Raw genomic sequence first — 55,211 nt, forward strand, 5'->3', positions numbered from 1 at the left:
CGCGTCGCCTGCAGCGGCTCCCGCTCCGCAGACGTTCGAGCAGTGGCTGAAGGCCGCCAGCGACCGCGGGCTCCTCGAGTACGTCACCGCCCAGCTCGGGCCTGGTGACCCGGCCTGGTCGTCGAACGGCTCGACGCTGCGTGACGAGTTGTGGAAGTTGTCCACTTCCGGGGTCCAGAAGGCCGCCAAAGCAGCAACCGCCCAGGGTAACGGAGCAGCAACCGCCCAGGGTAACGGAGCAGCAACCGCCCAGGGTAACGGGGCAGCAACCGCCCAGAAGAAGACTTCCACGGTCCAGAAGGCCGCCAAAGCAGCAACCGCCCAGGAGAAGAAATGACCGCTCCCCACTACGGTCCCAAGAACATCATGGACAGCCTGTGGGGTGTCGGCGGTCATCGTTGCTGTCATCGGTGACGATCGTCATCCTGGCGCGCCTCCTAACGGAGTAGGTCGCTAACGGCTTATAGGTGTGCAGATGAAGCGCATCCCGCAGATCGCGGCTGTGATCTGCGTCATGCTTTAACTGGTGTTACGGGCTAGGGCGTGTCGCATAACCGATTCAGCCAGGGGATTATGGCGTTGAGGACGACCCCGCCGCGGTAGTTGAGGTCTGTAGCGATCTGGATGTCCAACGGCCTGGGTTAGCGGCACAATGTTGGATTGTGACGAAGCGTATGGGCGAAGCGATAATTCGTGCGTTCGTATGTCTGGCCGCGCTCGCCGTAGCCACGAGTGTTTGGTCACCGGCACCGGCCTCCGGCGAACCGCCGCCGGGGACGAGATGCGGGGTGGACTTGAGTGCACCGATGATCACCGAGGCTATTCACCGGCTACGACCTGCATTTCCCGACACGGACGTGGCCTGGAGTCCCGTGCCTTACGGGGGGAACTTCGATCCGTGTGCGACGTTATCGACCGCACTGGTCACTGTCGAGCGCGCGACGGGCAGCTCACCGGATCATGCCTTGTTCTTCCATCACGGCGAGTACCTCGGCACCGCCACGTGGGTGCCGTATCCGTTCACATCGCTGAACGTTCCGTTGACGACTGACGACACCGTCGTCCTGGAATACAAGGACGGCCGATACGGCTGCACCGCCTGTCCGGGCCCCGTGACGATTGTGCGCTACCAATGGCAGCGCGATCGCGTCCAGATGCTCGATCCACCGCCGCCGGGTCCGTAGGAGGCGTGGTACCGCGGGAACTTCTACGCCTTCGGAAAAGCCGCGCGCGTTCCCCCAACTGGCCGCGCCCTCCTCGGTCAGCCAGGATCCGAGGTCTGGCCGGTCCTCCGGTCGCTTCTCAGCGGACACCCCGAGATCCTCGAACTGCCCCACGATCTGGTAGCCCTTCGCCTCGGCCCACTTCGTGGCCGTCTCTATTTGCGCCAGGTGCGAAACCTTCTGCGGCCCTTGGACATTCGCCCAGCTTAACGCCCGAATTTCAGAAGGCGGGCACACCGTCACGATGCGGATGCAACGCCCCTATCGCTGAAGTCAGTGGCAGGTGCAAAGCGTCCACGATGCCCGGCGCGGCTTCACATACCCACGGAATGGCGTTGACAGCCCGCATGCCGGTCGCCAAAAGGCCGTGGTCGTTCGCACTTTCGCCCTGCCGGTAGCCGACCTCGAATTCTCCGTCGAACGACGGCTCACCGTCGATGAGCACCCGCCAGATGCCATCGGTGGCACCGGTTCGTCCGGTCGGCCACTCGGGTGCCAGGTCATCAGCCATCCTGTCGACGTGTTCGAGGCTGACGACCTCTTGGCCGTCGACGACACCGATGCACTTGGCGTACGTGGCGCCGACCGTGCCGGCTGGGATGAGGCCGCAGGCGGTGTGAAGATCACGCGGAGTCGGCAGGAATTCACAGGTCTCGCGAATCTCGTCGAACTCGACGCCGAGCGCATCCGCGACCATGGTGATCGCCGCGCCCCATCCCCACTTCAGCACGCCGGGTTTCTTCAACCCACCCTGATAGTCGAGCGGCTGGCCGAAACCGAACAGTTCACGCACATCCCACTCGACCGGATACTCCGAGTAGTTGGTGATCTCGATGCCGCGCACCGAATACACCTTGTGCGACATCGTCATCAGCGCGATCGGGAAAAGGTCACAACCGAATCCGGGTTCTATGCCTGACGAGAAGATCGAGCTCTGCCCTGCCGCGGACGCCTCCCGGATCGGATCGAGAAACCTCTTTGAGAGCGAACCCTTCTCGTAGACCAAGCCAGGTAGCGACGTGGTGACGACGTTGGTTCCCGAGGCCAGGATGCGGCAGAAGTCGGCGAGCGCCTCGGCGGGCCGCGGACCGGCCGGCGCGGCATACATCACGCAGTCGACGTCCGAGGCCAACAGTGCATCAACGTCGCGTGTGGCCGTGACGCCGACCGGATCAATGCCGGCCAACACTCCGACGTCTTGCCCGTCCTTGGCTTCCGAGTGCACCCACGCACCGACCAGTTCGAGGTTGGGCCGGTCCACGACCGTTCGGATGGCGTAGCGCCCGACACCGCCGGTAGCCCACACGGCAACGCGATAGGTCTTTCCTGCCGACTGAGTCATCGTTTCTCCCTCGTCGTTGGGCTCTTGTGCACAAAAACATAACAACTGTAATCTTCGGGCATGCCCGAATCGCGCGAACAGCCCAATCTGCACCACGCGGTGATTGCCGTTGGCGCACAACGACTGCCCAGAGTTGCGCAGATGTTCACCGAGCTCGGCTTCCAATTCGTCGAGTTCAACGTCGACGACGTCGGCCTGCGCGTGATGCTCGACTGGAACCGTGGCCTGGAGTTGGTCACGCCCATCGAGCCAGGCACCGACAACCCGGTTCAGCACTTCCTCGACAGCCACGGCGACGGCGTATTCACACTCGTGTTGCGGGTCGGGGACGCGCCGCGCGCCGAGGAAATCGCACGCCGATACGACGGGATTACGAGATTCCGTCAGCACAGAGACGGGGACGGATGGCAACTCGACGAGATCGAGATGTCGGTCCTCGGACTGCCGCTGACTTTGTTGTCCACCGACCTCCCGTGACAAAGAAATGGAGAAGAATGTGGGTGAACTCGATGGCAAGATCGCCATTGTCACAGGTACCAGCCGGGGCGTCGGGGTAGGCATCGCGCATGAGTTGCTGCGGGCCGGCGCCACCGTCATCGGTTGCTCACGAGGTTCGCTCGATGCCTTGCCCGGCACGGATGGCAACGCCGACTGGGCGCGCCGGTCGAGCCAATTGGTTTGCGACCAAGGCGATTACACCGCCATCGACGCCCTGGTGCAGCAGGTTGTGGATACCCACGGGCGCCTCGACATCTTGGTCAACAATGCGGGTGGCACGGTACCGTCGCCGTCCGTCGACGCAGTTCCGGCGTTGGTGTCTCGTATCCAAGGCGCGCCGGCCAGCGATGACGACTACGAGCGCAGTGTGCTCTTCCATGCCCACGCTGTGCAGATGAACTTGATCAGCCCACTGTGGTTCGCCATTCGCGCATACCGGCAGATGAAGACTCAGGACGGGGTGGGCTGCATCATCAACGTCTCCAGCGGAGCCGGCCATCCCGCGGGGTCGCCGACACTGGTGTCCTACGGCGCCGCCAAAGCCGGCCTCAATCAGATGACGCGGTCGCTGGCTCAGGAATGGGGTCCGAAGGTACGCGTCAACTGCGTCGCGTTGGGCCCGACCATCACGGAGAACTTCCGGTCGTTCGTGCTGCCGAAAGACGACCCGACCGGCAGCGAATATTTCGTCAACGTGCCGCTGCGCCGCGGGGGTGAGCCCGCGGAAGTCGGCCGCACGATCGTCTTCTTGGCCTCTGGCGCAGCCGATTTCGTCAACGGAACCACGGTCGAGATCGACGGCGGCATGTTGCCCGGGGTGTTGTACGACGCCGGCCTCAAGACCATCACCGATCTGCTCTAAGGGGCGACAATGACACGGCGCATCATCCAGTTCTCCACCGGCAACGTGGGTGTCCACGCCCTGCGGACCATCATCGAGCGTCCCGATCTCGAGTTGGTCGGATTGCACGCAGCCAGCCCCGACAAGATCGGCCGTGACGCGGCCGAGCTGTGCGGGCTCAGCGAGCCGACCGGCGTGATCGCCACCGACGACATTGATGCGTTGGTGGCGCTTCTTGCCGACTGCATGGTCTACACCTCGCAGGCCGAGACCCGCGCCGGCGAGGCAATGGACCAGATCGCCCGCTTCCTGCGTGCCGGAACCAACGTGGTCGGGTCCTCGTTCGTCTGGTTGGTCGCTCCGGAGTTCACTGACGACTGGCTGCGAGTTCCACTCGAAAAAGCCTGTCAGGAAGGCAATTCCACGCTGTACATCAACGGGATCGACCCCGGATTCTCCGGGGACACCCTCGTGTACACGGCGCTGAGCCTGGCCGGGCGCGCCACCGCGGTCACCGTCCAGGAGATCTGCGACTACGGTTCCTACGATGACGCCGAATTCACTGGTGCCAGCTTCGGTTTCGGCACCGACCCGGACCATCAGCCAATCCTCTTCATGCCCGGTGTACTCGCGTCGATGTGGGGCATCCAGGTGCGCAGCCTGGCTGCCGATCTCGGCGTAGAGCTCGACGAGGTGCGTGAGCGACACGAGAAATGGGTTACGCCCAAACCGATTTCGTGCACCATGATGGACGTCGAGGAAGGCAAAGTCGCCGCAGTGCGCTTCGGCGTCGAGGGCATCCGCAATGGCGAGATTGTCATCACGATGGAACACGTGAATCGGCTCACGGACCAAGCGGCGCCAGACTGGGCCTCGCCGCCCGGCGGACGGCCGGGTGTGCACCGGGTCGTCGTCGACGGCGACCCCGGCATCGAGATCAACACTCACGTCGGCGGCGCGGGCACCGACCACAACCAGGGTGGTGTGATCGCCACCGCGGCACGACCGATCAACGCCATCGAAGCGGTCTGCAGGGCGCCCGCCGGAATCTTGGCAGCCCATGACTTGCGACCGCTGGACCACACTCGCGGCGTGATGTGGTGAGGTCTGTGCATGGCAGGTGCAACTCGACCACGACAACCCCGGGGAGGTAACCAGCCGCGCGCCGAGCAGACCCGGCAGATGGTGATCGACGAGACCGTGCGCTACATCCTCGACGAGGGTTTTGCCGCACCGAGTGTCCGTCGCATCACCAAACGGGCCGGCGTCACTTGGGGTGTGGTCCAGTACCACTTCGGCGATTTGGGCGGACTTTTGATCGCCGTCGTCGACGAAGGGTTCCGTCAGCTCACCGAAACCCTGGACGGGCTGCCCGAGTCGATCGGGCACCTGTCGGTCGCTGAGCGCACCCAGATGGTCGTCGACGCAGCGTGGTCAGCGTTCTCCAGCCCGACCTCGATGGCAGCGATCGAGATCCTCATCTCCACTCGCGCCGGACGGGACGATGCCGTCAACAAGCGTCTCGCCCACGCGATGCGTCAGCTCACCGACCTGGGCCGGCACCTCGGTGAAGGCCTGGACCCGCAACACGCCACAGAGATCGGCAACTTGATCTGGGCCTCATTGCGCGGAATCGTCGTCGCACAGCTCATTTCATCGACACCCCTGGACAGCTCCCGGGACCGACGCGCGCTCACCGACGTACTGACCGCCTATGTTCTAGCTCAAGGCGGGCGGTGAGGAATGCCCAGCGCTGGTGTCGGCGTTGCCAAACCCGTGCTTCAAACTCGAACCGTGCGGTCACGCCTCGGCTTCCCAATGCTGGTCTTCGCCTTCGCCGCGATCATGCTGGGCACCACGTTGCCGACCCCGATATACGCCCTGTACGCGCAGAACATGCACTTCGCAGTGCTGACCACCACGGTGATCTTCGCGGCCTATGCCATCGGTGTGCTGGCCGCGCTGCTTTTGTTCGGACGCTGGTCCGACGCCATCGGCCGGCGGCCGGTGCTGATCGCGGGGGCTGTGGCCGCCATCGCCAGCGCCGCCGTATTCCAGCACGCCGACACCGTCGAACTGCTGCTCGTGGCGCGGCTGCTGTCGGGCTTGTCGGCGGGCATTTTTACCGGCACCGCGACGGCGGCCGTGGTCGAGTCGCTGCCACGCGCCCAGCAGGAGAAGGCGGCTGCGGCCGCCACCATCGCCAATGTCGGCGGACTCGGGCTGGGACCCGTCCTTGCGGGCCTGCTGGTGCAATACCTCCCACAACCGCTGCAGCTCCCGTTCACCATGCACATCGTGCTGGCGGCGCTGTCCATCGTGGCCGTGCTGCTGGCCCCGGAAACCTCGGCGCGTGCCGGGCGCATCGGCCAGCAGCGACTGTCGGTGCCCGCAGAAGTGCGGTCCGATTTCGCGATCGCGGCCACCGCAGCGTTCGCCGGGTTCGCCGTCATGGGTCTGTTCTCCGCGGTGGCCCCGTCATTCGTGAGCACGGTCATCGGGATCGACAACCATGCTGTCGCCGGGGCCATGGCGTCATCGATCTTCGTCGCCTCCGCGTTGGCGCAACTTGCCGGACGACGCATCGAACCACGTCGGGCGGTGGCGGCAGGCTGCGCCATCTTGGTCGTCGGCATGGTGATTCTCGCTGTGGCACTTCAATTTTCATCGCTGGCAGGGCTACTGGTCGCCGCCCTGGTGGCCGGTACCGGGCAGGGCATCAGCTTCAGCCGGGGCTTGGCCGCTGTCGCCGAAGGCACCCCCACCGAACGTCGCGCCGAGGTCAGCTCAACGTATTTCGTGGTGGCCTACGTGGCGATCTCACTGCCGGTTGTCAGTCTGGGCTTCGCCGCGCAGACCTGGGGTCTGCAGCCGGCGGGGGTCAGCTTCGCTGCCGTCATCGCAGGTCTGTCGGCGCTGTGCCTAGCCGCCGTACTGTGGCAGGAGCGACGCAGTTCAGCCAAGATTTGAGTAGCTCTACCTACCGGCTCGGACCATAAGTTCATGGGCATGACCACACAGGTTTTCCCGTCGGCTGCCGAGATCGAGCAGCGCACCCCGGCCGACCGTGACCGGGCCATCGACGTCATCCGCATCGTCTCGCTGATCGGCGTCGTGGCGGGGCACACCGTCATGGCCACCAGCATGATCAAAGGCGGCGTGTTCATCTGGGGGAATCTGCTCACGACGTCAGTGGTGTTCCAGGCACTGACCTGGGTCTTCCAGATCATGCCCCTGTTCTTTTTCGCCGGTGTCGCGGCCTCGGCGGCGTCGTACCGAAGCGGGATGAGCTGGGGTGGCTGGCTGCTCAAACGATGCACGCGGCTGTACCGGCCGGTGTTCTACTACCTGGCGTTCTGGGCGGTCGCGCTGGCGGTTCTGAAGCACTTGTTGCCGATCCACGTGTACCAACCGATCGCCGGCGTCAGCATTCAACTGCTGTGGTTCCTGGGCGCCTACGTGATGGTGCTCGCGGCGGTGCCGCTGCTGGTCCGGATCACCTCCACCCGCTATCTGGTCATCGCGGTGGCCGCCACGTACGGGCTGATCGCGCTGGTCGATGCCATCCGGATCACCGACCACGCCTGGTCGGCGCTGGGCTACGTCAATTTCGTGGTGTGGCTGATCCCCGGCATGTTCGGGGTGGCCTACCGGCGTGGGCTGTTGAGCGCGACGACCGCGCTGCGGGTCGGCCTGGGCATGCTGGCGGTCAACGTCGCGATGGTGTGGGTGGGACCGTACGAGCTGAGCCTGGTGGGCATCGAAACCCAGCACATCAAGAACATCACGCCGCCATCGCTGCTGCTGGCCGGCCACGCAATCATGATGTGCGCCTTCGCGATTGCCGCGACCCCGGCCATCAAGCGGTGGGCCGCCAAGCCGCAGGTGTGGCGGCTTGCCGTCATCGGCAACACCGGTTCGATGACGCTGTACTTGTGGCACATGCCCGCTCTGCTGGGCATGCATCTGGCCTTCGACCTACTGGGCCTGCCCCGCTACCCCGGTCAGCCGCATTTCCTGCTGTTGAGCGTCTGCCAGGTGGCGATCATGGCGGTGCTGGTCGCCGGGCTGTTCCTGGCGCTGCGGCCGCTGGAGAACGACCCGCTACCGTTGTGGGACGGCGGTTCGGTCGCTGCTCCCGGGCTGCGGAGCGCGGCAGTCGGCACAGTGTTGCTGATCGCCGGCGCGGCCACCCTGGCCTCGGTCGGATGGGGACTGAAAGACGCTGGCTTGCAATATGTTTCAGTGATGTTGGCGGCCCTGGTCGCAGCGCGCTTGCTGGCCCGGGACACCGACCGGTAATTACCCGCTCTTGCGGCGGAACTCCCGCCGTCCCCCGCCGGCGGCACCGTGCGACTTGGACTGCTTGGACCCACCGTCCTGGTGTGCGGTGCCGCCGGACGAACCGGCCTTCTTGCGTTCAAGCGCCTCGCGGAACTTGCGCTTGGTCTCGTCGGACGATGCTGAATCTTCGGCGGAGTTCTCGGCCATGTACGCAGGGTAACGCCTTCAGCGCACCCCCGGCGGCAGCCCGTAGAGGTGCGTTATCGGCATGGTGAGCAGCACTCGCCGTTCGGCAACCATTGCGCGGCGGTAATCGTCCCAATCTGGATGTTCCCCGGCGATGTTGCGGTACAACGAAATCAGGCCCTCGACCGTCTCGTCGTCGGGTGCCGCAGCGGGCGCGCTCAGCACCGCATCCCCCTCTGCCACCGCATACGCCCAGCCGTCGTCGGAGCGCACGTAGACCGACGCACGCGGGTCGCGCCGCAGGTTGCGGGTCTTGGCCCGGGGTTCGGCCACCGACACCTGGATGGCCACCGCGCGCGGATCGAAGAAGTACGACACATTCGACAGCTGTGGTCGCCCATCGCGCTTGATGGTGGCCAGCACACCTAACGAATTGCCGCTGATCAGCGCCAAGAGCTTGTCATCGAAGACCTGTCGCATGCAGCCAGCCTACGTCCGAATCCCTACCATTGGGGGTCATGACGAGGATCGACGGCAACACTCTGGAAGGCGTATCGGCGACCACGTTGTGGACCCTGCACAATCGCGCGGGTGAAGCCAAGCGGTCCGACGGAGTGATCCGCGACCCGTGGGCGGTGACGCTGTACGACTCGATCTCCTACGACTACGGCAAGTTCGGAAGACCCAACCAATCGCATGCGCTGCGGGCCAACGCGTTTGACGCGGCGGCCGGCGACTACTTGCGGACCCACCCCAAAGCCTCGGTGGTCGCCCTGGCCGAGGGCCTGCAGACCAGCTACTGGCGGTTGTCGCGTACCGGGGTCTCCGACGAATTGACCTGGTACTCCATCGATTTGGAACCCGTGATGGCCCTGCGCCGCGAGTTGCTGCCCGCCGAGGATCGAGTGGTGCCGCTGACCCAGTCAGCACTGGACCGCAGTTGGATGGATCAGGTGAGCAGCGACGACGGAGTCTTCATCACCGCTGAAGGGCTGCTGATGTATCTGCAGCCCGACGAGGCTCGGGGGCTGATCGCCGACTGCGCGTCGCGGTTCCCGGGCGCGCAGCTGATGTTCGATTCGCTCCCGCCGTGGTTCAGTCGCCGGACGCTGCGGGGCTACAACCTCACGGACCGCTACCAGGTTCCGGCCATGCCATTCGGCATCACCGCTGACGACGCACTCGGCCTGGCCGGCACTGTGCCCGGCGTGCGCTACTCCCGAGACATTCCCTGGCCGACGGGCCGCGGCGTCTGGAAGTTCGCCGCCTGGCCGCCGATGGATCTGATCGGCCCGTTGCGTCACGCGCGGCCGAGCATCACCCTGCTGGAGTTCGCATGACGCAGTACGCCGCTTTCCTGCGCGGCGTCAACGTCGGCGGGGTGAACCTGAAGATGGCCGATCTCGCCACCGCGCTCCGACAGGCCGGGTTCACCGGCGTGATGACCCTGCTGGCCAGCGGAAATGTGCTGCTGTCCAGCCCGTCGAATGCTGCTGAGGTACGCACGAAAACCGAAGCAGCACTGCGGGAATCGTTCGGCTACGACGCCTGGGTACTGGTGTACCCGATCGAGGAACTACGTGCCATCTCGGCCGGGTACCCGTTCCAGCGTGAGGTGGACGGCCACCACTCGTATGTGACGTTCGTCAGCGACCCGGACGTGCTCGACGAACTCGCCGCACTGGCACCCGGCGCCGGCGAGCAGAGCCTGCGCGGTGACGGCGTGCTGTATTGGCAGGTGCCCCGCGGCAACACCCTGGACAGCGCGATCAGCAAGACCATGGCCAAGAAGCGCTACAAGTCCTCGACCACCACCCGCAACCTGCGGACGGTGGACAAGGTGCTGGCTTCGGTAGATTCGACGGGGTGACATCCTCCCCGAAGGTGGACGCCGCCGCGCTGACGGGCGTCTCCGAGACAGCACTGATGACGTTGCAGGTCAGAGCCAACGAGGCCCGCCGTCCGGACAGCATCATCGATGACCCCGTGGCCATCGAGGTGGCCGACCGCATCGACTTCGACTTCGCCAAGTTCGGCTACACCCGCCGCCAGGACATGGCGCTGCGCTCACTGGCGTTCGACCGCGCGACCCACGACTACCTGCGTGCCTATCCGAAGGCCACCGTGGTGGCGCTCGCCGAAGGCCTACAGACCAGTTTCTATCGGGTTTCCGCGGCTGAGCCGGATCCGCAATTCCATTGGCTCACTGTCGATTTACCACCGATGGTCGCCGTCCGCGAGCAACTGCTGCCACCGTCCGAGCGGGTCGAGGTCTGCGCCCAGTCAGCTCTGGACTACAGCTGGATGGACCGGGTCGCCACCGCGAACGGAGTGTTCATCACCGCCGAGGGTCTGCTGATGTACCTGCAACCCGAGGAATCCATGCGGTTGATCACCGAGTGCGCCAAGCGCTTTCCGGGCGGGCAGATGATGTTCGACCTGCCGCCTACGTTGTTCGCCGGATGGGTCCGGCGCGGCATGTGGACCTCGCTGCGTTATCGGGTGCCGCCGATGCCGTTCACCCTGTCGGCCAGCGAGGCGGCCCGCCTGGTGAACATCGTGCCCGGAGTACGGATGGTGCAGGACATCGAATATCCCCGAGGCCGCGGCGAGGTGCTCAACACCATGCTGTGGGCAGCACAGCGGTTTCCGCTGCTGGATCCAGTGCGGCCGACCATGACGCTGCTCGAATTCGGCTAGCCCGCCCAGACATCCTCGACGTAGCGATCGGCGGAAACCAGGTCGGCCAGCCAGGCGCGGGCGGCGTCGTCGTCCGCTCCGGTGTTGTCGCAGTAGATCTTCCGGAAGGCCTCGCGCACCGCGGGTGCCATCGCGGCACCGTCGCCGCACACATAGACGTGGGTGTTCTTGTCCGGATCGCCGAGCATGTCCCAGACCTCGTCGGCGTCCGCGGCGATCCGGTCCTGTACATACCGGACCTCATCGCCGTCCAGCCGCGAGAAGGCCGGCCGCATGCGCACTATGCCAAGGCCTTCCGCTTCCTGCGCCTCGTCGCGGAACAGGTAGTCGACGTCGGGGTGACGCACGCCGAAGAAACACAGTGCTGGAGAGAACGGCTCGTCCGCCTCCAGTGCGGCCAGCCGGTCTCCGATGAAGCCGCGGAACGGGGCCACACCTGTTCCGGCGCTGACCAGGATGACGTTCCTGGCCGGGTCGGCGCCCGCCCGGAACGCCTGGCGGGCCGGGTCCACCCGCATCCGGATCTGTTGTCCTGGACCAGAATCGGCAAGGTAACTCGATGACACGCCGCGGAAAACGCCGTCGCCGGAACGGTTCGGGCCTTCCAGGACGCCGACCACGAGTTCTACCTCGCGAGCGCGGCGGCGTGATGACGTGGCGATCGAGTAGTGCCGAGGTGCCATCGGTTCGAACAGTTCCAGTAGTTCGGAGCCACTGAGCTGGGTAGCCGGGAACTCCGCGAAACATGCGATGACGCTCAGTGCGCGGCTCTCGGGATGTTCGGCCAACTCGGTCAGCGCATCGCGTTCCGGCGGACACGGGTTGGCCGCGGCCAGGCGCACCAGTTGGCTGCGACTGGCGGGCTTGCGTAGTTCTAGGAAATGCGTAAGTAGTTGGCGCACAGTGACTTCCCGGTCGATCGGGATGGCCCGCCGGGTGCTGCGGCGTGGGTTGATCGAGATCTGGCGATCGAGCTGCAGGCCCAATATTTCGCCGACCTCCTCCACCAGCTCGGGGCTGTTGTCCGGCAACACGGTGAGGTGGTCGCCGGTCTGGTAGTCGACTCCGTCTGGCAGGGCGATCCTGATCAACCGCTTGTCGGCTCCGATTGGCGAGCCGATGTCGACCAGGGCGGTGTTGTCCAGCACCGTCGCGGGCTGGACCTGATAGCGGGCGTCGATCGCCGCAGTGACCGGTCCGTCGATGGCCCGCAGGTCGTAGAGCGGTTCCTCGGTCACCGCCTCATCGCCGGCGGCCGGCGACTCGACTCCGAACACGCCGGCGAGCGAATTCCACAAAGTCGCCGAGAACTCCTCGACCGCCCCGGCGAAATCACCGGACGTGTCGGCTTCGGTCATCGGAAGAAGTTGTGTCGCACCGAGTTCCGCCAGCCGTGCGTCGATGTGCCGAGGCACAGCCATGAACGTCTCGGCCCAGTTACGGTCGCCGACGCCGAGAACCGCGTACGGCACCGGTGGCGCCTGGGCGGCCGATCCGTCCAACCACTCGACGAAGGCGCGGGCGTCGTCGGTCGGCATCCCGTTGTACGACGCCGCGACCACCACCACCGCCCCCTGCTCCGGTAGTGCGTCGGTCACGGAATCCAGTGCGGCAACGGTGGTCTCGTACCCCAGGTCGACCGCTTCGTCGCCCAGTTGTTCCGCCAGCGACCGACAGTTGCCGAGGTTCGAGCCGTGCAACACAAGCAGTTTCGTGCCGGGCGCCACGGCCGCGCGCGACTGTGGCACCGTCGCCGCCGACGCCGAGACCGCGGCCGGAGCCTGCCTGCGCTCGTCCGAGCGCCGGCGAACCAGTTCGAGGTGGAAGCCCTCCGGCTTGCGGAGCAAGTCGCTGTGGGTGTGCAGCTGGTAGTGCTCGATGTCGAGGAATCGGTAGCGATGCACCAACGTCGCAAGTGCCATGGTCGCTTCATGCAGTGCGAACTGGCGGCCGATGCACGACCGTGCGCCGGTACCAAACGGCTTGAACAGGTTCACCGGCCGCGACCCGCTCAGTTCAGTGTCGAACCGATCCGGGTCGAAGGTCTCGACGTTGTCACCCCACTCGGGCTGCCGGTGCAGGGACGAGGTGAATACCGTCACCGCCTCTCCGCGGTGCACCGGATACTTGCCGCCGATCACTGTGTCCGCCAACGCCATTCGGTCGAATTCCCGCACCGGCGGCGACAGCCGCAGCGTCTCGTCGATGATTTGGCGGATGTAAGTGAGCTTGCCGATCTCGTCGAACGCCGGCACGTGGTCGTCATCGGGGCCGAAGAGCGCGTCGACTTCTGCTTGGGCCCGGTGCAACACCGCGGGATTCTTGACGATGCTGTACAGCGCCGTCGGCATCACCGTCGACGTGGTGTCCTGCCCGGCAACCATGAACGTGGCGATCTGGTTGCGGATGCTGTCGTCATCGAGAAGCGGTACGCCGTCAGGCCCCGGTTTCAGCATCAATGCCAGCAGGTCCTCGATGTCGCCCTCACCCGCGCGGTGCTGCGATATCAGACCCGCGATGAAGGCGAACAAATTGTCGCGCTCAACGTCGAACACTGCCCGGTCACCGGCGGCTCCGGCGAGTATCTGACCCAGCGCGGCCGCGAAACTGGCTGGGATTTCAGCAAGTCCATCGTGTTGGTACGAGTCGAACCGGGCGCCGAACCCGGCCAGGCCGACGGTGTCCATGGCCAACTTGGCCAGGTCTCCGGCGACATCTACCGCACGGGTTCCGACCGCAGCGTCCCACTGCGCAATGAGCTGCCGGTTGATGTCCAGCATCGCCGGGTGATAGCTGCGCAGGCCGCTGAAGCTGAATCCGGAGATCAGAACGTCGTGGGCCTGCTGCCAACCGTCCTCACCGGTGTACGCCGTGAACAACCCGTTGCCGGCCAGCGGTCGGAACCGGGCCAGGCGGTCGGTCAGGCCCTTGACGAACCTGGTCTCGTCGCACAGTTCATCGACCAACGCCAGCGAGCATGCGTACAGCCGTCGGCTGCCGCCGAAGTCCGAATAGAACAGCGGACCGTACTGCTCGGTGAGCAAGTCGGCCGGTAGTGCGTACGGCCGACCCGGTACCGGTCTGGGTGGCAGCTCAACACCGACAGCCGAAGGGACACCTGCGATCTCCGGCGGCACGGCCGGAGACATCCCATATCCCGTCGCTTCGCTCGCCCGGAATACCTCCATACCGCGTCAGCGTAATAGCCGCCCGGCGTGCCGGTCAGGGAACCAGCACGCGCTCCCGGACTTCGCGGTGCTGCATGGCGGCGAACCGCAGATTCGGATCGGCCACCGCTCCGTTGCGGAGCACCTCACGGTCGAGGTTGTAGTTCATCGACATCACCCACGGTCCTTCGACCCCCTGGCGGGGCAGCGTGTCGGCGACGCGCTGCACGTAGCCGGCACCGAAGTCCAGCATCGGGCGGGTGTCCATATCCGGATTGACGGGCTCGGGGTACACAGTGTCAAAACCGTTGGCGTCCATATGGCTCAGCAGCCGGCAGAAGTGCTCGCACAGCAGCCCCACCTTGAGCGTCCACGACGAGTTCGTGTAGCCGAAGGCGAAGGCAAAGTTGGGCACGCCCGACAGCATGATGCCCTTGTAGACCACGCTCTCGGACGGGTTCACCGACTGACCGTCGACAGTCAGCGACATCCCGCCGAACAACTGCACGTTCAAACCCGTTGCGGTGACGATGATGTCGGCGTCCAGGTGGGCTCCCGACTCCAGCTGGATGCCGGTCTCGGTGAACGTCGCGATCCGGTCGGTCACCACCGACGCCTTGCCTTTGCCGATGGCCTTGAACAGGTCGGCGTCCGGGACAGTGCACAGCCGCTGGTCCCACGGGTTGTAGGCGGGGCTGAAGTGCTGGTCGACTGGGTAGCCCTTGGGCAGCTGGCTGGCGTTGGCCTTCCGGATCAGACGGCGGGCAGCGGCCGGAAACTTCTGGCAGAACGTGTAGACGGCGCGCTGCCTGATGATGTTCTTGCGGCGGGCCAGCCGGTAACCACGATCAGCGCCGAGCAGCCGGCCGGCCGTATTGGCGAAGGTGTCCTTGGCCGGCACCGGCAGGATGTACGTCGGCGAGCGCTGCAGCATGGTCACGTGTGCGGCGGTGTCGGCCATCGACGGCACCAGCGTCACCGCGGTTGCCCCGCTACCGATCACCACGACCTTCTTACCGGCGTAGTCGAGGTCCTCGGGCCAGTGCTGCGGGTGCACGATCTGTCCGGTGAAGCGGTCCCGGCCTACGAACTCGGGCGTGAAACCCTCGTCGTAGCGGTAGTAGCCACCGGCACAGAACAGCCAGTTAGCGGAGAACTGCACCAATTCCCCGGCGTGTTCGACATCGACGAGCCAGCGTGCGGTGCCGCTGTCCCAGGCCGCGCCCAGCACCTTGTGGTGAAAACGGATGTTGCGGTCAATGCCGTTCTCGTTCGCGGTCTCTCGCAGATAGGCCAGGATCTTGTCGGCGGACGCGATCGCGTCCTCATCGCGCCACGGCTTGAATTCATAGCCAAAGGTGTGCAGGTCGGAATCCGAGCGGATGCCCGGGTACCGGAACAGGTCCCAAGTGCCACCGGTGGCACCGCGCGACTCCAGGATGGCGTACGACCGTTCGGGGTGCTCCCGCTGCAGGTAGTAGGCAGCACCGATACCGGAGATACCGGCACCGACGATCAACACGTCGACCTGGGTGGCGTTGGCAGTGTGCTCCATGGCTGACTCCCTGTTGGTGGTGGCGAAGCGTGGTAACCATGGTGGCGCCCGAACGGTCGCCAGCTGAAGGTCAGAACGTCTCAGATTTCCGGGTTAGTGGTGCACTATGCACCACTAGCGATAGTCTTGTGCGATGACCTGGCCCCGGCCGTCACCGCAGGTACGCGAACTGATCCGGCAGTGCGCACAGATCGTCGTCAACGCCAGACCGGAATGGCTCGACGAACTCGACAGCGCCGTGCTGGCGGCGAGCCCGACCATCGCGTCGGACCCCGAACTGGCCGCTGCCGTGAGCCGGACCAACCGGTCCAACCTGTATTTCTGGGGTACCGCCAACGTGCGTGATCCCGGCGCGCCCGTACCGCCCAACACCGGTTCCGAACCCATCAGCGTTGCCCGAGAGATGGTCCGCCGCGGACTCGACTCACTTTCGCTGGACGCCTACCGGGTGGGCGAAGGCGTGGCCTGGCGACGGTTGATGGAGATCGCCTTCGAGCTGTCGTCCGACGCGACCGAACTGCACGAAGCGCTCGATGTGTGTTCGCGATCGATCAGCGCGTTCATCGATGCCACTCTGGGCGGCATCGCCGCACAGATCGAACTCGAACGCGACGAGCTCACCCGGGGCACCCACGCCGAACGGCGGGAGACGGTCGCGCTGTTGCTGGACGGGTCCCCGATCCCCCAGCAACGTGCCGAAAGCCGCCTCGGCTATGCCCTCGGTGGCGCCCATACCGCTGCGGTCATCTGGACCGACAACCCGGAAGGCGATCTGTCCCAGCTGGATCGGGTAGCCGAGGCGTTCGGCCGATCCGTCGGACCCGGCCGACCACTCAATCTGGCGGTCAGTACCGCCACTCGCTGGGTGTGGGCAACCGGCCCGGTGGACGTCAACTCGCTGAGGCCCGCTCTGGCAGCCGGCCGCGAGGCCCGCGTCGCCATCGGATCGGTCGGAGACGGGGTGGACGGGTTCCGGCGCAGCCACTTCGACGCGATCACCACTCAGCAGATGATGGCGCGGCTGCACTCGCCGCAGCAGATCGCTGAATACCCCGACGTCGAGTTGGTGGCGCTGCTGACCGCGGACGCTGATCGCGCTGCCGCATTCGTCAAGCGGGTCCTGGGCGAACTGGAGTCGGCGAGCCCGGAATTACACTCTGCGGTAAGGGTATTCGTCCGAGAGCAGTGCAACGCCTCGCGCGCGGCAGGCAAATTATTCACGCATCGCAACACTCTGCTACGCCGTCTGGCCAGGGCCGACGAACTGCTTCCGCGACCGTTGTCCGAAAACAGCCTAGAGGTCGGCGTTGCGCTGGATGTGCTGCATTGGCGCGGCGCCGGCTGACGTCCGGCTACTCGAACACAGCGTCCAGATAGCGCAGCGCGTCGGCCTTCAGCACCCCCAGCGCTCGGGCGGTGTCGGCGAAGGCGTTCGCCGCATCCACCATGGCCGCTGCAGCCGGGTCGGCAGCGGCCACGAAAGTCCCTGACCTCCCCCGTGTTTCGAGCACCCCGGCGGTTTCGAGTTCACGATAGGCCCGGGCCACGGTGTTGGCCGCCATGCCCAGCGTGCCGGCCAGGTCACGTACGGTCGGCAGGCGGGTCCCGGCTGGTAGTCGACCACCTCGGATGCCCCCGATGATCTGCATCCGCAATTGATCGAACAGCGGCCCGGCGTGCGCATCGACGCGAACCCATTCTCCGAAATCGGACATCGCGCCAGTATCCTCCCCACGTCCCCCCCGCATCTACGCGATCTCCGACATTTGGCGTGGCACTAACCTGCCGGCAACATATAGCGTGGTCAGATGCAGGTGACAGTGTTCAGCGGCGCGGGTATGTCCGCCGATAGCGGCGTCCCCACCTTCCGCGACGTCGAGACCGGGCTGTGGGCCAAGACCGACCCCTACGAGATTTCGAGCACCGACGGCTGGAACCGGCACCCGGAGAAGGTGTGGGCCTGGTACCTGTGGCGCCATCACATGATGCAGGCCGTTGATCCCAATGACGGGCATCGCGCGGTCGCGGCGTGGCAGGACTACGCCCAGGTCGATGTCGTCACCCAGAACGTGGACAACTTGCACGAACGGGCGGGCAGCGTCCGGGTCCACCACCTGCACGGCAGCCTGTTCGAATTCCGTTGTGACCGTTGCCAATCGATCTACACCGGAGAGTTACCGGAAATGTCCGAGCCGGTCGAGACCATCGAACCACCGCGCTGCTCCTGCGGCGGACTCATCCGCCCCAACGTGGTGTGGTTCGGCGAGCAGTTGCCTGATCAGGCCTGGGACGACTCCGTCCAGGCCATCGGCAACGCCGATCTGGTGATCACCGTCGGCACCTCGTCGGTTGTCTACCCCGCCGCTGCCCTGCCGGAAGCCGCAGTGCAGCAAGGCATTCCAGTGATCGAGGTAAACCCGCAATCGACACCGTTCACCGAACAAGCGACGGCGTCTCTGCGCGAATCCGCTGCAACGGCGTTGCCGACGCTATTGCAGCGCCTGCCCGAGCTTGTGCCCGGGTTCAGGCGGGTGTGACGTCAGGCCGGCCTGACTTATTGCCCAACGTCAGGCCGGCCTGACTTATTGCCCAACGTCAGGCCGGCCTGGCTTATTGCCCAATGTCAGGCCGGCCTGACAGCGCGCCCGATCGCGGCTTCCGACAACGGAATCCACGACGGCAGCATGTTCACCCTGCGGGCGCCCGTCACTGCGAATCCGGTGTCGGCGATGGTCTCCTCGGTGTGCCGGTGGGCATGGCAATTCCCCGAGATCCGCGGCCAGAAGGTCGCATCCAGGAAGCGCTGCGCCCGGCCGCGCAGCCCGAGGCTGGCGACATGCTCGAAGTAGCGCAGCTCACCACCCGGCTTTAGCCGCGAAAATAGTTGCTGCAGTACATTTTCCGGGTCACCTACCGAGCACAACACAAGCGAGCAAACCACTGCGTCGAACTGCTCGTCGGAGTCGAACGCCTCGACCGTCTCGGTGCGAAGCGTCACCGGCACCGGGGCCACAGCGGCCGCCCCCTGGGCCAGTTCGGCCAGTCGCTGCTCGGGTTCGACGGCGACCACCTCGGTGACCGTGTTCGGGTACAGCGCGAAGTTGGTTCCGGTACCCGCGCCGATCTCCAACACCCGGCCGGACAGGCCCGCCAGGTTCTCCTGCCGCAGTCGCGTCATGAACTTCCGCTCCCGCGAAGATATCGCTATCCACATCCGGGCGAAGAACGGATTTTCCACGGTGCCCGTGTCAGTCATCGGCGAGTCCTTTCACTCACTCGGCCACGTCCTGCGCATACACGACAGGACTGGTCAGGCTATTGCTCATTCGGACCGCACCTCTGCGGGCCGGTCCAGCACCGGCGCGGTAGCTTCATGCGATTCGCTGACCCTGATCCGCTCGTGCAACCTGGCCAACGGCGCCGGAGCCCACCAGCTCCATCGGCCCATCAGGTGCATGAACGCCGGCACCAGCAGCATCCGCACCAGGGTCGCGTCCACCAGGACCGCCATCGTCAGACCGACACCGAACATCCGCATGAATGCGACCTGCGATGCGATAAGCGCGGCAAACGATATCGACATCACCAACGCGGCGGCGGTGATCACCCGGCCGGTTCGGGCCAGCCCCAGTGCCACACTCTCGTCGTTGACTTCCCCTTGCGGCGCATCGGGATCCGCAGCCCGGGCAGCCAGCCAGAACTCGCGGATCCGGGCGACCAGAAACACCTCGTAATCCATCGCCAGGCCAAAAGCTATGCAGAACAACAACACCGGCATGTTGGCCACCAGCGTTCCGGTGGCGGTGGTGCCGAACGCGTGCAGATGGCCGTCCTGGAATATCCAGACCAGCGCACCGAACGCCGCTGTCAATGAAAGTACGTTCAGCACAAGGGCTTTCAACGGAAGTACGACACTACCGGTAAGCAGGAACAACAGCCAGAAGGTAATGAAGGCAATAACAGCAAGTACCCACGGCAGCCGGTCGGTGATGTCCCGCACGCTGTCGTTGTTGATCGGCGCGATACCGGCCAGCTGCACGGCCCGTCCGTCCGGTCCAGCGACACCGCGCACCGCGGCCAGCTGATCGTCCGAACGCGCCGAGAACAGCGGCGCGCTGCTGCCGACGGTGAGGAAGGCGCTGCCGTCAGTGACCGCGGTCCCGCCACCCGGCGGGCCGACCTGCTTGCCGCCGACGTAGGTGCCGCTCGGCGCGCTGACCGACGTGACATCACGCAGACGGGACAGGTCAGTGGCATAACGATCAAACTGGGCGGGCGTCACCCCGGCCGCGTCCGGGATGACCGCGTTGATGTTGGTGGCTGAGTTGTTGACGAAATCTGAGCGCAGCTGGTCCCCCACTTGGTGTGACGACGCCGATTTCGGCAGCACCCGGTCGTCGGGGAAACCCCACTTCACGCCGAGGAACGGCGCGCCCAGCACCAGTAGGAAGACCACGACCGCCAAGGCCACTGGCACGGCGTGCCGCATGACCACTTTGGTCGAGCGGTACCAGAACATGTGCTCGACCGGCTTGGCGGCAGGTACACGACTTCGATTGCGTCGCACCGAGAGTGCGTCCAGTCGGTCTCCCAACAACCACATGGCGGCGGGAGTGACGAACACGGCAGCTGCCGCGGCAAAGGAGACCGTCGCGACACCGGCGTAGGCGAACGATTTGAGGAAGTACATCGGGAAGATCAGCATCGCGACCATCGACAGAGCGACCGTCGTAGCGGAGAACAGCACTGTGCGTCCGGCGGTGACCATGGTGCGCACCAGCGCTTGGTCCCTGGCCGCGCCGCCCGCGAGTTCGTCGCGGTACCGGCTGATGATCAACAGGGTGTAGTCGATCGCCAGCGCCAGGCCCAGCGCGGTGGCGAGGTTCAGCGCGAAAATCGAGACGTCGGTGGCGAAGGTGATGAGCCGCAACACAGCCATGGTGCCCACGATCGCCAGCCCGCCCACTGCGATCGGTAGCGCCGCTGCAACCAACCCGCCGAACACCCACACCAGCACCAGAAAGCTGAGCGGTATCGCGATGGACTCCATCAACAGCAGGTCGCGTTCGGTCTGGTGGTTGATCTGTGCGTAGACCATGGCCATGCCACCGGCTTTGACGGTGACGCCAGGCCGGTCGTAGACCAACTCGTCAACCAGCGCCTTGGCGTATTTCTGGGCGTTGTTCTCGCCACCGTTGACGCCGGCGACGATCAGACCCGACGTACCGTCTTTGCTGATCAGTTCACCCGCGGCGGCCGGCGGCACCGTCCAGGCCGAGACCACATTGGCAATGTGCGGCGAGGCCTTGAGTCGGTCCACGATCTGGGTCGCCGCCGCGGTGGCCTCCGGACTGTGTATGCCGAGGCCGGGGTTCGTCGAGGTCACTGTGACCAACAACTGCATGTCGCCCTGGTGGAACTTATCGGTGAGCAACCGAGTGGCCTGCGACGATTCGGCGTTCGGGTTCTGGAACCCGCCGGATGACAGGCTCTTGGCCACCGGAACGCCGAAGATCGCGGCAGCAATCGCGATCAGCACCGTGAATGCCAGGATGCGACGTGGTGCTGCGATGGCCAGCAATGCGACGCGCTTCAGCATCGATTACCCCGCTTCAGTTCGAAAACGCACATGAGTTATCGACGATGAGTCGGTCACCCCACCTTACTGTGCCTCTAGTCACGAAACACGGTTGACCAGGGTTCAATCACCTGCAAACAGGTGTTCCAGACCACCCCCGTGAACCGATGTGCCGTCGGACCCTACCCGGGAGTAATAATTGCCATCATTTTCCGAACCGTGACTCACGAAATCCTTAGTCGTGACCAATAGCCTCATTGACATGTGGATCGACGACACCAGTGCCGATGTCATCAAAGTTGATTTCGACGCCCTCTACCACGGGGACGTCCTGATCGAGGGTGATACCTCCGAGCAGTTCCCGGACCTCGCCCAGGCTGTCTGATTTCGCGCGGATAACCCGCACGGGTCGACTGACCTGACGAGCCGATGGTTGCTTGGACAGCCTGCCCAAGCAACCAAGCACCCCGTGAACTTGAATCAAGAAACACGGCCAAGAAAACAAAGCCGCTGACCATCACGGTCAGCGGCTTTGTCGTGCTTATCGCGTCGCATTCCGGGTCGCGGAACGACGCCTGGCCATCTAGGCGTTGACCAGGTCGACCTCACCCGCACCGACCATGCCGGCCAGCCGTCCGGTAATGATCTCCTCGGCCTCACCGACGATCCGCGAGATCAGCTCGTCACAGGTCGGGATGTCGTGGATCAGGCCCATCACGGTGCCCGCGGTCCAGATACCCGCATCCAGGTCGCCCTCGTCGAACACCCGGCGACCGCGAACACCAGCCACCAGATCCTTGACGTCCTCGAACTGGCCGCCCTTCTTGAGGATCTCCACGACCTCACGTGAGACCGCGTTGCTGGCCACGCGAGCGGTGTTGTGCAGGCTGCGGAAGATCAGCTCGGTGCCCCGCTCGTCGGTGGCCACGATGGCCTCCTTGACGTTCTGGTGGATGCAGGACTCGACGGTGCACATGAACCGGGTGCCCATGTTGATGCCGTCAGCACCGAGGGCCAACGCCGCGACCAGACCACGCGCGTCGCCGAAGCCGCCCGAGGCGATCATCGGGATCTCGATTTCCTTGGCCGCGGCAGGAATCAGCACCAGGCCCGGGACGTCGTCCTCACCCGGGTGCCCGGCGCACTCGAAGCCGTCGATGCTGATGCCGTCCACACCGAGGCTCTGCGCCTTGACCGCGTGGCGCACCGAGGTGCACTTGTGCAGCACCTTGATGCCGTTGTCGTGGAACATCGGCAGGTGCGGTGCCGGGTTGGAGCCCGCGGTCTCGACGATCTTGATGCCAGCGTCGACGATCACCTGGCGGTACTCGTCATATGGCGGCGGGTTGATCGCCGGCAGGATGGTCAGGTTCACGCCGAACGGCTTGTCGGTCAGATCGCGCGTCTTGGCGATCTCGTTGGCCAGATCGGCCGGGGTCGGTTGGGTCAGCGCAGTGATGAAGCCCAGCCCGCCCGCATTGGCAACGGCTGCAACCAATTCCGCGCGCCCGACCCACTGCATACCGCCCTGGGCGATCGGGTGCTCGACACCGAAAGCCTCGGTGAACTTCGTCTTCAATGCCATGTTTATCCTTGTCTACCGCGGGGCCATACGGATCGCACCATCCAGGCGGATGACCTCACCGTTGAGCATCGGGTTCTCGATGATGTGCTGCGCCAGTGCACCGTACTCGTCCGGATCACCCAGGCGGGCCGGATGCGGAACTTGCTGTCCCAGCGACTGCTGTGCGGCCTCGGGCAGCGAGCCCAGCAGCGGGGTCTTGAACAGGCCCGGGGCGATGGTGCACACGCGGATCAGCTCACGGGACAGGTCACGAGCGATCGGCAGCGTCATGCCGACCACGCCACCCTTGGACGCGGAGTACGCGGCCTGGCCGATCTGACCATCGAACGCTGCCACCGACGCGGTGTTGACGATGACGCCGCGCTCTTCGCCGATGGGTTCGGTCTTGGCCATACGCTCGGCACTCAGCCGGATCACGTTGAACGTGCCGATCAGGTTGACCTCGACGACCTTGCGGAAGCCGGCCAGCGGGAAGACGCCGTCCTTGCCGAGGGTCTTGATGGCGTTGCCGATGCCTGCGCAGTTGACGTTGATCCGCAGCGGACCCATCGCCTCAGCAGCATCGAGGGCCTCGGCCACACCCTCTTCGTCGGTGACATCGGTGCCGACGAACTTGGCCCGCTCACCCAGCTCTGCCACGACCTCCTCACCCTTGAGGTCAATGACCACGACGCTGGCGCCGGCGTCCAGCAGCCGCTTGGTGGTGGCCAGGCCCAGGCCCGACGCGCCACCGGTGACGACGGCTACGGAATCTTTGATCTGCACTGCGAAATCCCTTCTGTTGAAACGAAAAACTGCTGTCTTCCTCTTCGCGTCTGGGCTCAGGCCCAGTCGCGGAGGATCGACTCGGTGTCGGCTCCGGGCACTCCGGGGGGCGTCGGTGTAGATGGCACGCTGCGGGAGAACCGCGGCGCCGGCATGGGCTCGAGGTTGTCGCCGTCGCCGGCGGCGAATCGGAAGAAGGTATCGCGCTCGGTGATGTGCGGCTCGGATTCCACCTCGGCAAAGCTCAGCACCGGGGTCGCACACGCATCCGAGCCGGTGAACACCTGTGTCCAGTGCTCGCGGGTCTGGGCGACGAAGGCCTTGGTGAAAGCCTCGCGCAGTTCGGGCCAGCGGGCCATGTCGTTCTGAGCGGGGAGCGTGGCCGGGTCAAGACCCAGCTTGGCCAGCAACTCGGCATAGAACTGCGGCTCGATGGCCCCGATCGCCATGTACTTGCCGTCAGAGGTTTCGTAGGTGTCGTAGTAGGGCGCGCCCGTGTCGAGCATGTTGACGCCCCGCTCATCGCTCCACATGCCCTGGCGACGGAAGCCCCACATCATCTGCATCAGCACGCTGGCGCCGTCGACCATCGCGGCGTCGATCACCTGCCCCTTACCCGAGGCCTGCCGCTCGTACAGCGCGGACAGAATGCCGACCAGCAGGAACATCGAACCACCGCCGAAGTCACCCGCCAGGTTCAGCGGCGGGACGGGGCGCTCGCCCTTGCGGCCGACCGCATGCAGTACGCCGTTCAGCGAGATGTAGTTGATGTCGTGGCCGGCCTGAAGCGCGCGCGGACCGGTCTGGCCCCACCCGGTCATCCGGGCGTAGATCAGCTTGTCGTTGACCTTGGCACAGTCCTCGGGACCCAGGCCCAGACGCTCGGTGACACCGGGCCGGAAGCCCTCGATCAGCACGTCGGCCTTGGAGATCAGCGTGAGCACCAGTTTGCGGCCCTCTTCGCTCTTCATGTCCGCGGCCACCGACCGGCGGTTTCGCAGCATGGTGTCGCCGCTGGGCGTCGGATTGGCAGCCTTGTTCGGCCGTTCTACTCGTACGACGTCGGCGCCCAGATCGCCGAGAATCATTGCCGCGTGTGGACCCGGGCCGATGCCGGCCAGCTCGACAACACGCAGTCCCTGTAATGGTCCGGCCATCGATACGCACCTCTTGGTAGATAGGTTGACGCTAGGTCTGTTGACCGCGACATAGCTTACTTGTATAACGAAGTCCGTCTACTGCGGGTCCGTTGCCCGCCTGAAACTGGGGTGCTGAATGACCTATACCGGAACTGCCGACCTCGCCGTTTCCCTCGACGGTGGCGTGTTGTCGGTGACGCTCAACCGACCGGACACGCTGAACTCGCTCACCCAGGAGATGCTCGAGGGCATCGCCGACGCGGTGACCCAGGCAGCGACAGACCCGGCAGTCAAGGTGGTCCGCCTGGGTGGCGCCGGCCGCGGTTTCAGTTCGGGCGCCGGCCTGAGCGCCAGCGACCAGGGGGCCAAAACCCATGACGCCGCAGGGGTTTTGAACGCGGCCAACCGTGCAGTCTCCGCGATCGTCAACCTGCCCAAGCCTGCGATCGCGGTGGTCCACGGTGCGGCGGCCGGTGTCGGGGTGTCCCTGGCACTGGCCTGCGACATCGTGCTGGCGTCGGAGCAGTCCTACCTCCTGCTGGCATTCACCAAGATCGGCCTGATGCCCGACGGCGGTGCGTCGGCACTGGTCGCGGCATCCATCGGCCGGGCCCGGGCCATGCGCATGGCACTGCTGGCCGAGAGGCTGCCGGCCCGCGAGGCCTTCGCGGCCGGACTGGTGAGCTCGGTGCACGCCGCCGACGAACTCGACGCCGAGGTGGACCGCGTGATCGGGATCCTTACCTCTGGCCCGGCCGCAGCCTTGCGCAGGACCAAGCAGGCCATCAATGACGCGACCCTGACCGAGCTGAACAATGCGTTCGCCCGCGAAAGTGCCGGACAGATCCAGCTTTTGAACGCGCATGACCTGCGCGAGGGCATCGCAGCGTTCCAGCAGCGCCGCCCGCCCGTCTTCTCCGACGTCTAGTTCCCCTTTGCGATTTGTGCACGATTTCGGGCGGTGAGCGCCGGAAATCGTGCACAAATCGGTTGACGGGCGCGGGACGATGGTCCCGTGAGTTCCCCGTTCGACGTAGCGACGCCCGAACAGCGGAACGCCGACCGCTGGCGGGTGCTCGCACCCTTACGTTTCCGTGAGTACCGCCTGCTCATCGCAGCGGTGTCGCTGTCGATCTTCGCCGAAGGCATGTGGACGGTCGTGGCAGCGCTGCAGGTTATCGCGCTGGACAACGACCCGACCGCACTCTCGCTGGTGGCGACCTGCATGGGCGCCGGCCTGGTGTGCTTCGTCCTGGTTGGCGGCATCGCGGCCGACCGACTCAACCGGCGCAACATCATCATCGCCGTCGAGGCGGTCAACTTCGTCACGGTGTCGGCAGTCGCTGCCCTTGGTCACATTGGGGCACTTCGTATTTGGCACATGGCGGTGGCCGCGACATGTCTCGGCATCGCGACGGCATTCTTCTTCCCCGCGTACAGCGCATTGCTGCCGCGGTTGTTGCCGGTCGAACAATTGTTGGCCGCCAACGGCATTGAAGGTGTCGTGCGTCCGGTGTTCCAGCAGGCGATCGGTCCCGCCGTCGCCGGTGTACTGGTCGGCCTGACCTTCCCCACAGTCGGCGAGGCAACCGTTGCAACGCTTTTCGCCGTGGGGCTGGTCCTTCTTGTGGCAACCAGGCCCGCGGCCACCAAGACTGACACCGAACCCACTGAGCGCAAGCACGTTCTGCATGACATGCGCGATGGCTTTTCGTTCATGACCCGCACCCCGTGGCTGCTGTGGACGCTGCTGGTCGCCAGTGTTTACGTGCTGGTGGTGCTGGGGCCTATCGAGGTGCTGGTGCCGTTCATCGCCGAAAGGCGCTTCTCCGACGGGCCTCGGGCTTACGGATTCATCATGGCCGGCTTCGGAATCGGCAGCGCCGTTGGCGCACTGTCGGTTTCCTACGCCCAGATGCCACGACGCTATCTGACCGCGATGATGACTATCTGGGGCCTGGGGGCGCTACCGCTGATCGTGGTCGGCAGCACCTCGTCGTTTCCGCTCATGCTGGCCGCCGCGTTCTGCGTCGGTATCGGTGACGGTGCCAGCATGGTGATCTGGGGAACCTTGTTGCAGCGGCGTGTGCCGACCGAGATGTTAGGCCGGGTGGCCAGCCTGGACTTCTTCGTCTCGTTGGTGTTCTTACCGGTGTCCTACGCGATCGTTGGACCGCTGTCGAAAATCGTTCCCATGCAATGGATTTTCCTGGTGTCCGGCCTGGTCCCAGCGGTACTGACTGCGATCGCGTACACCGCGGCCCGGATGCACCGCGACGAACTGGCCCACCCGCTGTGATTTGTGCACGATTTTCCACGCTGAGCGCGGATTTTCGTGCACCAATCGCTACGAACGGTGCAGGGTGAGTAGGTGCTCGTAGACCTGAGCGTTGACCTTGTTGTGGTGGATCTCGTCTTCGGTCAACTCCCGCCGAACCTTGCCCGGGACACCCGCGATCAAAGACCGCGGCGGCACCACAAATCCTTGTGGCACAACGGTTCCCGCCGCCACCAGCGAACCCTCGCCGATCTGGGCACCGTTCAGTACAACTGCGCCCATCCCGATCAAGCAGCCGTCCTCCACGGTACAGCCATGCAGCACGGCGTTGTGTCCGACGGTGACCCCCGCTCCGATCGTGGCCGGAAAGCCAGGGTCGACGTGAATGGTGCAGCCGTCCTGGATGTTGGAGCCCTCACCGATCACGATGGGCTCGAATTCGGCACGCAGCGTGGCGCCGTACCACACACTGGCCCGCGCGGCCAGCGTCACCTGTCCGAGCAGCGCCGCGTTCGGCGCGACCCATGATTCGTCGTGCAATTGGGGCGCGACGCCCTGGATAGGACGGATCAACGGCTCAGACATGCGGGCAATCGTATGGCACACCTTCGGTAGTGCTGCCGGAGCTACCACGGCCCGATGCCCGTGCGCCCGGCTGCACACCCGCCATCCGCGGGGCGACAACGGCCTGGCAATTCAGCTAACGGCGAGGCTCGACGCGGTCGGCGCGCAGCTGCGTTTCCTGGCAACCAAAGACGCAGGTCAGCGCCAACTGAATCGACGCTTCAACCGGCGGTTAGTTTTGCCGTTTACCACGGAAAACCTTTACTATGCGACGGGCGCCGCACCCTGCAGGCATGTACCCCATTGGATCGCGAGCGCCCCATGAGGAAGCTGAGGAGCCGAACTTGAAGACTCGCACCAGCCGTTTTCTTGGTGTAACCGTTGCTATCACCGCGATGACCGCGTCGCTGCCGCTGGCAGTGACTGCATACGCGGATCCGCCACCGCAGCCGCCGCCGACCAACAAGCAGCCCGATCCGCAGGGTCCCGGCTGCGACGCGGTGAAGAAGAGCCTGCCCGACGGTGCGCTGGCCGCGATGCCGAACAAGCCGGTGAGCACTGCCATTGCCAGCATCCCCTCGATCAGCACCTTCAACGCTGCCATCTCGGGTGGTTTCAACCCGGCGGTGAACGTCACCAGCGTTCTGGACAACGGTCCGTACGTGGTGTTCGCACCCAGCAATGCCGCGTTCGACGCCATGGACCCGGCGAAGCTGGCCGCTCTCAAGGCCGATCCGTCGGAGCTGACCAGCTTCGACTACTACCACGTGTTCCTCGGTGTGCTGGGCAATGACACCGTCAAGGGCCAGCGTCCGACCCAGCAGGGCACCCAGATCAAGGTGACCGGCGACGGCGACGGCATCAAGGTCAATGACACCGCCAAGTTGGTGTGCGGCGCGATCGCGGCTAGCAACGCCCGGATCTACATCATCGACACCGTGCTGGACATGTCGCAGGCACCTACCCCGGTGACTCCCACCGCGGCGACGGACGCCTCAGGCGCTACGACGACGTCAGCCGCGACGTCGGCCGCTCCTAGCGCCGCCGAGGCCCCGGCCACACCGGCCACACCGGCCGCACCGGCCACGACGACCGCGCAACACTGATCTGCCGGCGCGGCCCAATCGGTCGCACTGGAGTTGCATTCGGAGCCGACGAAACAGCGCCCCTGCCATTTGGCAGGGGCGCTGTTTCGTGCCGGCAGACAACTACCGGGATGCCAGAGCTTGCCGGGCAACCTGTTCGGCGTCGTAGTTGTTCAGGTCGAGACCGTCGAAGATGGCGACGATCTGTTCGACCTGCGGCCCGGGAGCCAGGTCGCTCGACCGGTACAGCTTGCCTGCCATTCGGGCGCCGTCGCGGACCTGACGGTTCCGACTGATACGCAGTTTGTCGTAGTACCGCAGACGGTCCGGGATGTCCGCGGGCTCGGCGTCCTCCAGCAGCACTGCCAACGTGATCGCATCCTCGACAGCCTGGTTGGCGCCCTGGCCGAGGTGCGGGGTCACTGCGTGCGCGGAATCGCCCAGCAGGGTGATTCGATCGGTCGACCACGAGGACAGTGGTTCGCGATCGTAGATACCCCACCGGAAGGTGTGGTCCATCGCCTCGATCACCTGCTGCACGGGGTCAGCCCAGCCTTGGTAGGCGGCGGCGAGCGTCGCGACATCGCCTGGCGCACTCCAGGATTCCGCGACATCCAGATCAGTGGGGACGAAGGCCACCAGGTTCAGCAAGGCACCGTCCGAGACCGGGAAGCTCAGGAAGCTCTGGCCGGGTCCGACCCACATCGACATCCGGCGCATGTCGTAGATGCCGTCCAGCCGCTCAGTCGGGATCAGCCCGCGGTAGGCCATGATCCCCTCGCTGACCGGTTCGGCCTTCACGCCCACCAGGCCTTGGATCACCGAGTGGATGCCGTCGGCGCCGACCAACAGGTCGGCGCGGGCGTGCGAGCCGTCGGCGAAGTCGATCCGTACGCCGTCGCCGTCCTCGACGGCGCCAACGCAGCCCTTGCCCAGTTGCACGGTGCCGGCCGGCAGCGCGTCGAACAGCAGCTTCTGGAACTGCGCCCGATGCAATGGATACGTGCGCGCGGCCGGGTACGGAGCCCGCCACCCATCCAGCGATTCGCCCTGCCAGGTGTGCATGGTCCAGCCCGAGATCTTTCCGGCGATCGCTGCCAATGAGTCCGTCAGACCGAGCCTGTCGTACACCCGCTCGGCGTTCGCGCCGATGACCACGCCGGCGCCCAATTCCTTTAGCTCGTGCGCCTTCTCGTACACGGTGACGGTGGCACCGTGCTGTTGCAGAGCCATCGCTGCGGTCAGCCCGCCGATACCGGCTCCGGCGACGGCGATGTTCAACCCGGTCATTGTTCTCACCTTCTCCCCGGCCCCGTTTGAGCTGTGACACCAGCCTCGTGCGATGGCCCGGTGCCGACCAGGTCAGGATTTTCCTAGGAGTGCCGCACCCTGCCTCTAGCATTGCGGTGTGTCGGTCAACAGGTTGGGCGAGTTTCTGCGCGCACACCGCGAGGCTGCGCATCCCACCTCCAACCAGCGGCGTCGCCGAACCCCGGGGCTACGCCGGGAGGAGGTCGCCGCACGGGCAGCGATCAGCACCGACTACTACACCAGACTGGAGCAGGGCCGCGAACGCAGTCCGTCAGCACAAGTGCTCGACGCGCTGGCCGACGCGCTGGAGCTGTCGGCTGCCGAGACCGGATATCTGCACAGCTTGATCGCACCGGCCAAGACCGTGCCCGCCGAAGGCCCAACCAACGAGTTCCTGGTGCTGGTCATGCAGTCCTGGTCCTACGGCCCGGCCTACATCGTGAACCACCGAAGCGACGTTCTCGCAGCTAATGTATTGGCCCAGAACATCTTTGAACCATTCGGGATCTCCGACAACATTCTGCGGATGCTCTTCCTGGACCCGGCGTCGCGCCAACGCTGGGTGGACTGGGAGGCATTCGCGACGTTCGTCGTCGGCAGTATCCGCAGGCTCTTCGGCCCCGCATTGGACGCCGACCCGGCCACCGCGGCACTGATCGCCGAAGTCGGGGCGCAAAGTCCGGTGTTTACCCAGATGTGGGAGCGGCAGGCTATGCAGGTACCCGACCGCAAGGCCAAGACGTTTCGCGATGACGACCTGGGCGATCTCAAACTCGACTTCGAGTTGTTGACGGCCGTCGACACCCCGAATCAGATATTGCTGGTGCACCGCACCGCGCAGGTTGGGCGTGTTCCGTGACGCTCAGCGTTACGGAACACGCCCAAATCGCTTAGAGGCCACATCGGCGGTGCCGATTAGAGACCACATCGGCGGTGCCGATTAGAGACCACATCGGCGGTGCCGCTTAGAGGCCACATCGGCGGTGCCGATTAGAGACCCAAGTCGCGGCCGATGATCTCCTTCATGATCTCGGTGGTGCCACCGTAGATGGTCTGGATCCGGACGTCGACGTAGTCCTTGGCCACCCGGTACTCGTTCATGTAGCCGTAGCCACCGTGCAGCTGCAGGCACCGGTCGATGACCTTCTTACCCAGCTCGGTGCACCACCACTTGGCCTTGGAGGCCTCGACGGCGGTCAGCTCGTTGTCGACCACCGCACGCAGGCAGCGGTCGACATACTGCTCGGCGATTTCGAGCTCGGTGTCCATCTCGGCCATCACGAACCGGCTGTTCTGAAAGCTGCCGATCGGCTGACCAAAAGCCTTGCGGTCCTTCACATACTGCAAGGTTTCGTCGAATGTCGCACGGGCACCGGCGATTCCGGCAATAGCGATCGAGAGACGTTCCGAGGGAAGGTTTTCCATCAGATGGTAGAAGCCCTTGCCTTCGCTGCCGAGCAGGTTGCTGCTGGGAACGCGGACGTTCTCGAAGTTCAGCTCGGCCGTGTCAGCGGCGTGCTGCCCCATCTTGTCCAGCTTGCGACCGCGGGTGAAGCCCTCCATGTCGCGCTCGACGACCAGCAAGGAGAAGCCCTTGTGGCCCGCCTCCGGGTCGGTACGTGCGACCACGACCACCAGGTCCGAGTTGATGCCGGCGGAGATGAACGTCTTGGCGCCATTGATGATCCAGTCGTCACCGTCACGCACCGCAGTGGTGCGAATACCCGCCAGGTCGCTGCCCGCGCCCGGCTCGGTCATGGCGATGGCGCCGATCAGCTCGCCACTGGCGAAGCCGGGCATCCAGCGCGCCAATTGCTCCTCGGTGGCCAGGTTCTTGAAGTATGGCCCGACGATGTCGTTCTGCAGCGTCACGCCAGGGCACGCCAAACCGAACTTGGCGAACTCCTCGCCGATCACGGCGTTGAACCGGAAGTCGTCGACCCCGCCGCCGCCGTACTCCTCGGGCATGTTGAAGCCGATCAGCCCGTACTTGCCGGCCGCGGCGTATGCCTCACGGTCGACGATCCGAGCGGCTTCCCACTTCTCGACGTTGGGCAGACATTCCTTCTCCAGGAACTGCCGCGCCGTTTCCCGAAGCTGCTCGTGTTCGGGCTCGAAAACCAGTCTCTTCATTACTATCTCGCCTTCCAGACAGGCTCACGCTTCTGCGCGAAAGCCAGCGGTCCCTCTTGTGCGTCCTCGGTCTTCAGCAAGGTCGAGAATTCGCCGAATGTCTGCTTCCAGAACGGCTCGTCGGCGGCGACCACATTGTCGACCGCTCCGTAGGCAACCCGCTTGCTGGCCTGCACGGCCAGCGGGGCGTTGCCGGTGATCCGTCCAGCAAGAGCCAACGCCGCATCAACGACGGTCCCGTCGGGCACCACCTGGTTGATCAGGCCCCAGCGCAGCGCATCGGATGAGCTCATCGGTTCGCCGGTGAACAGCATCTCCAGCGCCACCTTGCGCGGCAGTTGATCGACGATGCGGAAGACACCGCCGGCACCAGCGATCAAGCCCCGCTTCACCTCTGGCAGACCGAATTTCGCGCGCTCCTCGGCGATCACCAGGTCGCTGGCCAGGGCCAGTTCAGTGCCGCCGCCCAGTGCCGTGCCGTTGACCGCGGCGATGGTCGGCTTGTCGACAAAGTGCCGCACGTATCCGGCGAAACCCCACTCCGGGTGATCGGGGTGAAACAGGTTCTCGCCGCGGGAGATTGCCTTCAGATCTGCGCCCGCGCAGAACGACTTGTCGCCGGAGCCGGTCAGTACGATCGCCCGGATTTCCGGGTCGTCCTGGGCAGCCTGCAGGGCGTCCCCGACGCCAATGCTGACGGCGGCGTTGACGGCGTTGCGGGCCTCCGGCCGGTTGATGGTGATCAACAGGACGTTGCCGCGGCGCTCGGTGAGGGCGCCGATTTCGGTGGTTGCAGAGGTCACAACAGCTCCAGGATGGTCGCGTTGGCCTGGCCGCCGCCCTCGCACATGGTCTGCAGGCCGTAGCGGATTCCGTTGTCCCGCATGTGGTAAAGCAGCGTGGTCATGATGCGGGCACCGGAGCCGCCCAGCGGGTGGCCCAGGGCGATGGCGCCGCCGTTCGGGTTCAGCTTGTTCTCGTCGGCGCCGATCTCCTTGAGCCAGGCCATCGGAACCGGCGCGAACGCCTCGTTGACCTCGAACACACCGATGTCGTCCAGGCTCAGGCCGGACTTGGCCAGCGCCTTGTGGGTGGCCGGGATCGGAGCGGACAGCATCATCACCGGATCAGCACCGGCAAGCACGCCGGTGTGCACGCGGGCAAGAGGATTGAGCCCCAACTCTTTTGCCTTCTCCGCCGACATGAACAGCAGTGCCGCCGAACCATCGGAGATCTGCGAGGAGTTGCCGGCGTGGATCACACCGTCCTCCTTGAAGGCGGGCTTGATGCCGGCCATAGCCTCGATGGAGCCGCCACGGCGGATCCCGCCGTCTTCAGTCACCGCGTTGCCGTCCTGGTCGGTGATCCCCGCGATCTGGTCCTTGAATGCACCCGAATCCTGTGCAGCAGCCGCCTTTTCGTGGGACCGCAGGGAGAACTCGTCGAGTTCGGTGCGGGACAGGTTCCACTTCTCGGCCATCATCTCAGCGCCGACGCCCTGGTTCGGGGTCTGGTCGTAGCGGGCGCGGAACGCCTCCGGGTAGGGGTGCCCACCGTTGGCCAGCGACGATCCCATCGGGGTGCGCGACATCGACTCCACACCACCGGCGACGACGACGTCGTAGTGGCCGGCGACCACACCGGCGGCCGCGAAGTGCACCGACTGCTGGCTGGAACCACACTGGCGGTCCACGGTCACACCCGGGACGGTCTCGGGCCAGCCAGCGGTCAGCACCGCAGTGCGGGCGATATCGAGCGCCTGCTCCCCGGCCTGCATGACACAGCCCCAGATCACGTCTTCGACAAGCGCCGGGTCGACGCCTGCGCGCTGCACCAGCGCGTTGAGTACCTGAGCCGACAACTCCGACGGGTGCACGCCCGAAAGCGCACCGTTGCGTTTGCCGATCGGCGACCTGACCGCCTCGACGATGACAGCTTCAGCCATGGACTTCTCCTTCGACGATGGATTAGGCACAGAGTCGCCTTATCAGTGAACGTAGATCAGTAGGTTTACTAGGTCAACCTACTGGTTGGTAGGGAGTCGGCCGCCGCGCCTTGCACCGAGAACAGCCCCACACATGGTTTACTGAGTTGTATAACAAATGGCCAGCGTATGCGGTCCGAGGAGGGTCCAGATGGCGCAGAGTCCGCCCTTGTCGCCGATGATCGACCCGCACGCCGTGCCCGCGGCCACCGGCGGACCCATCCGTTCACCCAAAACTGCGGAACTGGTGGCCGGCACCTTGCGCCGCATGGTGGTTGACGGCCAACTCAAGGACGGCGACTTCCTGCCGAACGAGGCAGAGTTGATGGCCCACTTCGGCGTCAGCCGGCCGACATTGCGGGAAGCCGTGCGGGTGCTCGAATCCGAACGCCTCGTCGAGGTGCGGCGCGGGTCACGCACCGGCGCCCGGGTGCGCGTGCCCGGTCCGGAGATCGTGGCCCGCCCGGCCGGGCTGCTGCTCGAACTATCCGGCGCAACCATCGCCGACGTGATGACCGCATGGTCGGGTATCGCGCCGATGGCGGTGCGACTGCTAGCCGAGTCGGGCAACACCGAAGCCTTCGACGAGCTCGACGCGATGCTGGCTGAGCACGTCCCGTCCGGGTACGCATCCGGACGGATGGCCGAGACCACAGGCGATTTCCACCGCCGCATGGTCGAGCTGTCCGGGAACGCGACGCTGACCATCATCACGGGCATGCTGCAGGAGATCAGCGTCCGCCACACCGCATTCGCCATGCGGGAGAACCGACCGATGTCCAGGTCGGACTACGACATCGTGATGCGCTCCCACAAGCGGTTGATGGCACTCATCCGATCCGGCAATGGCCCTGCCGCCGAAGCACATTGGCGCAAACACCTCGACGTCGCACATGGCCTGTTGTTCAAAGGCATGGAGAACGTCAAGGTCCGCGACGTAATGCGCTGAGCGACGCGACGTCAGCGTTTCACTGCACGCCGTAGACCGGAAGGTCGTCAGCCCACGGCTGCCGGTTCACCATGTCAGCCACCCGCACATAGCCTCGCTCGAATTCCCCTGTCGCCGCGTCGACCAACCGGTACTGCTGGGTCTGCCGATGGATCGGCTGTGCGTCGAGCATGACGATGCGCACCTCCCCCGGCTCGAAGTGACACCGGGACTGCAGCGCCGCCACCAACTGCTCATTGGACATATGGCCGTCGCCGAAGTTCCAGCCGATGGCTGTAGAGACGATCCGCTCACCGTCGGTCAGGGTGTAGTCATCCTCGTTCTGCCCGGCCATCGCCCGGTGCGCCAGGGTGAACAACGCACGGCCGTGAGTGTTGAACGCGCGGAACGCATATCCCATGTACATCGGAATCTGCGCGGCTTCCTTGCTGCCGTAGAACTTCTCCAGCTGCGCGGCCGGCATGCTCGCAATGGCGACGATGCCCTCTGCGATCTTCGCGTCCGCCGACGGCTTGATGCACCACAGTGAGGTATCCCAGTTGCCCGCGTAGTAACGCATACCGGGCAGGAAGGAAACCTTGCGCGGGAACAGGTTTCCGATCACCACCGTGCCCGCGACAACAGCGAACAGGATCACCGGCCACGGCGAGGTCAGGTCACCCAGACCGACCGACGCGTGTCCGACGAACAGCGCCATCACACAGAACATCATGAAGACGTTCCACTCCAGCGGTACACCCATGGGAATGGACGACAGGATGCCGAAGTGGAAGCACAGCATGACGAACGCGGCGATGTACGTCGGCCAACCACCATGGCTGAAGAACAGGGCCAGTGGCACCAAACCTTCGACCGCCGTGGAGAAGTGAGCCATGAGCCGCGAGGGCCAACCCGGGCGCAGGTCCTCGGGGTACTTTTCGAAGAACGCGCGTTTGATGAACTTGGGCCGCAGCACCGGGTTGTTGCTCATCATGGTCGAGATGACGAACGGGAAGTGCCGGTTGAGCTTTGAGGTGGCCGCGCCTAGCCAGATCACCATGCACACGAGCTTGGCCGCGATGATCAGGTCGACGCCGTAACCGGCGAACAGGAAGGCAACGGTGAACGTTCCGTACACCTCGCCGCGGGCGGCCAGGAAGATCACCTTGTCTCTCAGACCCAGGACCGCAAGCACTCCCAAAATGGCCCAGATCTGCCACATCGGCAGCACCCCGACCTGCGCGCCGGGCAGGACCGGGCCGGTGCCATCAGAAAAGATCGCATTGAGAAGCAGCACCAGCAGCGCGCCGTACAGCAGTACGTCGACCGGTCCGCGGGCATCGCCACGGGTCAGCGGCACCCGGTTGGGCCACGGTGGCAGACGAATGGTCTTCGGCCGCAGCCAGTACAGGATCGAGCCCATCGGCGGGAAGAACCGATTGTTCAGCGGCCCGAACCCGCAGCCGAGACCCACCACCTCGAACAGCATGGTGTAGAGCACGACCTTCTCGAATACGACGGGCTCGGCGTACCAGTGCGCGACATTGGTGAACCCGTCGATTCCCTTGGTGGACAAGGCGATAAGCCAGCCACCCAGGACGTACAGGCCGATCTTGACCACGTAGAACAGGTGCAGCGCCACCGGCGTCCCGAAGCCGACCTCGGCCCAGTGCCGAGCCATCGGAATGATCTTCTCCGCGCGGGTGCCCTTACTCCACTCGTCGAAGTCGATCACCGGAGTGTCCTGCCTGAGAAAGCCCATACCGGTCAGATTAGAACGTGTTCTAACTTCACAGAGCGATTTGAGCGCGGTACGTATCGCTCAGCGAGACGAAACGCGCCCAAATCACGTCAGGACTTGGCGGGCGGGCGGAAGAAGATCAGCAGCTGGCCGATGCCGCCGGCCAGCCCCAGCACCACCGCAATACCCAGCCCGCACCAGCCGTACAAGTAGTGGCTGAAGCTCGAGCAGTGGAACAGCGCGTAGTCCAGGCTGTACCGGCCAGCGCCGGTTCCGGCGATGGCCACCGCCGCGACGGCCAGCACCAGGTTGTACTCCCAGCCCGACTTCACGATGAAGAAGCCGTTGGCCCGGTGCACGGTCCACGCGGCCACCAGCATCAGCGCGACGAAACCGGCCGCCGGGATCGGCGTCAGCAGGCCCAGAGCCAAACCGAGGCCGGCCAGAAGTTCGGTGGATGCGGCCAGGACGGCGTTCAGCTTGCCCGGCTTCATGCCGATGCTGTCGAACCAGCCGGCGGTGCCAGGAATCCGGCCGCCGCCGAAGAACTTGTTGTAGCCGTGCGCAGCCATGGTCAGGCCGAGCACGACGCGGAGCAGCAGAATCGAAAAGTCGAATGCCGAGTGGGCTGCGTGGTAGTGATGCACGCTACGAAATCTAGGCCATGTGTTAAGTCGCTGCCCAGCCCCCGTCCACAGAAAGTATTGCGCCGTGAATGTTGGCGGCGTCGTCGGAGGCCAGGAAGACCACCGCGGACGCGACTTCCTCCGGCGTGCTCATCCGGCGCGACGGGATCCGCGCCAAGACCGGGGCGACATGGTCAGCCGCTTCCAGTGCGCGCTCGGTGGCGATCGGTCCCGGCGCCACCGCATTGACCCGAACTCCCGACGCTCCGTATTCGGCCGCCCACGATTTGGTCAACGAGTGCACGGCGGCCTTGGTCGAGTTGTACAGCGCCGACTGGTCCGCGCCGATGAACCCCGTGATCGATCCGATGTTGACCACCGCGCCACCGCCGCGCGCCGCCATCGCCGGCGCCAAGGCGCCGGTAAGCAGGAACGGCGCCACCACATTGGTGCGATAAGACTCCAGCAGCACCGATTCGGAGATGCCGGCAGACGGTACCGGTGTGGACCACAGGGCGGCGTTGTTGATCAGGATGTCGACCGGCCCGGCGGCCGCGACCAGGTGGGCGACCTCCTGAGCGCCTGCGCCCAGGTCTGCGGCGACGAACTCGGCCACCCCTCCCGTCCCCCGGATGGCCGCGACGACCGCCGCTCCGCGCTCGGCGTCGCGACCGGTGACGATGACGTGGGCGCCCTCCGCGGCCAGCGTGTGTGCGATGGCCACGCCGAGACCTCCGGTGGACCCGGTAATCAGTGCTCTGCGGCCCTGCAGCCGCGTAGTGTTTGGACTCATGAGTCCATATGTAGGCCGATAAAAATGGACCTGCAAGTCCAAAAACTGACGGCCAAAGGCGCCGCCACCCGACTGCGTATCGTCGAAGGCGCGGCGGCCGAGATTCGAGCTCGCGGCGTGACCGCCACCACCCTCGATGACATCCGCGCCGCTACCGGGACTTCGAAAAGCCAACTCTTCCACTATTTCCCGGAAGGCAAGGAGCAACTGCTGCTTGCGGTGGCTGTCCATGAAGCCGACCAGGTTCTTTCCGACCAGCAGCCGTATCTGGGCGCACTGACCTCGTGGGCCGCCTGGCAGCGTTGGCGCGACGCGGTGGTCGAGCGTTACCGCAGGCAGGGCCAGAACTGCCCGATGAGCGTGCTGATGTCCGAGATCGGCCGCACCACCCCGGGTGCTCAGGCGGTCAGTGTCCAACTCATCAACACATGGCGCGCCGAGATCGCAGATGGCATCCGGGACATGCAGCGTCAGGGGAAGATCGCCGACGGCATCGACGCCGACCGCACGGCATCGGCGCTGCTGGCTGGAATCCAGGGCGGCGTGGTCGTGCTGTTATCCACCGGCGATATCAGCTATCTGGAGTCGGCGCTCGATCTCGGCATCGCCGCGCTGCACAACTGATCCACCTCAGTGCGGGTTGTCCAGTTCGGCAGTCAGGCGGGCTACGTACCGATCCAGGTCTGGCACCGCGGATGCCGCGGCGTGCACGCTGATCGTGACGGTGTCGCCAATGCCGTGCACCCCGTGGGTCAGACCCATCATGGGCGAGAGCGCGGGGAACCCGGACGTCACGACCACCGCACAGTCGCCGAAACGAAGATCGGCCGGCCCCCGATTGACGCTGGACACCACGGTGTTCCCACCGACGGTCGTGGACCGCACCGACGGATCGAATTGTGCTGTACCCCAACGGAGCAATGGCGCCGGTGTCGCCGCGAACGCGGCGTCAGAGGCGGCTGTGGCGGGATGCTCGAAGCGCTGACGCCGAGCTGCCAGTTCTGCTGCGATCCGGCCCGCCCGCTCCACGAAGGGCACGTTCGGGTGCAATCCGACGCTGACGTTGCCGAAGTGGTTGTTGGCATGGCGCACGCCGGTTTTTGCCATCGGTACCTCTGCGCCCAGCACGGTCGGACCGTCGAGTTCTACTGCCAGTGCGCCCGACACCGCCGCCAGCACGCCGACGGTCACGCTTGGTCCGGGCAGCTGTGAGCGGCGGCGCACGATGGTGCGAAGTCGGTGCGGTGCATCCGGCCTCGCATTGGTCGGCTGCAGAGGGAAGGAATCGCCTGGCGCAGCAACAACTCCCGACTCGGTATCGCGTACCAGCTGACGGTGGGCCCGACTGGCCCGCAGTGCCAGATACGGCAGCGCCCACCCACCCAATCGGCGGGGAACCACGGCCGGGACCGCCACGTCCCGACCGAGCAGCCGGGCGGCCAGCGCCGACGACCGGATCCCGTCCCCGAGTGCATGCGAAATCTGTACCATCACAACGGTTCCCGGTCTATTCGCACCGGGAATGCCCGATACGCCGGCGAACACATGAACCCGCCACGGCCGCTCACGCGGATCCAACTGCCGGTCACTTAACGCCTGCACCAGGGCCAAACACTCAGCCCAGGCTTCGGCCTGGTGCACCACGAATGCCTCGTCGGCCGGACTGCAGTGCGCCCATGCGGGGTATCGGAGCGCGTCCGACTCGTCGATACGCACCGACAACTCCGGGCAGTCCAGCGCGCGCTGTCGCACTGCAGACAGTGCGTCGCGCACATCGCCCGGCACACCGGAGAACCCGTACAGCAGGAACTGGTCGTTGGGGATCTTCGCCGACATCCAGAAGTTCTGGGCGTCGACCGCTGCCAACCGGGTCACCGCGATACGGCCGTCACACCGTTTCGAATTTGGAGATCAGCCACTTTCCGCCCAACCGCTCCAATGTCACCCGCACGCTGGTGGGGGTGTCGGTGGGCGGTTGATCGCCGACCGTCACGGTCTGGTTGATAAACGCCAGCACCACCGCGTGATTCGCCGAAACAGACACTGCTGCTGCCGCCGGAACGGTCGTCACCGCGGTGATGTGCCGCTGCTCGGCGCCGGGAATGACGGTCTGAGTCAGGTTGGTGTAATCGTCGTGGAACGGCGCGGTCAGCAGCTTGCTCGCCTCGGTGAGCTGCTGACGAACGGTCTCGGGCTGATAGCTCAGGAGCGCAGCGGCACCGTCCTTGGCAACCTTGACCACCTCGTTACGGGTGGCTTCGTCGGCGTGCGTGCGGTTGAGATACCACAGGAACAACGCCGCCGCGACCAGCAGTACCGCAAGGCCCGGCAGGATCCCGAACGCGGTGACCCGCGCCCACTCGATCCCCGACGTTTTCCCTTGGGGGGGTGCAACGGTTTCAACATCGGTTTCGGAGTCGGCTTTGGCCTCGGTCTCCGGTCCGGTCTCCGACTTGGTCGCGGACTCGGACTCAGGCTCGGTCTCACGCTTCCGATGGGACGCTTCGCTTGCCTCCTCGCCAGCCGATTCGGTCAGCTCGACAGCCGTGGACTCATCGGGGGCGGAATCCTCCTCGTGCTTGCTCATTGGACGAACTCCACCTTCGACACCTTCACGCTGTCCCCCGCCTTCTGCATGCCCAGACGGATTCGCCAGGCCCGGTCCGGCTGCGGCGGCCCATTACCGACATCGGTATGCACCGTCACCGCCACCAGCACCGACCCCTCGCTGACTGTTGCCTTTTCCACCCCAGCCTCGGTCACCTTGCCCACCGCGGCTGACTGCATCTGCTTCACCACGTCACTGAATGACGCTGCGCGCCTTTGAAAGTCGTCATAGAACGCGCCGGTTGACGAATCGAGGACCCGCTTGACATCGGCATCGACATGGCGGTAGTCGATCGTGGTGAGGTTCAGCGCCCCCTGTCGGGCGGCATCGAGATAGCTTTGGCGCAGCGTCTCGTCACTTCGCATCTGGTATTCGCGATAGCCGAGCCAACCGACCAGGCCACCCAGCGCCAACACCACAACCAAACCCGCCGCCATCACCGCGAGCACACGCTTGTCGCGGGGCTCCTTTACCGGTGCAGCGGCCGCCTCTGCAGGGCCCTCTGCCTCAATCTCTGCAAGGTCCTCTGCCTCGGTCTCCGCGGTGTCCGCCGCCTCAGTCCCTGCAGTCGCCTCAGCAGCGGCATCGGGCTCGCCGCCGTCGGCCTCGTCGAGGCTGTGCCGCCCGTGCTCCGGTTCGTCAGACATGACTGTTCCTCTCAGCGTCCGCCCAGCACTTATCACACGACCACGTCGCGCCCAGACGGCACGTCGGCAGAGTCTAGAGCCCACTCTGCGGGAATGGATGCCCGCCCCGGGTGCGGTGGAAACTACCTTCTCGCAGATCGGTAACGTGAGGCCAAGGCGACGAGAGGACCCCCGTGAGCGCAGAGTCAAGCACCGCCGCGAGCGCCGAATCGCGCGGCGGTAACCCCGAGACCGTCCAGTTCGGCGGCGTCGACGGCCTGACGCTGGTCGCCGACGAGTGGAACCGTGAGGCCGACACCGGCGACAAGCCCACCATCCTCATGTTGCACGGCGGCGGACAGAACCGGTTCTCATGGAAGAACACGGGCCAAATTCTGGCCGACCACGGGTTTCACGTCATCGCCATAGACAGCCGTGGACACGGGGACAGCGACCGCTCGCCCACCGCGAACTACTCTGTCGAGACGCTGTGCGCCGACATCCTGCAGGTCATCTACCAGATCGGACGGCCGGTCGCGCTCGTCGGCGCGAGCATGGGCGGTCTTACCGGCATGCTGAGCGCCCACGAGGCCGGCCCCGAGCTCGTCACCAAACTGGTGCTGGTCGACGTAGTGCCGCGCTACGAGAAGAGTGGAAGCTCCCGGGTCCGCGACTTCATGATGACCAACGTCAACGGCTTCGCATCCCTCGAGGAGGCCGCCGGCGCCGTCGCGGCGTACCTGCCGCACCGGACCAGGCCGCGCAGCCCCGAGGGCCTGAAGAAGAACCTGCGACTGCGTCCTGAGATCGGTGATGGCCGCTGGTACTGGCACTGGGACCCGGCATTCATGACCGCTCCCGGCGACGACCCGTTCGCTCGCACCGAGCAGTTGGAGCGGGCGGTGATGAGCCTGCAGGTCCCGATCCTGTTGATCCGCGGCAAGTTGTCCGACGTGGTGAGCCCCGAGGGCGTGGCCGACTTCCTGGAGAAGGTGCCGCACGCACAGTTCGTCGAACTGTCCGAGGCAGGGCATACCGCCGCCGGCGACGACAACGACGCCTTCACCGAGGCGGTCGTCCAGTTCATCGATCGGTAGCGTCACCGGATTCGGCGAGCCGCTGATGCAGCCGGGCTCGAATGTCTTCGGCGGTATAGGAATTGCGCTTGCGCTGATCGCGTGCGACCAGCACGCCACCGGCCACCAGCCCGGCGACACCTGCCAGGCCAGCCCACTTCCATAAGCTACGCATGCCCTGATTCTGCCTTCGGGGGCGAGCGACGCCGCGGGGAATGCCTATGCTGCGCAGATGGAGTCAGACGCGGTGACGTTGGAACGGGCACTGGCCGAGACCCGGACCGGCGATATCTGGTTGTTCCGTGGGGCCTCAGGGCCGGATCGCACCATCCAGACGCTGACCAACGCGCCGGTGAACCATGTCGGCATGACGGTCGCCATCGACGACCTGCCGCCGCTGATCTGGCACGCCGAGTTGGGCGACAAGCTGGAATGCGTGTGGAGCGGAAGTCATCACCGCGGCGTGCAACTCAACGATCTACGCCAGGCCGTCGAGCGCTGGGTGTATGTCTACGGGCAACGCTGCTGGCTGCGGCAGCTGACCCCGTACGCCACTCGCGAACAAGAGGACCGGCTGCTGAAGGTGGTGGCCCGCATGGACGGTACGGCGTTCCCGACCACCGTCCGGTTGACCGCCCGATGGTTCCGCGGCCGGGTACCGGTGGTCAGCGACTTCACCCGCGGAATTCCCTTGGTAGACCGCAAGGTTCGCGAGTCCGCTCAACGCCACAAGACCCGTCGCCGGGCATCCGGTCTGGAGAGCGCCTACTGTGCAGAGACTGTCGCAGTCACCTACGAGGAGATGGGTTTGATGAGCACCGAGAAGCGGGAGAACTACTTCGATCCGGGCTCATTCTGGAGCGGCGATTCACTGGCGCTGACGGCCGGCTACCGGTTGGGCGACGAGGTCGCCGTTCTCGCCTGACGGCGCAAATGGCGGTCAACCGCCAAATGAACCTGAGGCCGTCCAGAACCGTGTAGTGGGTGTCAGCCGTGACGACATCGGTCCGCCGGCACGCCAACGTTGACGCATAACCCATTTCGGGGAACACCGGCCTTCAGGAGTACGTCATGAGAAGCAAAATCACGCTCGTTGCATCGCGGCTGGCGGCCGCCACCATTGGCGGGGCCGTGGTATTGGCCCCGCTCGCTGCTGTTGCGGCGACCCCACTGGCCGCACTCGCCGCCGGGATATCGGCCCCGCTGGCAGGCACCAACACCGACCCAGGGGTGTCGAACTCACCAGGTCAGCGCCGCGACCCGAGCGCCTTCGGCTGGCATTCAGACAACCACGACGAGATCGACCAATCGGCCGGCGGCATCGACGTCCCGTTCTGATCAGCCCTCAACGGGCCATCGGGACGTCAGGCCAACTCGAGCTGTAGACGTTTGAGCCGCCGTACCAGCAGGCTGGGTAGCCACCTGCCGGTCTCGGCGGCCCGGATGTCCGACGTCCGGTCCAGCAACTGCCCCACCACAACCTTTGCCTCCAAACGCGCCAGCGCGGCCCCGACGCAGAAGTGCACACCCTTGCCAAAAGTGATGTGCCCCTTGCCAGATGGCCGGTCCAGCCGGAACTCTCCGGGTTCGTCGAAGTGCGACGGATCGCGGTTGGCGGCACCCCACAACAGCAGCAGTCGTGAGCCCGCGGGAAGTTCGACGCCGCCCAATTCGGTGTCGGTGACAACGTGCCGGTAGTGCCCGCGGAACGGCGGCTCGTAACGCAGAGTCTCTTCCAAGAAGGCGCCGAGGCGCTCAGGGTCCTCGCGAATCTGCTGCTGGACATCAGGTCGGGTCGCCAGAATGTGTGCGGCCGAACCGATGAGCGATGCGGTCGACTCACCACCGGCACTGAAAAGCGTGATCATCATGGTCAGGGCAGCCAGGTTGTCCAGTTCACCGGAGGCACAGCTGGTGGCCAGATCACCCAACAGGTTGTCCTGGGGGTCTGCGGCCGCCCGCGCGAACTGCTCGTTGATGTAACCGGAGAGCTCCATGACAGAGACTCCGGCTTCAGCCATCTGTTCTTGTGTGACAAGGCCTTCCACGACCTGCGTGGCCGAGTAACCCCAGCGGATGAGCTTGTCGATGTCGGAGTCGGGAACGCCGATGATGCGGCCGACGATCAGCATCGGCAGTCGGTTGGCGATGGCGCCCATCCATTCGATTCCACCGCCGTCGACATTCGCATCCCACAGCGCCGCACCCGTGTCGGCGATGAACGGCGCGAATTCCAGGATGCGTTTGGCCGCCAGCTGTGGAAGCAGCAACTTGCGGTGTAACGCGTGGCTCGGATCGTCGGCAGTGGCCAGCGCCTGGGTGGGGCCTCCGAGTTCGCCCATCACGAATTCGGTTACCGCGCCGCCGGGTTGGTACATCATGGTGGCCGTCAGGTTGGACGAGAAGTCGCCGGTGCGGCCTACGGCCTCGTTCACCGCTGCCCAACTGCTCACCGCGTAGAAACCTGAATCACCGATGGGATGCACCGGCCCGGTCTGGTGCATCTGCGCATACAGCGGATACGGGTCCTGGATGTATTCGTCGTCGAACAAGGCGAGGCCAAGGCCGTCTGTCATTCCCCCACGCTGAACTTCGCACGGGCTCCACGTCAACGACCCGCGAGAAAGTTGCGATGGACCATCTGTGGGGTGGGCAGTAGAAATCTCAGCGCCGGACGCTGATCAGCGAGGATACTGAAACATCTGCATCACTTCGTCTCAGTTTTGAGAAAGTGCGGTCTGGGCAACACAGGAGGTTGACCTATGGTTCGCGACGACTGGGTCGTCGGCGGCGATCGTCGTGCCGCCGCGGCCGACCGCATCTATGCCGCAGCCACAGACCTTGTCGTCCGAGATGGGTTGGACGCCTTCGACATTGACACCCTCGCGGCACGGGTGCACTGCTCACGGGCGACGATCTATCGCTACACGGGCGGCAAAGCCCAGATTCGCGATGCGGTGCTGATGCGATTGGCCACCGGCATCATCGACACGGTCCGGCATGCCGTCGACGGACTCGATGGCCCGGACCGGGTTGTCACCGCGATCGTCGTCGCGCTGAAACAGATCCGGGTGAATCCGCTTCGGCGATTGCTGCTCGGCGCTCGCAACTCAGTGGAATTTGCTGAGCTGCAAGACAATCCGATATTGAGCCAGCTGGCGGCCGAGCTGACCGGAACCACCGACCCGCAGGCTGCGCGCTGGATCGTGCACGTGGTCCTGTCACTAACGCAGCGGCCGATCGGCGACGATCAGACCGAGGAACAGATGATCCGCAAATTTGTCGCACCGGCCTTCGGTGCGTGAGGTCAGCGCGCACTCGACAGCCCGTCAGCCGCCGCCAGACACCGGGAGCTCGCCGGGTTCCTTGCGCCTGCGGCCGAACACCTGCACCAGCAGTTGGGCAGTGCCGGCGCCGAGCAGACCAACGAGTGGTGTGATCATCACCGGCAACGAGTAGGCCAACATCAAGTATCCGAAGCCAGCGCCAACTGCCAGTAGCGCGCACCGCGCGGGCGTCCAATGTGCGGCAACAGGAAGCCGAACCGCCAGCAGCGATCCGATCACCAGTGCGACCAAGTGTCCGACGTCAGTGAAGTCAGTTGTGCCCAGCGCCGCCAATAAGGCCACTGCCAGCCACCAGCCGACCCAGGCGGCTCTCCAGCGGGGCACAATCACCGCGGTGAGGGCCCCCAACACAGCGAAGGCCCCATAACTGATACCCACGTCGGTGGCACGGGCAACGGCGGCCGGTAACCATCCACATCCGATGGCCAGCGCCAATCCAGCCACCACCACGAGCGTCGCACCAAGATGGCCGAGCCAGAAGGTCACTATCAGGCGCCGACTGCGCCAAAACAACTCAGCGACTGCCAACAGGCAGACCAGTCCGGGCAACCACACATAGATGTAGCCGGTGGACGTGACAAACATGCTGCCGATCAAGGCACTTACGTGGCCCCGTCCGATGTTGTACACGTTGGTGCTCAAACCATTCACCACCGCGTCATCGACGCCAGGGCCCAAGCCCGTCAGGGTGAGTTCGCAGGCGAGCAGCACTATGGCATAGCTGATCGTCACCTGGACCAGCGAAACCTTAGAAATCACCTTCGACAGCACTACACCAACTATGCCTGAAGGTGACGCATAGGACCTTGGCTGATATGCACCGCCGAGCGTTCCACCGTGACTCGTGTCGGAAATATCACCGATTGTGGGGGCATATTGTGGGGGCATTGAGCCGGGTAATCCATCGGCAGCGGCCATAATCACGTCAGCTACGTGGGTACGGTGATAGAAGAGGTCCACGGCGATGGCAGAAGGCGAGAACGCCGCTAGATTAGACGAGGTTGCCGGTTCGGATTCGAGCCTTGGGCCGCCCGGCGGCAGTTCGCGGTCTTGGTGGGCCGCCCTGACCATCACAGCCATGGCCGGGCTGTCTCTTCTGCTTGTATGGCAACACATCGGACGCCCTGTGCGCTTTCGGGTCCTGTTCGACATGGCTGCGGCAGGTATCACGCTCACCATCGTGTGGCGGGCCGTCCTCGGCGGTCGACCGGTCACCGGCACTCACGCCGTGGTTTCGGGCTCCTTTGCGCTGGCGGCTCTGCTTGCGGCCGACACCGGACAACCTTTCGCCGCCGCGGCCTGCCTGGTCGCCAGCGGTTGGGTTTTGATCCGACCGAGCAACTCCACGACCGAACCGGGCGCCCTGATCCGAGTGCAATCCCTGGTCGATGACACCCATGACGACCCCCTGGCGCCGTTCGCCATGGCTGCCGGCAAAAGTTACGTGTTCAGTGGCGACTCCACCGCCGCGCTCGCCTATCGCGCCCTCGGCGGCTTAGCCGTCGTCAGCGGCGACCCGATCGGTGATGTCACGAAGTACCCGCAGGTGATCTCCCGGTTTTGCGCGCTGTGCCGGACGCGCGGGTGGCACATCGTGGTCCTCGGGGCTTCGCGACGCCAACTGAGCGCGTGGCGCGATGCGCCCGACATTGGCCACCGACTGACTGCCGTGCCGGTCGGACGCGACGTTGTGATCGATACCGACACCTTCAGTCTGTCCGGACGCACCAACCGCAATCTGCGCCAGGCAGTCAACCGCACGCACAATGCCGGAGTCACCACCGTAGTCGTGGCTGAACGTGAATTAGACAGCCGATTACGGACCGAGTTGATCGAGATCATGCGCGAGTCGGGCAGGACGCTCAGCGCCGAACGCGGGTTTTCCATGATGCTCGGTGACGCCCTTTCCGGGCACTACGGGGACGTGTGGCTGATCATCGCGCGCGACCGGCACGGACAGGCTCAGGGATTTCACCGCTATGTAGGGACGGGGGGCGGGTCAGACCTCAGTCTCGAAATTCCGTGGCGGCGCACCGGTGCCCCGAACGGAATCGATGAACGACTGACCGTTGACATGGTCGCGTGGGCTAAAGCACGTGGGGTACAACGTGTTTCGCTAGCTTTCGCACCGTTCCCAGGCTTGTTCGCCAAAGACGGTCAGCATCGCATCGTGCTACGGGTCGCACGTGTCGTGGCCCACGCGGGCGATCGGTTCATCAAGTTGGAATCTCTGTACCGCTATGTGCGCAAGTTCCATGCCCTGAGAGAGCGCCGGTATGTACTCGTCCCCCTCGCGCACCTCCCGACCGCTCTGGTGGTTCTGCTCAGACTCGAATTCGGACGCCACCGATCGCCCGTATCCGACGAGCAGACATGGCAAGGAACAGATGATCCGTAAATTTGCCGCACCGGCGTTCGGTGCGTGCGGTCAGCGCGCACCCGATGTGTCGACGGCCTCGATCCGCACCGGCACACCGGTCAGCCATGCCATGCCGGAGAGCTGTTCGACATCTTCCGGCGCGCTGGAGGTGAGCAGGTTGACGTTTGCGCCGCCTGCCCGGTTGGCCAGCTGCCAGTTCCCAGTTCCCTTGTGGCCCCAGCCATGTGGCACGGCAATGACCCCCGCCATGAGGTCCTTGGTCGTGGAGACCGGCACCGTGATCGATCCGTAGGGGGACGAGACCTGCACCAGGTCGCCATCGGCGATAGCCAGCTCCGCAGCGTCGTCGAGGTGCATGAGCGCCCGGTGCGACCGGTCGCCGCGCATCAGCAACGGGGCGTTGTGCATCCACGAGTTCTCCGAACGTGTCTCACGCATGCCGATCATCCGCATCGGGTAGCCCTCGGGCGGCTGCCGGTGCGCGAGTTTGTCGACCTCGTCGGCGATCCCCGGATGTGCCAGCTTGATGCGTCGGGAGAGATACCCGACGACATTGCGGAGGACGCCGGTCCGAACATGTTGCGCCACAACCACTCCGTGCGGATGCTGTTCAGTAAGCCGCCGCAACGTCAGGCCACCACGACGTAGACCGAACCGGTCGCCGCCCTGGGACATCCGGATCAGGGCATCCATCAACATTCGCGGAGTAAGTGATATGCCGAAGTATCCCAGAGCTTTTCGCATCACGGTGAGCACTGCGAACGCCGGCACCGAACGCGTCAGCCGCTGCGTGAGGTCCTCGACAATGTCCCATTCCGTCCGCGCCTCACCTGCTGGAGCCACCACCGCCTCGGTGGCCTGACGGAACGGGGTGGCTTGGAATGCCTGGAAGGTGTAGGGGAAATCGTCACGTTCGTACATGGTGGTGGTGGGCAGGATGTAGTCGCAGTGCGCCGTGGTCTCAGTGACGTAGAAGTCAAGCGCCACAGATAATTCCAGGTCTTCGAACGCGGACTCGAGTTCCGGACCATTCGGCACCGACAGCACGGGATTACCCGCTGAGACAAACAACGCCCTGAGCTGTCGCTCGCCCGGGGTGGCGATTTCCTTGGCCAACAGTGCGGCGGGTTCGGTGCCGATGGCATTGGGCATGGTGCCGATGCGAGACCGGCTGCGCCGGTACGAGCGCCGCAGGACCAAACCCATCATGGTGTTCTGCCAGCGCCCGCCCACCGTCTCCATCGAACTGAAGACCGAACCGCCGGGTGCGTCCAGGTTCCCCGCAACGAGATTGACCGCGTCGATGAGATACGTGGTGAGCGTGCCGGACCGTCCGATGCAGGTACCCAGCCGGCCGTAGACCGCCGCACGTTCGGTGCGAACCAGATCGTGTGCGAGCGCCCGGACCGCGCCGGCATCGACGCCGGTTTGCGGGGCGGTCATCTCCGGGGTGAATGGCTCCGATAGCGCACGCAGCCAGTCGATTCCGTCGGCTTTGCGGCTCACGGCGGCGTGATCGACAAGGCCGTCGGCGAACATCACCTGCAAGAGGGACAGCAGCAGAAGGGAGTCGGTATCCGGGACGATACCCAGCCATTCGAACGCGGCCGCCGTCTCGGTGCGACGCGGGTCGATGACCACGACGCGTCCACCGCGCTTGACGATATCGTGCATCCGGTCCTTGATGCGCGGTGCGGTGAGGAAACTGCCATGTGAAACAACCGGATTGGCGCCGATCATCACCAGCAGATCGGTCCGGTTCAGATCGGGTATCGGCACGGACGTCGGCACGCCGTAGAGAAACTGGCTGGCGATCAGCCGGCTGTTGGTGTCTTGCGACGACGACGTGAAGTAGTGGCTGTGGCGCCCAATTCCCTTGATGAACAACAGCGCAGCGAACACGTGCCCGTAGCTGAAGGCTGCCGGGTTGCCCATGTACCAGCCGACAGCTCCCGAACCATACGTCCGCAGAATGATTTCCAGGCGGGAAGAGATGTCTGCCAGCGCCACGTCCCAGCTGACAGGCTCGAATCCGGTCGGCGTGCGACGCAGCGGCGTGGTGACCCGGTCCGGGTCGTTGTGCACCTCAGAGAAGGCGATGCCTTTCTGGCAGGCGAAACCCGAAGAGAGCGGGTGGTCCTTGTCCGGCCGAAGCGCGACCAGCCGCCCGTCCTCGACGGTGGCGATCATGCCGCACAGCGGCTCGCAGATGCGGCAGAAAGTCAGCTTGTGTTCCGTCGTGGGCGTCACCATCGCACCATACTGAAAGATTTACAGTTTGGATTACGAATTCGGCAGGCTTTACGCCTCGAGCAGCCGTTTCGGGTGCATACCGTCGACCTGCCCCACGAACGGCGGGTGAATGCTGTAGCCGAGCATGCGGCGAATGTCTTCCGAAACCCTGCGCACGGTGTCCCGGGTCATCGACAGCGTGAATGCCTCCTGCGGCCGCAACCACGGTTCGCAGTACTGGGCGGTGACGGCCAGCCGCGGGCGGTCGGAGCGGTTCGCGCCGCCGCCGTGCCACAAGGTGCCCGGGAAGAACACACAGGACCCGGCGCTCATCACGACGGGTTCGCGCTCGGAGCCCTCGGGCATCTGGTCACCCCATCGGTGGCTGCCAGGAATGATGTCGGTGGCTCCGTTGTCTGCGGTGAAATCGTCGATTGCCCAGATGGTCGCCGCGCCGAGGGCGGCGCGCGGACGCGGCAACGGGTAGAAGCTGTCGTCGGTGTGCAGCATCTGCGCCTGCTCGCCCGGCAGAATGTTGATCACCTGCAGCATCGACAACAGGTAGTTCGGCATGAACATCCGGTCCAGCAGTGCCAGCACCCGCGGGTGGTCGGCAATCACGTCGCACGCCGCTGTCTTGTTCAGGACGCTGTACACACGCTGGGTTGCGTGGCCTTCAAATCCGTTGCGGCCGTGGCGATCCAGCAGTGGGGCGACTGCTTCCCGAATCTCGTCGAGCTGAGCGGGCGTGAGCAGATTCGGCAGGATCACGTACCCGTCGCGCTGCATCGCAGTCAGATCAGCCTCGGCAAGCGCAGGGTCGACGGTGGCGCCGCTGCTTTCGGTTCGGCGGTACGTCCCAGCCAGATCGCCGCTCAAATCCGTCAGCGACGTCACCTCAGCACTCATTGCCCACTCCCGCCGAAACATAACTGATTTCTGTTATGTTCTGGACTATGGCACGAGCTCCGATCGGGCGTCAACAACTTCTCACTGCCGCCCGCGAGGAATTGGTGCGGGGCAACGGCGTGCTCGAGCTCAGTGCCCTCACCCGCCGCGCACAGCTCAGTACCGGTGCGCTCTACCACCACTTCGGGTCCAAGAGCGGGCTGCTTGCGGCGATCTACGACAGCTTCTACGACGGGCTCCGCCATGCCATCGCTGATTCGCTTCTGCCGGCCAATGCCGACTGGGGCGTCCGCGAACACGACCGCACCCGCCGGTTCGTCGCCTACCACTTCAACGATCCGTTGGCGCCGGTCCTGCTGGGCCGCGCGGCGCTCGACCCCGAGCTCGCCGAACTCGAGGCCGTTCACCTGCAGACCATGAGCGAGATCGCGGCCGACAACATCCGCCGCGGCCAGGAACTGGGTCAGCTGCCGGCCGATATCGATGCCGCCAGCGCCGGCGCCTTCGTCATCGGCGGACTGCGGCACAGCATCGCCCAGCAACTTCGGGCCACACCACGAGCCGACCCGGATCAAGCTGCCGAACGACTTTGGCATCTGACCGCTGCCGCGCTCGGCATAGCATGATCCTGCAACCCCGACACGTTGTCGCAGAACGTAATGCAAAGATCTCGCGTCAAACGTGCCCGTGATCTGCCGCAAGTTTCACGGCATCTTCGAGTGCCTTCTCCAGATCGCGGGCAGGATCCTCGGTCAGCATCGAAGGCTGGAACCGCAGTTCGTCGACCTGCTGTATTCCAGCTTGATTGAGCCACATCCGCAGGTAGGCGGCGTGATGGTCGACCCCGAACGCGGGTTCGGCCACACCCTGCGCGTAAACGCCAGACGTCAGCGCCAGAGTTGCGTGTTTGTTCTTCAGCAGTCCTGTGTAGCCGGACTGGGGATCCAGACTCCAGAGCATCCCGGGCTGATGAATCAGGTCGATGTAATGCTTGAGCCGGTAGGGAACGCCCGAGTTCCACATCGGTGATGCGATGAGATACCCGTCGGCAGACATGAAGCGCGTTGCAATTGCCACGATTTCATCCCAGGCGGTCTGTCCGGTACCGTTTTGCGCCGCACCGGTAATGACGTTCATTTTGGCGGCTGCCTTGTCGCCGTCGAACGGGGGAAGTTCGGTGTCCCACAGGTCGAGCCTGTCGATCTCCAGGTCAGGATTGGCTGCATGTAGCGCATCCAAATAGGCGGTGGCGATCTGAATCGACTTTGAATCCTCTTTGCGCGGGGACCCTTGAATGTATAGCAACTTGGTCACGGTCGAAATCCCTTGATGTCAGCGGCCCGAAGGCACTTCGGCAAAACCCGGCTCTCCCCCGTCGACAACGGAATTGAACCGGATGCGGGTTTGCAGGCGCTCATTGATTTCCTGGATCGCACTGTCCGGCAGCGCTGTGACATCAAAGTTTTCGGCGATCCGCGTGGGCGTCACCGATGCCGTGAGAACCGCACTGCCGCGCTGAATTCCCCAGGCCAGCAACACCTGCGCCGGAGTCTTGCCGAACTGCTGCGCCATCGAAACGATGAGCGGATCGTCGAGCAGCCTGGGTTCCAGTGCGTGACCCAGCGATGCGAACGCCAGCAGGATGGTGCCGTGGGCCTGGCACAGCCGGTGCAGTTCCCACTGTGGGTGATACGGATGCGACTCGACTTCGACGACAGCAGGTTTGATCCGCGCCGAATCGATGACCTCCCGGGCCTTTTCGGCACTGATGTCGGACAGCCCGATCGCACCGACGAGCCCTTCATCGACGAGGCTCTCCATCGCAGCCCAGGTTTCGCCCAAGGTGACGCCGCTGTCGTAGATCACCTCCCCATGCGCATCGCGGGGGTCCTGGTCATCGCCGGGCTGGAACGCGAACGGGGTGTGCACAAGGTAGAGGTCGACCGCGTCCAGACCGAGCCGGCCCAGACTGGCCTGCAATGCGGGCTTGACCCGCTCCGGGCGATGGTTGTTGTTCCACAGCTTGGTGGTCACGAACAACTCATCGCGACGCACCGTTCCGTTCGCAAACAACTCCTTGAGCGCCGTTCCGACCAGCGCTTCATTGCGGTACCTCTCGGCCGCGTCCAGGTGTCGGAATCCGGCTTCGACCGCGGTCTTGACCGCGGCCACAGTCTTGGTGTTGTCGGACAGTGAGGTGCCGAAACCGAGAGCCGGAATCGCCCCGCTGCCGTTGTTCAGCGGGAATGTGCGCTGCCGCAAATCGTCATTAAGCGTCATGGTTGGGGTCTCCTTTTCGGTGGATTTGATGATGCCGACTGGACTGCTGAAAATGTTCGGGGGCAACGTCTTTCGAATTGCGGCGCCGGTCACCGTAGGCTCCTCTCAAGAATGGCGACCGTATCGGCGGTGGTCCATACCGCGCTGGCGAGAAACCGAAAGTTCACCAACGCAGCCAGATACCCGTCACCTTCGGGCAGCCGCGGGCCGGCCGTGGCGTCTTTGACAACGGCTACCTCGAAACCCTGCTCGACGAGTTCGCGCAGATGACCCTCGACACACAGATTGGCGGCCATCCCGGCCAGCACCACCTGGGTCACGCCTCGCTTGCGCAGCTGCAGCACAAGGTCATTCGACTCGGGACCGACGATCTTGTGCGGCGAGGTGATGACGGTATGCCCGTCATGGATGTGGTGCCGGTACGCCGGCAGGAAGTCGGCACCGGATTCGGCGAACCCGTCCGTTGTGTAAGCGCCAGTACGCGCGAACATGCCGACACCGCCCATGAACTGTTCGAGCGGATCACCAAACTTCCACTGTTGATCGGTCGGATAGAAGTAGTGCGGCGACACAACGACCGTGACTCCCGCCCGTTTGGCGGCATCGAGCAGTTCGCCGATGTGCGCAACAGTGTCGTGTTCAACGATGCTCTCGCCGAACACTGCCCAGGACACCCCGTCGGCGCTGAGGAAATCGATCTGCGGATCGGTGATGACGAGCGCCGCATGTGCATGGTCGAGTACGAAGTTCGAACTCGGCAACGCTGGATGCGACGGTTCGGCGTAGCCAGTCGAATCTGTCATTGGGCGGCCCTCACGATCTGTGGATGTTGACTTCTCAACATTAGATGACCGGTCGTCTATAAATCAAGAGCTGCCGACAACTCGGGTTCGATAGCTCAACTCAGCGCAGCAGCGCCGGCAAAGTGACCGCCTCGAAGCGGTCGTACGGCGCGCGATTTCGCGCCACCTTGCCCCGCAGGGCCGCACCCTCCCAGGCTTCGATCAGCACGGACGCCAACTCAGTCGGTCCAAGATCGGTACGGATATCGCCGGAGTCGCCCTGCCCTGCCCGCAGACACTCGGCAAGGGCCTCATCCCAGCGGTCGAGAATGCGGGTCAGTTCCGCACGGACGGGTTCACTTGAACCTCCCAATTCCAGGGACATGTTCCCGACCAGACAGCCGAGCAGGAAGTCAGCGGACTCGTGCTCGTCGGCAAGCGCATGAAAGAACCGGGTGATGCGTTCCTGCGCCGGGCCGTCCGCATCCAGCACGGGCAGTATCCGCGCCTCGATGTCGGACCAATAGTGCTCGAGAATCGCCGCCGCGAAGGCTTCCTTGCTGGAGAAATAGGCGTAGAAGGACCCTTTCGGCACACCGGCGGCGTCGGTGATGTCCTTGACCCCACTGGCAGAAAATCCGTGAGCATGCACCAGATCCAGACCC

57 protein-coding genes and 1 pseudogene (2 of these 58 running past the window's edge) are annotated in these 55,211 nt (G+C 64.8%); 26 read left to right on the forward strand and 32 right to left on the reverse strand.

Going from position 1 to position 55,211, the window contains the following annotated elements:
• Together M2432_RS11185 and M2432_RS11190 are read left to right on the forward strand one after the other, a co-directional pair.
• Nucleotides 1-337 carry the end of an N-acetylmuramoyl-L-alanine amidase gene (locus M2432_RS11185; protein WP_280826872.1) on the forward strand. Its footprint begins 1,127 nt before the window's first position, so 337 of the gene's 1,464 nt are visible here — the last part of the coding sequence; its start codon lies off the left edge, out of view; it ends in the stop codon at nucleotides 335-337.
• A 469-nt stretch (nucleotides 338-806) separates the two neighbouring features.
• On the forward strand, nucleotides 807-1,184 hold the full coding sequence (locus M2432_RS11190; protein WP_280826873.1) for an LppP/LprE family lipoprotein: 378 nt from the start codon (nucleotides 807-809) through the stop codon (nucleotides 1,182-1,184).
• Between the two features lie 87 nt (nucleotides 1,185-1,271).
• Here the strand turns inward: M2432_RS11190 and M2432_RS11195 are convergent.
• Both M2432_RS11195 and M2432_RS11200 read right to left on the reverse strand, forming a co-directional pair.
• Nucleotides 1,272-1,466: pseudogene (locus M2432_RS11195) on the reverse strand (recombinase family protein); the annotation flags it as partial.
• Nucleotides 1,444-2,565, reverse strand: coding sequence for a dihydrodipicolinate reductase (locus tag M2432_RS11200; RefSeq protein WP_280826874.1), 1,122 nt, complete (start codon nucleotides 2,563-2,565; stop codon nucleotides 1,444-1,446). The pseudogene M2432_RS11195 and the gene M2432_RS11200, both read right to left, overlap by 23 nt.
• A 60-nt stretch (nucleotides 2,566-2,625) precedes the next feature.
• Between M2432_RS11200 and M2432_RS11205 the strand changes: the two genes are divergently transcribed.
• From M2432_RS11205 to M2432_RS11230, 6 genes are all read left to right on the forward strand, one after another.
• Entirely contained in the window at nucleotides 2,626-3,042 is a 417-nt protein-coding gene (locus M2432_RS11205; RefSeq protein WP_280826875.1) for a hypothetical protein, read from the forward strand.
• Nucleotides 3,043-3,061: 19 nt separating this feature from the next.
• Nucleotides 3,062-3,925: an SDR family oxidoreductase gene (locus tag M2432_RS11210; protein ID WP_280826876.1), complete on the forward strand. Its 864-nt coding sequence runs from the start codon at nucleotides 3,062-3,064 to the stop codon at nucleotides 3,923-3,925.
• 9 nt (nucleotides 3,926-3,934) lie between these two features.
• Complete coding sequence (locus M2432_RS11215; protein ID WP_280826877.1) at nucleotides 3,935-5,008, forward strand: dihydrodipicolinate reductase; 1,074 nt, start codon at nucleotides 3,935-3,937, stop codon at nucleotides 5,006-5,008.
• Nucleotides 5,009-5,017: 9 nt separating this feature from the next.
• A complete protein-coding gene (locus M2432_RS11220) occupies nucleotides 5,018-5,644 on the forward strand; it encodes a TetR/AcrR family transcriptional regulator (protein WP_280826878.1) in 627 nt (208 codons plus the stop codon).
• 78 nt (nucleotides 5,645-5,722) lie between these two features.
• Complete coding sequence (locus tag M2432_RS11225; protein ID WP_280826946.1) at nucleotides 5,723-6,874, forward strand: MFS transporter; 1,152 nt, start codon at nucleotides 5,723-5,725, stop codon at nucleotides 6,872-6,874.
• 39 nt (nucleotides 6,875-6,913) lie between these two features.
• Nucleotides 6,914-8,206: an acyltransferase gene (locus M2432_RS11230; protein WP_280826879.1), complete on the forward strand. Its 1,293-nt coding sequence runs from the start codon at nucleotides 6,914-6,916 to the stop codon at nucleotides 8,204-8,206.
• Here M2432_RS11230 and M2432_RS11235 read toward each other — a convergent pair whose 3' ends face one another.
• Both M2432_RS11235 and M2432_RS11240 read right to left on the reverse strand, forming a co-directional pair.
• Complete coding sequence (locus M2432_RS11235; RefSeq protein WP_280826880.1) at nucleotides 8,207-8,395, reverse strand: DUF5302 domain-containing protein; 189 nt, start codon at nucleotides 8,393-8,395, stop codon at nucleotides 8,207-8,209.
• 18 nt (nucleotides 8,396-8,413) lie between these two features.
• Entirely contained in the window at nucleotides 8,414-8,854 is a 441-nt protein-coding gene (locus M2432_RS11240; protein ID WP_280826881.1) for a PPOX class F420-dependent oxidoreductase, read from the reverse strand.
• A 38-nt stretch (nucleotides 8,855-8,892) separates the two neighbouring features.
• On the opposite strand from M2432_RS11240, the gene M2432_RS11245 reads away from it, so the two are divergent.
• Genes M2432_RS11245 through M2432_RS11255 form a run of 3 tightly spaced genes read left to right on the forward strand, consistent with a single transcriptional unit; the run spans nucleotide 8,893 to nucleotide 11,074 of the window.
• Entirely contained in the window at nucleotides 8,893-9,714 is an 822-nt protein-coding gene (locus tag M2432_RS11245; protein ID WP_280826882.1) for a class I SAM-dependent methyltransferase, read from the forward strand.
• Nucleotides 9,711-10,244, forward strand: coding sequence for a DUF1697 domain-containing protein (locus tag M2432_RS11250; RefSeq protein ID WP_280826883.1), 534 nt, complete (start codon nucleotides 9,711-9,713; stop codon nucleotides 10,242-10,244). The genes M2432_RS11245 and M2432_RS11250 overlap by 4 nt, the downstream gene beginning before the upstream one ends.
• Nucleotides 10,241-11,074, forward strand: a complete 834-nt coding sequence (locus tag M2432_RS11255; protein ID WP_280826884.1) for a class I SAM-dependent methyltransferase — start codon at nucleotides 10,241-10,243, stop codon at nucleotides 11,072-11,074. Before M2432_RS11250 ends, M2432_RS11255 begins: the two co-directional genes overlap by 4 nt.
• Here the strand turns inward: M2432_RS11255 and M2432_RS11260 are convergent.
• Together M2432_RS11260 and M2432_RS11265 are read right to left on the reverse strand one after the other, a co-directional pair.
• The gene (locus M2432_RS11260) at nucleotides 11,071-14,262 is read right to left on the reverse strand and encodes a cytochrome P450 (protein WP_280826885.1); all 3,192 of its coding nucleotides are present in this window, start codon (nucleotides 14,260-14,262) and stop codon (nucleotides 11,071-11,073) included. The genes M2432_RS11255 and M2432_RS11260 overlap by 4 nt on opposite strands.
• A 34-nt stretch (nucleotides 14,263-14,296) precedes the next feature.
• Nucleotides 14,297-15,796: an NAD(P)/FAD-dependent oxidoreductase gene (locus M2432_RS11265; RefSeq protein ID WP_280826886.1), complete on the reverse strand. Its 1,500-nt coding sequence runs from the start codon at nucleotides 15,794-15,796 to the stop codon at nucleotides 14,297-14,299.
• A gap of 133 nt (nucleotides 15,797-15,929) precedes the next feature.
• Here M2432_RS11265 and M2432_RS11270 point away from each other — a divergent pair, with 133 nt between their 5' ends.
• The gene (locus M2432_RS11270; protein WP_280826887.1) at nucleotides 15,930-17,141 is read left to right on the forward strand and encodes a PucR family transcriptional regulator; all 1,212 of its coding nucleotides are present in this window, start codon (nucleotides 15,930-15,932) and stop codon (nucleotides 17,139-17,141) included.
• A 7-nt stretch (nucleotides 17,142-17,148) separates the two neighbouring features.
• Here M2432_RS11270 and M2432_RS11275 read toward each other — a convergent pair whose 3' ends face one another.
• Nucleotides 17,149-17,511, reverse strand: coding sequence for a GntR family transcriptional regulator (locus M2432_RS11275; RefSeq protein WP_280826888.1), 363 nt, complete (start codon nucleotides 17,509-17,511; stop codon nucleotides 17,149-17,151).
• Between the two features lie 93 nt (nucleotides 17,512-17,604).
• On the opposite strand from M2432_RS11275, the gene M2432_RS11280 reads away from it, so the two are divergent.
• Nucleotides 17,605-18,333, forward strand: coding sequence for an NAD-dependent deacylase (locus tag M2432_RS11280; protein ID WP_280826889.1), 729 nt, complete (start codon nucleotides 17,605-17,607; stop codon nucleotides 18,331-18,333).
• A gap of 86 nt (nucleotides 18,334-18,419) precedes the next feature.
• Here M2432_RS11280 and M2432_RS11285 read toward each other — a convergent pair whose 3' ends face one another.
• The gene (locus M2432_RS11285) at nucleotides 18,420-19,052 is read right to left on the reverse strand and encodes a class I SAM-dependent methyltransferase (RefSeq protein WP_280826890.1); all 633 of its coding nucleotides are present in this window, start codon (nucleotides 19,050-19,052) and stop codon (nucleotides 18,420-18,422) included.
• A 66-nt stretch (nucleotides 19,053-19,118) separates the two neighbouring features.
• Nucleotides 19,119-21,395: an MMPL family transporter gene (locus tag M2432_RS11290; protein ID WP_280826891.1), complete on the reverse strand. Its 2,277-nt coding sequence runs from the start codon at nucleotides 21,393-21,395 to the stop codon at nucleotides 19,119-19,121.
• Between the two features lie 241 nt (nucleotides 21,396-21,636).
• Between M2432_RS11290 and M2432_RS11295 the strand changes: the two genes are divergently transcribed.
• Nucleotides 21,637-21,759 (forward strand): hypothetical protein, encoded by a 123-nt coding sequence (locus M2432_RS11295; protein WP_280826892.1) that lies wholly within the window; start codon nucleotides 21,637-21,639, stop codon nucleotides 21,757-21,759.
• Between the two features lie 198 nt (nucleotides 21,760-21,957).
• On the opposite strand, the gene M2432_RS11300 is transcribed toward M2432_RS11295, so the two are convergent.
• Genes M2432_RS11300 through M2432_RS11310 form a run of 3 tightly spaced genes read right to left on the reverse strand, consistent with a single transcriptional unit; the run spans nucleotide 21,958 to nucleotide 24,881 of the window.
• Nucleotides 21,958-22,959: a nitronate monooxygenase family protein gene (locus tag M2432_RS11300; RefSeq protein WP_280826893.1), complete on the reverse strand. Its 1,002-nt coding sequence runs from the start codon at nucleotides 22,957-22,959 to the stop codon at nucleotides 21,958-21,960.
• Between the two features lie 12 nt (nucleotides 22,960-22,971).
• Entirely contained in the window at nucleotides 22,972-23,724 is a 753-nt protein-coding gene (locus M2432_RS11305) for a 3-hydroxyacyl-CoA dehydrogenase (protein WP_280826894.1), read from the reverse strand.
• 56 nt (nucleotides 23,725-23,780) lie between these two features.
• A complete protein-coding gene (locus tag M2432_RS11310) occupies nucleotides 23,781-24,881 on the reverse strand; it encodes a CaiB/BaiF CoA-transferase family protein (protein WP_280826895.1) in 1,101 nt (366 codons plus the stop codon).
• A gap of 118 nt (nucleotides 24,882-24,999) precedes the next feature.
• Between M2432_RS11310 and M2432_RS11315 the strand changes: the two genes are divergently transcribed.
• Together M2432_RS11315 and tet(V) are read left to right on the forward strand one after the other, a co-directional pair.
• Nucleotides 25,000-25,791 (forward strand): enoyl-CoA hydratase, encoded by a 792-nt coding sequence (locus M2432_RS11315; protein WP_280826896.1) that lies wholly within the window; start codon nucleotides 25,000-25,002, stop codon nucleotides 25,789-25,791.
• An 87-nt stretch (nucleotides 25,792-25,878) separates the two neighbouring features.
• Nucleotides 25,879-27,162, forward strand: a complete 1,284-nt coding sequence (tet(V), locus tag M2432_RS11320) for a tetracycline efflux MFS transporter Tet(V) (protein WP_280826897.1) — start codon at nucleotides 25,879-25,881, stop codon at nucleotides 27,160-27,162.
• A 48-nt stretch (nucleotides 27,163-27,210) separates the two neighbouring features.
• On the opposite strand, the gene M2432_RS11325 is transcribed toward tet(V), so the two are convergent.
• On the reverse strand, nucleotides 27,211-27,726 hold the full coding sequence (locus M2432_RS11325; RefSeq protein WP_280826898.1) for a gamma carbonic anhydrase family protein: 516 nt from the start codon (nucleotides 27,724-27,726) through the stop codon (nucleotides 27,211-27,213).
• A gap of 323 nt (nucleotides 27,727-28,049) precedes the next feature.
• On the opposite strand from M2432_RS11325, the gene M2432_RS11330 reads away from it, so the two are divergent.
• Entirely contained in the window at nucleotides 28,050-28,811 is a 762-nt protein-coding gene (locus M2432_RS11330) for a fasciclin domain-containing protein (RefSeq protein WP_280826899.1), read from the forward strand.
• Between the two features lie 102 nt (nucleotides 28,812-28,913).
• Here M2432_RS11330 and M2432_RS11335 read toward each other — a convergent pair whose 3' ends face one another.
• Nucleotides 28,914-30,080 carry an FAD-dependent monooxygenase gene (locus M2432_RS11335; protein ID WP_280826900.1) on the reverse strand — a complete coding sequence of 389 codons (1,167 nt, stop codon included), beginning with the start codon at nucleotides 30,078-30,080 and terminating at the stop codon, nucleotides 28,914-28,916.
• A 118-nt stretch (nucleotides 30,081-30,198) separates the two neighbouring features.
• Here M2432_RS11335 and M2432_RS11340 point away from each other — a divergent pair, with 118 nt between their 5' ends.
• Nucleotides 30,199-30,960 carry a helix-turn-helix transcriptional regulator gene (locus tag M2432_RS11340; protein ID WP_280826901.1) on the forward strand — a complete coding sequence of 254 codons (762 nt, stop codon included), beginning with the start codon at nucleotides 30,199-30,201 and terminating at the stop codon, nucleotides 30,958-30,960.
• Between the two features lie 131 nt (nucleotides 30,961-31,091).
• Here the strand turns inward: M2432_RS11340 and M2432_RS11345 are convergent, their stop codons facing one another.
• The 3 genes from M2432_RS11345 to M2432_RS11355 are packed head-to-tail and all read right to left on the reverse strand — an operon-like array spanning nucleotide 31,092 to nucleotide 34,179.
• The gene (locus tag M2432_RS11345) at nucleotides 31,092-32,234 is read right to left on the reverse strand and encodes an acyl-CoA dehydrogenase family protein (protein ID WP_280826902.1); all 1,143 of its coding nucleotides are present in this window, start codon (nucleotides 32,232-32,234) and stop codon (nucleotides 31,092-31,094) included.
• Between the two features lie 2 nt (nucleotides 32,235-32,236).
• Nucleotides 32,237-33,037 carry an enoyl-CoA hydratase-related protein gene (locus tag M2432_RS11350; protein WP_280826903.1) on the reverse strand — a complete coding sequence of 267 codons (801 nt, stop codon included), beginning with the start codon at nucleotides 33,035-33,037 and terminating at the stop codon, nucleotides 32,237-32,239.
• Nucleotides 33,034-34,179 carry an acetyl-CoA C-acyltransferase gene (locus M2432_RS11355; protein WP_280826904.1) on the reverse strand — a complete coding sequence of 382 codons (1,146 nt, stop codon included), beginning with the start codon at nucleotides 34,177-34,179 and terminating at the stop codon, nucleotides 33,034-33,036. Before M2432_RS11355 ends, M2432_RS11350 begins: the two co-directional genes overlap by 4 nt.
• A gap of 190 nt (nucleotides 34,180-34,369) precedes the next feature.
• On the opposite strand from M2432_RS11355, the gene M2432_RS11360 reads away from it, so the two are divergent.
• Complete coding sequence (locus M2432_RS11360) at nucleotides 34,370-35,167, forward strand: GntR family transcriptional regulator (protein ID WP_280826905.1); 798 nt, start codon at nucleotides 34,370-34,372, stop codon at nucleotides 35,165-35,167.
• Nucleotides 35,168-35,186: 19 nt separating this feature from the next.
• On the opposite strand, the gene M2432_RS11365 is transcribed toward M2432_RS11360, so the two are convergent.
• The 3 genes from M2432_RS11365 to M2432_RS11375 all read right to left on the reverse strand — a co-directional run bounded on the left by M2432_RS11365 (nucleotide 35,187) and on the right by M2432_RS11375 (nucleotide 38,306).
• Nucleotides 35,187-36,908 carry a DUF3556 domain-containing protein gene (locus M2432_RS11365; RefSeq protein WP_280826906.1) on the reverse strand — a complete coding sequence of 574 codons (1,722 nt, stop codon included), beginning with the start codon at nucleotides 36,906-36,908 and terminating at the stop codon, nucleotides 35,187-35,189.
• A gap of 89 nt (nucleotides 36,909-36,997) precedes the next feature.
• Nucleotides 36,998-37,534, reverse strand: coding sequence for a DoxX family protein (locus M2432_RS11370; protein ID WP_280826907.1), 537 nt, complete (start codon nucleotides 37,532-37,534; stop codon nucleotides 36,998-37,000).
• 22 nt (nucleotides 37,535-37,556) lie between these two features.
• The gene (locus M2432_RS11375) at nucleotides 37,557-38,306 is read right to left on the reverse strand and encodes an SDR family oxidoreductase (protein ID WP_280826908.1); all 750 of its coding nucleotides are present in this window, start codon (nucleotides 38,304-38,306) and stop codon (nucleotides 37,557-37,559) included.
• Between the two features lie 24 nt (nucleotides 38,307-38,330).
• On the opposite strand from M2432_RS11375, the gene M2432_RS11380 reads away from it, so the two are divergent.
• A complete protein-coding gene (locus M2432_RS11380) occupies nucleotides 38,331-38,930 on the forward strand; it encodes a helix-turn-helix domain-containing protein (RefSeq protein WP_280826909.1) in 600 nt (199 codons plus the stop codon).
• A 6-nt stretch (nucleotides 38,931-38,936) separates the two neighbouring features.
• Here the strand turns inward: M2432_RS11380 and M2432_RS11385 are convergent, their stop codons facing one another.
• The 3 genes from M2432_RS11385 to M2432_RS11395 are packed head-to-tail and all read right to left on the reverse strand — an operon-like array spanning nucleotide 38,937 to nucleotide 41,561.
• Nucleotides 38,937-40,187 carry a WS/DGAT domain-containing protein gene (locus tag M2432_RS11385; RefSeq protein WP_280826947.1) on the reverse strand — a complete coding sequence of 417 codons (1,251 nt, stop codon included), beginning with the start codon at nucleotides 40,185-40,187 and terminating at the stop codon, nucleotides 38,937-38,939.
• 7 nt (nucleotides 40,188-40,194) lie between these two features.
• Nucleotides 40,195-40,893, reverse strand: coding sequence for a hypothetical protein (locus M2432_RS11390; protein WP_280826910.1), 699 nt, complete (start codon nucleotides 40,891-40,893; stop codon nucleotides 40,195-40,197).
• The gene (locus M2432_RS11395) at nucleotides 40,890-41,561 is read right to left on the reverse strand and encodes an Mce protein (protein ID WP_280826911.1); all 672 of its coding nucleotides are present in this window, start codon (nucleotides 41,559-41,561) and stop codon (nucleotides 40,890-40,892) included. Before M2432_RS11395 ends, M2432_RS11390 begins: the two co-directional genes overlap by 4 nt.
• Nucleotides 41,562-41,734: 173 nt before the next feature.
• Between M2432_RS11395 and M2432_RS11400 the strand changes: the two genes are divergently transcribed.
• On the forward strand, nucleotides 41,735-42,637 hold the full coding sequence (locus M2432_RS11400) for an alpha/beta hydrolase (protein WP_280826912.1): 903 nt from the start codon (nucleotides 41,735-41,737) through the stop codon (nucleotides 42,635-42,637).
• Here the strand turns inward: M2432_RS11400 and M2432_RS11405 are convergent.
• Nucleotides 42,624-42,791 carry a hypothetical protein gene (locus M2432_RS11405; protein ID WP_280826913.1) on the reverse strand — a complete coding sequence of 56 codons (168 nt, stop codon included), beginning with the start codon at nucleotides 42,789-42,791 and terminating at the stop codon, nucleotides 42,624-42,626. The genes M2432_RS11400 and M2432_RS11405 overlap by 14 nt on opposite strands.
• 57 nt (nucleotides 42,792-42,848) lie before the next feature.
• Between M2432_RS11405 and M2432_RS11410 the strand changes: the two genes are divergently transcribed.
• Together M2432_RS11410 and M2432_RS11415 are read left to right on the forward strand one after the other, a co-directional pair.
• Nucleotides 42,849-43,541 (forward strand): guanylate cyclase, encoded by a 693-nt coding sequence (locus M2432_RS11410; RefSeq protein WP_280826914.1) that lies wholly within the window; start codon nucleotides 42,849-42,851, stop codon nucleotides 43,539-43,541.
• 146 nt (nucleotides 43,542-43,687) lie between these two features.
• The gene (locus M2432_RS11415; protein ID WP_280826915.1) at nucleotides 43,688-43,954 is read left to right on the forward strand and encodes a hypothetical protein; all 267 of its coding nucleotides are present in this window, start codon (nucleotides 43,688-43,690) and stop codon (nucleotides 43,952-43,954) included.
• A 26-nt stretch (nucleotides 43,955-43,980) separates the two neighbouring features.
• On the opposite strand, the gene M2432_RS11420 is transcribed toward M2432_RS11415, so the two are convergent.
• On the reverse strand, nucleotides 43,981-45,192 hold the full coding sequence (locus tag M2432_RS11420; RefSeq protein WP_280826916.1) for a cytochrome P450: 1,212 nt from the start codon (nucleotides 45,190-45,192) through the stop codon (nucleotides 43,981-43,983).
• Nucleotides 45,193-45,378: 186 nt separating this feature from the next.
• Between M2432_RS11420 and M2432_RS11425 the strand changes: the two genes are divergently transcribed.
• Entirely contained in the window at nucleotides 45,379-45,921 is a 543-nt protein-coding gene (locus M2432_RS11425; RefSeq protein WP_280826917.1) for a TetR family transcriptional regulator, read from the forward strand.
• A 24-nt stretch (nucleotides 45,922-45,945) separates the two neighbouring features.
• Here the strand turns inward: M2432_RS11425 and M2432_RS11430 are convergent, their stop codons facing one another.
• Complete coding sequence (locus M2432_RS11430; RefSeq protein ID WP_280826918.1) at nucleotides 45,946-46,695, reverse strand: rhomboid-like protein; 750 nt, start codon at nucleotides 46,693-46,695, stop codon at nucleotides 45,946-45,948.
• Nucleotides 46,696-46,927: 232 nt separating this feature from the next.
• Here M2432_RS11430 and M2432_RS11435 point away from each other — a divergent pair, with 232 nt between their 5' ends.
• Nucleotides 46,928-48,361 carry a phosphatidylglycerol lysyltransferase domain-containing protein gene (locus tag M2432_RS11435; protein WP_280826919.1) on the forward strand — a complete coding sequence of 478 codons (1,434 nt, stop codon included), beginning with the start codon at nucleotides 46,928-46,930 and terminating at the stop codon, nucleotides 48,359-48,361.
• Nucleotides 48,362-48,391: 30 nt separating this feature from the next.
• On the opposite strand, the gene M2432_RS11440 is transcribed toward M2432_RS11435, so the two are convergent.
• Nucleotides 48,392-50,596, reverse strand: a complete 2,205-nt coding sequence (locus M2432_RS11440; RefSeq protein WP_280826920.1) for a molybdopterin-dependent oxidoreductase — start codon at nucleotides 50,594-50,596, stop codon at nucleotides 48,392-48,394.
• A 48-nt stretch (nucleotides 50,597-50,644) separates the two neighbouring features.
• Complete coding sequence (locus tag M2432_RS11445; protein ID WP_280826921.1) at nucleotides 50,645-51,484, reverse strand: phytanoyl-CoA dioxygenase family protein; 840 nt, start codon at nucleotides 51,482-51,484, stop codon at nucleotides 50,645-50,647.
• A gap of 47 nt (nucleotides 51,485-51,531) precedes the next feature.
• Between M2432_RS11445 and M2432_RS11450 the strand changes: the two genes are divergently transcribed.
• A complete protein-coding gene (locus tag M2432_RS11450; RefSeq protein ID WP_280826922.1) occupies nucleotides 51,532-52,110 on the forward strand; it encodes a TetR/AcrR family transcriptional regulator in 579 nt (192 codons plus the stop codon).
• A 49-nt stretch (nucleotides 52,111-52,159) separates the two neighbouring features.
• Here M2432_RS11450 and M2432_RS11455 read toward each other — a convergent pair whose 3' ends face one another.
• From M2432_RS11455 to M2432_RS11470, 4 genes are all read right to left on the reverse strand, one after another.
• Entirely contained in the window at nucleotides 52,160-52,798 is a 639-nt protein-coding gene (locus tag M2432_RS11455) for an NAD(P)H-dependent oxidoreductase (RefSeq protein WP_280826923.1), read from the reverse strand.
• 18 nt (nucleotides 52,799-52,816) lie between these two features.
• Nucleotides 52,817-53,764 carry an aldo/keto reductase gene (locus M2432_RS11460; RefSeq protein WP_280826924.1) on the reverse strand — a complete coding sequence of 316 codons (948 nt, stop codon included), beginning with the start codon at nucleotides 53,762-53,764 and terminating at the stop codon, nucleotides 52,817-52,819.
• Nucleotides 53,765-53,853: 89 nt separating this feature from the next.
• Nucleotides 53,854-54,567: a cysteine hydrolase gene (locus M2432_RS11465; protein ID WP_280826925.1), complete on the reverse strand. Its 714-nt coding sequence runs from the start codon at nucleotides 54,565-54,567 to the stop codon at nucleotides 53,854-53,856.
• Nucleotides 54,568-54,667: 100 nt separating this feature from the next.
• Nucleotides 54,668-55,211, reverse strand: the 3' portion of a protein-coding gene (locus M2432_RS11470) for a TetR/AcrR family transcriptional regulator (RefSeq protein ID WP_280826926.1). 47 nt of this gene lie beyond the right edge of the window; 544 of the gene's 591 nt are visible here — the last part of the coding sequence; the start codon falls outside the window, past its right edge; it ends in the stop codon at nucleotides 54,668-54,670.

The organism is Mycobacterium sp. OTB74 (genome assembly GCF_029892685.1).
In the GTDB taxonomy this organism is placed as follows: Bacteria; Actinomycetota; Actinomycetes; order Mycobacteriales; family Mycobacteriaceae; genus Mycobacterium.

Bases quoted from the DNA above. Each gene is read 5' to 3' on its own strand.
- M2432_RS11380 (WP_280826909.1), top strand. From the start codon at position 38,331: ATGGACCTGCAAGTCCAAAAACTGACGGCCAAAGGCGCCGCCACCCGA.
- M2432_RS11425 (WP_280826917.1), top strand. From the start codon at position 45,379: ATGGTTCGCGACGACTGGGTCGTCGGCGGCGATCGTCGTGCCGCCGCG.
- M2432_RS11375 (WP_280826908.1), bottom strand. From the start codon at position 38,306: ATGAGTCCAAACACTACGCGGCTGCAGGGCCGCAGAGCACTGATTACC.
- M2432_RS11460 (WP_280826924.1), bottom strand. From the start codon at position 53,764: ATGACGCTTAATGACGATTTGCGGCAGCGCACATTCCCGCTGAACAAC.
- M2432_RS11290 (WP_280826891.1), bottom strand. From the start codon at position 21,395: ATGCTGAAGCGCGTCGCATTGCTGGCCATCGCAGCACCACGTCGCATC.
- M2432_RS11435 (WP_280826919.1), top strand. From the start codon at position 46,928: ATGGCAGAAGGCGAGAACGCCGCTAGATTAGACGAGGTTGCCGGTTCG.
- M2432_RS11390 (WP_280826910.1), bottom strand. From the start codon at position 40,893: ATGAGCAAGCACGAGGAGGATTCCGCCCCCGATGAGTCCACGGCTGTC.
- M2432_RS11240 (WP_280826881.1), bottom strand. From the start codon at position 8,854: ATGCGACAGGTCTTCGATGACAAGCTCTTGGCGCTGATCAGCGGCAAT.
- M2432_RS11360 (WP_280826905.1), top strand. From the start codon at position 34,370: ATGGCGCAGAGTCCGCCCTTGTCGCCGATGATCGACCCGCACGCCGTG.
- M2432_RS11325 (WP_280826898.1), bottom strand. From the start codon at position 27,726: ATGTCTGAGCCGTTGATCCGTCCTATCCAGGGCGTCGCGCCCCAATTG.
- M2432_RS11445 (WP_280826921.1), bottom strand. From the start codon at position 51,484: ATGAGTGCTGAGGTGACGTCGCTGACGGATTTGAGCGGCGATCTGGCT.
- M2432_RS11225 (WP_280826946.1), top strand. From the start codon at position 5,723: ATGCTGGTCTTCGCCTTCGCCGCGATCATGCTGGGCACCACGTTGCCG.
- M2432_RS11245 (WP_280826882.1), top strand. From the start codon at position 8,893: ATGACGAGGATCGACGGCAACACTCTGGAAGGCGTATCGGCGACCACG.
- M2432_RS11275 (WP_280826888.1), bottom strand. From the start codon at position 17,511: ATGTCCGATTTCGGAGAATGGGTTCGCGTCGATGCGCACGCCGGGCCG.
- M2432_RS11440 (WP_280826920.1), bottom strand. From the start codon at position 50,596: ATGGTGACGCCCACGACGGAACACAAGCTGACTTTCTGCCGCATCTGC.
- M2432_RS11315 (WP_280826896.1), top strand. From the start codon at position 25,000: ATGACCTATACCGGAACTGCCGACCTCGCCGTTTCCCTCGACGGTGGC.
- M2432_RS11220 (WP_280826878.1), top strand. From the start codon at position 5,018: ATGGCAGGTGCAACTCGACCACGACAACCCCGGGGAGGTAACCAGCCG.
- M2432_RS11465 (WP_280826925.1), bottom strand. From the start codon at position 54,567: ATGACAGATTCGACTGGCTACGCCGAACCGTCGCATCCAGCGTTGCCG.
- M2432_RS11250 (WP_280826883.1), top strand. From the start codon at position 9,711: ATGACGCAGTACGCCGCTTTCCTGCGCGGCGTCAACGTCGGCGGGGTG.
- M2432_RS11230 (WP_280826879.1), top strand. From the start codon at position 6,914: ATGACCACACAGGTTTTCCCGTCGGCTGCCGAGATCGAGCAGCGCACC.
- M2432_RS11355 (WP_280826904.1), bottom strand. From the start codon at position 34,179: ATGGCTGAAGCTGTCATCGTCGAGGCGGTCAGGTCGCCGATCGGCAAA.
- M2432_RS11415 (WP_280826915.1), top strand. From the start codon at position 43,688: ATGAGAAGCAAAATCACGCTCGTTGCATCGCGGCTGGCGGCCGCCACC.
- M2432_RS11265 (WP_280826886.1), bottom strand. From the start codon at position 15,796: ATGGAGCACACTGCCAACGCCACCCAGGTCGACGTGTTGATCGTCGGT.
- M2432_RS11420 (WP_280826916.1), bottom strand. From the start codon at position 45,192: ATGACAGACGGCCTTGGCCTCGCCTTGTTCGACGACGAATACATCCAG.
- M2432_RS11280 (WP_280826889.1), top strand. From the start codon at position 17,605: ATGCAGGTGACAGTGTTCAGCGGCGCGGGTATGTCCGCCGATAGCGGC.
- M2432_RS11215 (WP_280826877.1), top strand. From the start codon at position 3,935: ATGACACGGCGCATCATCCAGTTCTCCACCGGCAACGTGGGTGTCCAC.
- M2432_RS11285 (WP_280826890.1), bottom strand. From the start codon at position 19,052: ATGACTGACACGGGCACCGTGGAAAATCCGTTCTTCGCCCGGATGTGG.
- M2432_RS11270 (WP_280826887.1), top strand. From the start codon at position 15,930: ATGACCTGGCCCCGGCCGTCACCGCAGGTACGCGAACTGATCCGGCAG.
- M2432_RS11395 (WP_280826911.1), bottom strand. From the start codon at position 41,561: ATGTCTGACGAACCGGAGCACGGGCGGCACAGCCTCGACGAGGCCGAC.
- M2432_RS11200 (WP_280826874.1), bottom strand. From the start codon at position 2,565: ATGACTCAGTCGGCAGGAAAGACCTATCGCGTTGCCGTGTGGGCTACC.
- M2432_RS11405 (WP_280826913.1), bottom strand. From the start codon at position 42,791: ATGCGTAGCTTATGGAAGTGGGCTGGCCTGGCAGGTGTCGCCGGGCTG.
- M2432_RS11310 (WP_280826895.1), bottom strand. From the start codon at position 24,881: ATGGCCGGACCATTACAGGGACTGCGTGTTGTCGAGCTGGCCGGCATC.
- M2432_RS11300 (WP_280826893.1), bottom strand. From the start codon at position 22,959: ATGGCATTGAAGACGAAGTTCACCGAGGCTTTCGGTGTCGAGCACCCG.
- M2432_RS11365 (WP_280826906.1), bottom strand. From the start codon at position 36,908: ATGGGCTTTCTCAGGCAGGACACTCCGGTGATCGACTTCGACGAGTGG.
- M2432_RS11410 (WP_280826914.1), top strand. From the start codon at position 42,849: ATGGAGTCAGACGCGGTGACGTTGGAACGGGCACTGGCCGAGACCCGG.
- M2432_RS11190 (WP_280826873.1), top strand. From the start codon at position 807: ATGATCACCGAGGCTATTCACCGGCTACGACCTGCATTTCCCGACACG.
- M2432_RS11295 (WP_280826892.1), top strand. From the start codon at position 21,637: ATGTGGATCGACGACACCAGTGCCGATGTCATCAAAGTTGATTTCGAC.
- M2432_RS11260 (WP_280826885.1), bottom strand. From the start codon at position 14,262: ATGGAGGTATTCCGGGCGAGCGAAGCGACGGGATATGGGATGTCTCCG.
- M2432_RS11345 (WP_280826902.1), bottom strand. From the start codon at position 32,234: ATGAAGAGACTGGTTTTCGAGCCCGAACACGAGCAGCTTCGGGAAACG.
- M2432_RS11235 (WP_280826880.1), bottom strand. From the start codon at position 8,395: ATGGCCGAGAACTCCGCCGAAGATTCAGCATCGTCCGACGAGACCAAG.
- M2432_RS11335 (WP_280826900.1), bottom strand. From the start codon at position 30,080: ATGACCGGGTTGAACATCGCCGTCGCCGGAGCCGGTATCGGCGGGCTG.
- M2432_RS11205 (WP_280826875.1), top strand. From the start codon at position 2,626: ATGCCCGAATCGCGCGAACAGCCCAATCTGCACCACGCGGTGATTGCC.
- M2432_RS11450 (WP_280826922.1), top strand. From the start codon at position 51,532: ATGGCACGAGCTCCGATCGGGCGTCAACAACTTCTCACTGCCGCCCGC.